This is a genomic window from Bradyrhizobium sp. AZCC 1588, from assembly GCF_036924735.1.
In the GTDB taxonomy this organism is placed as follows: Bacteria; Pseudomonadota; Alphaproteobacteria; order Rhizobiales; family Xanthobacteraceae; genus Bradyrhizobium.
This window is the reverse complement of sequence record NZ_JAZHSC010000001.1, coordinates 2,391,192-2,448,604: the sequence shown is the minus strand read 5'-3', so window position 1 is coordinate 2,448,604 and position 57,413 is coordinate 2,391,192. Positions and strand designations below refer to the sequence as shown.

Annotated in this window: 52 protein-coding genes and 1 pseudogene (3 of these 53 running past the window's edge); 30 read left to right on the top strand and 23 right to left on the bottom strand. The window is 63.3% G+C overall.

Translation table 11 applies throughout. The annotated features are described in order from the left end of the window. On the bottom strand, window positions 1-78 hold the beginning of the coding sequence (locus V1277_RS11480; RefSeq protein WP_334416244.1) for a hypothetical protein. It extends 522 nt beyond the left edge of the window; the window shows 78 of its 600 coding nt (coding positions 1-78); its start codon is at window positions 76-78; its stop codon lies beyond the left edge, outside the window. After that, window positions 1-646: the 5' portion of a tetratricopeptide repeat protein gene (locus tag V1277_RS11475; protein ID WP_334416243.1), read on the bottom strand. The gene continues 11 nt to the left of window position 1, outside the view; only the first 646 of its 657 coding nucleotides appear in the window; its start codon is at window positions 644-646; its stop codon lies off the left edge, out of view. Before V1277_RS11475 ends, V1277_RS11480 begins: the two co-directional genes overlap by 89 nt. Before the next feature lie 167 nt (window positions 647-813). Between V1277_RS11475 and V1277_RS11470 the strand changes: the two genes are divergently transcribed. Further along, window positions 814-3,042 carry a CHASE2 domain-containing protein gene (locus V1277_RS11470; RefSeq protein WP_334416242.1) on the top strand — a complete coding sequence of 743 codons (2,229 nt, stop codon included), beginning with the start codon at window positions 814-816 and terminating at the stop codon, window positions 3,040-3,042. 209 nt (window positions 3,043-3,251) lie between these two features. On the opposite strand, the gene V1277_RS11465 is transcribed toward V1277_RS11470, so the two are convergent. After that, entirely contained in the window at window positions 3,252-4,865 is a 1,614-nt protein-coding gene (locus V1277_RS11465) for an ABC transporter substrate-binding protein (RefSeq protein ID WP_334416241.1), read from the bottom strand. A gap of 204 nt (window positions 4,866-5,069) precedes the next feature. On the opposite strand from V1277_RS11465, the gene V1277_RS11460 reads away from it, so the two are divergent. From V1277_RS11460 to V1277_RS11430, 7 genes are all read left to right on the top strand, one after another. Then, window positions 5,070-6,728: an ABC transporter substrate-binding protein gene (locus tag V1277_RS11460; RefSeq protein WP_334416240.1), complete on the top strand. Its 1,659-nt coding sequence runs from the start codon at window positions 5,070-5,072 to the stop codon at window positions 6,726-6,728. Between the two features lie 187 nt (window positions 6,729-6,915). After that, complete coding sequence (locus V1277_RS11455; protein WP_334416239.1) at window positions 6,916-7,869, top strand: ABC transporter permease; 954 nt, start codon at window positions 6,916-6,918, stop codon at window positions 7,867-7,869. A 74-nt stretch (window positions 7,870-7,943) separates the two neighbouring features. Then, window positions 7,944-8,822 (top strand): ABC transporter permease, encoded by an 879-nt coding sequence (locus V1277_RS11450; RefSeq protein WP_442894573.1) that lies wholly within the window; start codon window positions 7,944-7,946, stop codon window positions 8,820-8,822. A gap of 4 nt (window positions 8,823-8,826) precedes the next feature. Continuing rightward, on the top strand, window positions 8,827-9,918 hold the full coding sequence (locus V1277_RS11445; protein WP_334416237.1) for an ABC transporter ATP-binding protein: 1,092 nt from the start codon (window positions 8,827-8,829) through the stop codon (window positions 9,916-9,918). Then, window positions 9,915-10,112 (top strand): hypothetical protein, encoded by a 198-nt coding sequence (locus V1277_RS11440; protein ID WP_028351776.1) that lies wholly within the window; start codon window positions 9,915-9,917, stop codon window positions 10,110-10,112. Before V1277_RS11445 ends, V1277_RS11440 begins: the two co-directional genes overlap by 4 nt. Continuing rightward, window positions 10,109-11,521: an amidase gene (locus tag V1277_RS11435; RefSeq protein WP_334416236.1), complete on the top strand. Its 1,413-nt coding sequence runs from the start codon at window positions 10,109-10,111 to the stop codon at window positions 11,519-11,521. The genes V1277_RS11440 and V1277_RS11435 overlap by 4 nt, the downstream gene beginning before the upstream one ends. Next, entirely contained in the window at window positions 11,518-12,501 is a 984-nt protein-coding gene (locus V1277_RS11430; RefSeq protein ID WP_334416235.1) for an ABC transporter ATP-binding protein, read from the top strand. Before V1277_RS11435 ends, V1277_RS11430 begins: the two co-directional genes overlap by 4 nt. 158 nt (window positions 12,502-12,659) lie before the next feature. On the opposite strand, the gene V1277_RS11425 is transcribed toward V1277_RS11430, so the two are convergent. Beyond that, window positions 12,660-12,875 (bottom strand): hypothetical protein, encoded by a 216-nt coding sequence (locus V1277_RS11425; RefSeq protein ID WP_171581085.1) that lies wholly within the window; start codon window positions 12,873-12,875, stop codon window positions 12,660-12,662. A gap of 162 nt (window positions 12,876-13,037) precedes the next feature. Here V1277_RS11425 and V1277_RS11420 point away from each other — a divergent pair, with 162 nt between their 5' ends. After that, window positions 13,038-13,307: a GlsB/YeaQ/YmgE family stress response membrane protein gene (locus V1277_RS11420; RefSeq protein WP_334416234.1), complete on the top strand. Its 270-nt coding sequence runs from the start codon at window positions 13,038-13,040 to the stop codon at window positions 13,305-13,307. Window positions 13,308-13,314: 7 nt separating this feature from the next. Here V1277_RS11420 and V1277_RS11415 read toward each other — a convergent pair whose 3' ends face one another. Next, window positions 13,315-14,247: a LysR substrate-binding domain-containing protein gene (locus V1277_RS11415; protein ID WP_334416233.1), complete on the bottom strand. Its 933-nt coding sequence runs from the start codon at window positions 14,245-14,247 to the stop codon at window positions 13,315-13,317. 188 nt (window positions 14,248-14,435) lie between these two features. On the opposite strand from V1277_RS11415, the gene V1277_RS11410 reads away from it, so the two are divergent. The 4 genes from V1277_RS11410 (at window position 14,436) to V1277_RS11395 (ending at window position 18,344) form a co-directional block, all read left to right on the top strand. Further along, entirely contained in the window at window positions 14,436-14,798 is a 363-nt protein-coding gene (locus tag V1277_RS11410) for a hypothetical protein (protein WP_334416232.1), read from the top strand. Between the two features lie 39 nt (window positions 14,799-14,837). Next, complete coding sequence (locus V1277_RS11405; RefSeq protein WP_334416230.1) at window positions 14,838-15,152, top strand: hypothetical protein; 315 nt, start codon at window positions 14,838-14,840, stop codon at window positions 15,150-15,152. A gap of 142 nt (window positions 15,153-15,294) precedes the next feature. Continuing rightward, a complete protein-coding gene (locus V1277_RS11400) occupies window positions 15,295-17,040 on the top strand; it encodes a type I secretion system permease/ATPase (RefSeq protein ID WP_334416229.1) in 1,746 nt (581 codons plus the stop codon). Next, window positions 17,037-18,344, top strand: coding sequence for an HlyD family type I secretion periplasmic adaptor subunit (locus V1277_RS11395; protein ID WP_334416228.1), 1,308 nt, complete (start codon window positions 17,037-17,039; stop codon window positions 18,342-18,344). Before V1277_RS11400 ends, V1277_RS11395 begins: the two co-directional genes overlap by 4 nt. A gap of 169 nt (window positions 18,345-18,513) precedes the next feature. On the opposite strand, the gene V1277_RS11390 is transcribed toward V1277_RS11395, so the two are convergent. Then, complete coding sequence (locus tag V1277_RS11390; RefSeq protein WP_334416227.1) at window positions 18,514-18,996, bottom strand: CinA family protein; 483 nt, start codon at window positions 18,994-18,996, stop codon at window positions 18,514-18,516. 140 nt (window positions 18,997-19,136) lie between these two features. Here V1277_RS11390 and V1277_RS11385 point away from each other — a divergent pair, with 140 nt between their 5' ends. The 4 genes from V1277_RS11385 (at window position 19,137) to V1277_RS11370 (ending at window position 22,544) form a co-directional block, all read left to right on the top strand. Further along, window positions 19,137-20,216 (top strand): amidohydrolase family protein, encoded by a 1,080-nt coding sequence (locus V1277_RS11385; RefSeq protein ID WP_334416226.1) that lies wholly within the window; start codon window positions 19,137-19,139, stop codon window positions 20,214-20,216. Then, on the top strand, window positions 20,213-21,316 hold the full coding sequence (locus V1277_RS11380; protein WP_334416225.1) for an amidohydrolase family protein: 1,104 nt from the start codon (window positions 20,213-20,215) through the stop codon (window positions 21,314-21,316). Before V1277_RS11385 ends, V1277_RS11380 begins: the two co-directional genes overlap by 4 nt. Then, the gene (locus V1277_RS11375; protein WP_334416224.1) at window positions 21,316-21,729 is read left to right on the top strand and encodes a Rieske (2Fe-2S) protein; all 414 of its coding nucleotides are present in this window, start codon (window positions 21,316-21,318) and stop codon (window positions 21,727-21,729) included. The genes V1277_RS11380 and V1277_RS11375 overlap by 1 nt, the downstream gene beginning before the upstream one ends. 224 nt (window positions 21,730-21,953) lie before the next feature. Then, entirely contained in the window at window positions 21,954-22,544 is a 591-nt protein-coding gene (locus V1277_RS11370) for a DedA family protein (RefSeq protein WP_334416223.1), read from the top strand. 49 nt (window positions 22,545-22,593) lie between these two features. On the opposite strand, the gene V1277_RS11365 is transcribed toward V1277_RS11370, so the two are convergent. From V1277_RS11365 to V1277_RS11330, 8 genes are all read right to left on the bottom strand, one after another. Next, window positions 22,594-24,570, bottom strand: coding sequence for a glycosyltransferase family 2 protein (locus V1277_RS11365; RefSeq protein ID WP_334420339.1), 1,977 nt, complete (start codon window positions 24,568-24,570; stop codon window positions 22,594-22,596). Further along, complete coding sequence (locus V1277_RS11360; RefSeq protein WP_334416222.1) at window positions 24,570-25,778, bottom strand: hypothetical protein; 1,209 nt, start codon at window positions 25,776-25,778, stop codon at window positions 24,570-24,572. The genes V1277_RS11365 and V1277_RS11360 overlap by 1 nt, the downstream gene beginning before the upstream one ends. Before the next feature lie 14 nt (window positions 25,779-25,792). After that, window positions 25,793-27,259 carry an HlyD family efflux transporter periplasmic adaptor subunit gene (locus V1277_RS11355; protein ID WP_334416221.1) on the bottom strand — a complete coding sequence of 489 codons (1,467 nt, stop codon included), beginning with the start codon at window positions 27,257-27,259 and terminating at the stop codon, window positions 25,793-25,795. A gap of 388 nt (window positions 27,260-27,647) precedes the next feature. Further along, window positions 27,648-27,920, bottom strand: coding sequence for a hypothetical protein (locus V1277_RS11350; protein ID WP_334416220.1), 273 nt, complete (start codon window positions 27,918-27,920; stop codon window positions 27,648-27,650). A gap of 250 nt (window positions 27,921-28,170) precedes the next feature. After that, window positions 28,171-29,286 (bottom strand): tricarballylate utilization 4Fe-4S protein TcuB, encoded by a 1,116-nt coding sequence (tcuB, locus tag V1277_RS11345; protein ID WP_334416219.1) that lies wholly within the window; start codon window positions 29,284-29,286, stop codon window positions 28,171-28,173. Window positions 29,287-29,320: 34 nt separating this feature from the next. After that, entirely contained in the window at window positions 29,321-30,133 is an 813-nt protein-coding gene (locus V1277_RS11340) for an esterase (RefSeq protein WP_334416218.1), read from the bottom strand. 287 nt (window positions 30,134-30,420) lie between these two features. After that, entirely contained in the window at window positions 30,421-31,812 is a 1,392-nt protein-coding gene (tcuA, locus tag V1277_RS11335; protein ID WP_334420338.1) for an FAD-dependent tricarballylate dehydrogenase TcuA, read from the bottom strand. Between the two features lie 195 nt (window positions 31,813-32,007). Further along, the gene (locus V1277_RS11330) at window positions 32,008-32,907 is read right to left on the bottom strand and encodes a transcriptional regulator GcvA (RefSeq protein WP_334372466.1); all 900 of its coding nucleotides are present in this window, start codon (window positions 32,905-32,907) and stop codon (window positions 32,008-32,010) included. Window positions 32,908-33,022: 115 nt separating this feature from the next. Between V1277_RS11330 and V1277_RS11325 the strand changes: the two genes are divergently transcribed. Beyond that, window positions 33,023-33,226, top strand: coding sequence for a DUF1127 domain-containing protein (locus tag V1277_RS11325; RefSeq protein ID WP_334416217.1), 204 nt, complete (start codon window positions 33,023-33,025; stop codon window positions 33,224-33,226). 72 nt (window positions 33,227-33,298) lie between these two features. Beyond that, on the top strand, window positions 33,299-33,919 hold the full coding sequence (locus V1277_RS11320) for a GNAT family N-acetyltransferase (protein ID WP_334416216.1): 621 nt from the start codon (window positions 33,299-33,301) through the stop codon (window positions 33,917-33,919). Between the two features lie 64 nt (window positions 33,920-33,983). Here the strand turns inward: V1277_RS11320 and V1277_RS11315 are convergent, their stop codons facing one another. Together V1277_RS11315 and V1277_RS11310 are read right to left on the bottom strand one after the other, a co-directional pair. After that, entirely contained in the window at window positions 33,984-34,814 is an 831-nt protein-coding gene (locus V1277_RS11315) for an enoyl-CoA hydratase (RefSeq protein ID WP_334416215.1), read from the bottom strand. Window positions 34,815-34,948: 134 nt separating this feature from the next. Then, window positions 34,949-35,650 carry an SDR family NAD(P)-dependent oxidoreductase gene (locus tag V1277_RS11310; RefSeq protein ID WP_065747561.1) on the bottom strand — a complete coding sequence of 234 codons (702 nt, stop codon included), beginning with the start codon at window positions 35,648-35,650 and terminating at the stop codon, window positions 34,949-34,951. A gap of 160 nt (window positions 35,651-35,810) precedes the next feature. Here V1277_RS11310 and V1277_RS11305 point away from each other — a divergent pair, with 160 nt between their 5' ends. Both V1277_RS11305 and V1277_RS11300 read left to right on the top strand, forming a co-directional pair. Then, complete coding sequence (locus V1277_RS11305; RefSeq protein WP_334416213.1) at window positions 35,811-37,592, top strand: acyl-CoA dehydrogenase family protein; 1,782 nt, start codon at window positions 35,811-35,813, stop codon at window positions 37,590-37,592. A 51-nt stretch (window positions 37,593-37,643) separates the two neighbouring features. Further along, the gene (locus tag V1277_RS11300; RefSeq protein WP_028351752.1) at window positions 37,644-38,732 is read left to right on the top strand and encodes a Zn-dependent alcohol dehydrogenase; all 1,089 of its coding nucleotides are present in this window, start codon (window positions 37,644-37,646) and stop codon (window positions 38,730-38,732) included. Window positions 38,733-38,832: 100 nt separating this feature from the next. Here V1277_RS11300 and V1277_RS11295 read toward each other — a convergent pair whose 3' ends face one another. The 4 genes from V1277_RS11295 to V1277_RS11280 all read right to left on the bottom strand — a co-directional run bounded on the left by V1277_RS11295 (window position 38,833) and on the right by V1277_RS11280 (window position 42,609). Next, on the bottom strand, window positions 38,833-39,186 hold the full coding sequence (locus tag V1277_RS11295) for a nuclear transport factor 2 family protein (protein WP_334416212.1): 354 nt from the start codon (window positions 39,184-39,186) through the stop codon (window positions 38,833-38,835). A gap of 38 nt (window positions 39,187-39,224) precedes the next feature. Further along, window positions 39,225-39,734, bottom strand: a complete 510-nt coding sequence (locus tag V1277_RS11290; RefSeq protein WP_334416211.1) for a hypothetical protein — start codon at window positions 39,732-39,734, stop codon at window positions 39,225-39,227. Window positions 39,735-39,860: 126 nt separating this feature from the next. Next, on the bottom strand, window positions 39,861-41,333 hold the full coding sequence (locus V1277_RS11285) for an amidase (RefSeq protein ID WP_334416210.1): 1,473 nt from the start codon (window positions 41,331-41,333) through the stop codon (window positions 39,861-39,863). A gap of 106 nt (window positions 41,334-41,439) precedes the next feature. Continuing rightward, window positions 41,440-42,609 (bottom strand): alpha/beta hydrolase, encoded by a 1,170-nt coding sequence (locus tag V1277_RS11280; protein ID WP_334416209.1) that lies wholly within the window; start codon window positions 42,607-42,609, stop codon window positions 41,440-41,442. A gap of 228 nt (window positions 42,610-42,837) precedes the next feature. On the opposite strand from V1277_RS11280, the gene V1277_RS11275 reads away from it, so the two are divergent. Further along, window positions 42,838-43,935: an ISAs1 family transposase gene (locus V1277_RS11275; protein WP_334416208.1), complete on the top strand. Its 1,098-nt coding sequence runs from the start codon at window positions 42,838-42,840 to the stop codon at window positions 43,933-43,935. A gap of 167 nt (window positions 43,936-44,102) precedes the next feature. Here the strand turns inward: V1277_RS11275 and V1277_RS11270 are convergent, their stop codons facing one another. Both V1277_RS11270 and V1277_RS11265 read right to left on the bottom strand, forming a co-directional pair. Then, a complete protein-coding gene (locus tag V1277_RS11270; protein WP_334416207.1) occupies window positions 44,103-45,647 on the bottom strand; it encodes an acyl-CoA synthetase in 1,545 nt (514 codons plus the stop codon). A 186-nt stretch (window positions 45,648-45,833) separates the two neighbouring features. Beyond that, a complete protein-coding gene (locus V1277_RS11265) occupies window positions 45,834-47,006 on the bottom strand; it encodes an acetyl-CoA C-acetyltransferase (protein ID WP_334416206.1) in 1,173 nt (390 codons plus the stop codon). 146 nt (window positions 47,007-47,152) lie between these two features. On the opposite strand from V1277_RS11265, the gene V1277_RS11260 reads away from it, so the two are divergent. The 8 genes and pseudogenes from V1277_RS11260 (at window position 47,153) to V1277_RS11225 (ending at window position 55,742) form a co-directional block, all read left to right on the top strand. Further along, on the top strand, window positions 47,153-47,830 hold the full coding sequence (locus tag V1277_RS11260) for a TetR family transcriptional regulator (RefSeq protein WP_334416205.1): 678 nt from the start codon (window positions 47,153-47,155) through the stop codon (window positions 47,828-47,830). Window positions 47,831-47,932: 102 nt separating this feature from the next. After that, a complete protein-coding gene (locus V1277_RS11255; protein WP_334416204.1) occupies window positions 47,933-48,691 on the top strand; it encodes an SDR family NAD(P)-dependent oxidoreductase in 759 nt (252 codons plus the stop codon). A 163-nt stretch (window positions 48,692-48,854) separates the two neighbouring features. Further along, window positions 48,855-48,965: pseudogene (locus V1277_RS11250) on the top strand (enoyl-CoA hydratase/isomerase family protein); the annotation flags it as partial. A gap of 41 nt (window positions 48,966-49,006) precedes the next feature. After that, window positions 49,007-50,878, top strand: coding sequence for an AMP-binding protein (locus tag V1277_RS11245; RefSeq protein ID WP_334416203.1), 1,872 nt, complete (start codon window positions 49,007-49,009; stop codon window positions 50,876-50,878). Window positions 50,879-51,035: 157 nt separating this feature from the next. After that, complete coding sequence (locus V1277_RS11240; protein WP_334416202.1) at window positions 51,036-52,163, top strand: acyl-CoA dehydrogenase family protein; 1,128 nt, start codon at window positions 51,036-51,038, stop codon at window positions 52,161-52,163. Window positions 52,164-52,273: 110 nt separating this feature from the next. After that, complete coding sequence (locus V1277_RS11235; protein WP_334416201.1) at window positions 52,274-53,521, top strand: acyl-CoA dehydrogenase; 1,248 nt, start codon at window positions 52,274-52,276, stop codon at window positions 53,519-53,521. 141 nt (window positions 53,522-53,662) lie between these two features. Beyond that, entirely contained in the window at window positions 53,663-54,907 is a 1,245-nt protein-coding gene (locus V1277_RS11230; protein ID WP_334416200.1) for an acyl-CoA dehydrogenase, read from the top strand. Window positions 54,908-55,040: 133 nt separating this feature from the next. Then, window positions 55,041-55,742 carry a nitroreductase gene (locus V1277_RS11225; RefSeq protein WP_334416199.1) on the top strand — a complete coding sequence of 234 codons (702 nt, stop codon included), beginning with the start codon at window positions 55,041-55,043 and terminating at the stop codon, window positions 55,740-55,742. A 146-nt stretch (window positions 55,743-55,888) separates the two neighbouring features. On the opposite strand, the gene V1277_RS11220 is transcribed toward V1277_RS11225, so the two are convergent. Next, window positions 55,889-57,413, bottom strand: partial view of an ankyrin repeat domain-containing protein gene (locus V1277_RS11220; protein ID WP_334416198.1) — the 3' portion only. It continues 110 nt past the right edge of the window; only the last 1,525 of its 1,635 coding nucleotides appear in the window; its start codon lies off the right edge, out of view — the gene reads right to left on this strand; its stop codon occupies window positions 55,889-55,891.

Below are 57,413 nucleotides of genomic sequence, written 5' to 3'. Positions count from 1 at the left end.
GGCGACGCAGGCCGGCGCGACGGTGGCGTCGACATAGAATCGGCAGGTCCAGCCGGGATATACCGTCTGGCTGAGCACGAGGTTGATCATGGCTCCGTAACTGTAGAAAGGCGCGGTTCCCCAGAGCGAAAATGAAATGACGTTCGTTCCCGATGGCGGGGCCATCGGGCTCCTTCAGGGCGAAGGGAGGGGGACTGTGGCAGGCCTCGGCGTCCCGCAGGTCGAGCGCGCGTTGCCCGTAACGGATCGCCTCATTGGTCCTCCCGGTGTAGTAGGTCGCGACCTTGAGCGTGTCGAGGATGGTGAGATCCTCGCCGTGGCGCTCGAGGTACCGCGACGCCTGCACGATCGTCTCGTCGTAGCGTTTCAGATTGGTCAGCGTCGCGATCCGCGCCTTCTCCAGCCGAGCATTGCCCGGCTGGTGCCGGTTCAACTCTTCGGCGAGGACCAGTGCCGGCTCCCAATCGCGTTTTTGAAAGAACGCATCGAACAGCAATTCCCTGGCAACGAGATCCTGCGGATCGCTGACGGTGATGGCGCACAATTGGACGATCGCTTCATCGTTTTTGCCGGCCCGCAGCAGCGCGCGAATGGTGTCATAACGTCCCGTCGGCTGCGGAAGCGTCCCGCTCAAAGGGTTGGACATCGGCGGCTGTGGTCCGGGTTCGGCGCCATTTTTAAGTGATGCGGCGTCATTTAATAGACGAACCGGCATCCGTGTTGAATAGTCAAATTCTTATGGTTCGGATCATTAATAATGTGCCTTATTGGAAACCGGTGCCGTCATTCGGCTGAGCGTGATATCCAGACGCCATGAAGCGACTACGGGCCTTACCGAAGTGGTTCAAGCGGCGCATCGGCTACGCCCGACTGCTGTGCCTTGTGCTGCTGATCGGGTTCGCCATGCTTCGCGTTGCAGATCCGGCGCCGGTTGAGGAAATCCGCGTCCGGACCTTTGATGCCTTCCAGCGCATCGACCCTCGCAAGAAAACGGCAAGGCCGGTAACCATCGTCGACATCGACGAGAAGAGCCAGGCAAAGCTCGGGCAGTGGCCGTGGCCGCGCACCCGGCTTGCTGACCTCATCACCGAACTGACCCGGCTCGGCGCGGTCGTGATCGCGTTCGACGCGGTGTTCCCGGAGCCCGACCGTCTCAATCCCGCCTTGGCGGCGGACACCTTCCGCAATCTCGACGAGGAAACCCGCGCCAGGCTGCGCGCGCTGCCGAGCAACGATCAGATCTTCGCCGACGCCGTCCGGCAGTCGCGCGTCGTGCTCGGTGAATCCGGCCTGCCGGAGGAAATCGCAGCCCTCGACAAGACGCTGCCGGTCACCGGGCTTGCGATGCTCGGCGAGGAGCCGCAGCGCTTCATGTTTGACTTCCCCGGTCTCCTGCGCAACGTGCCGGTGCTTGAGCACGCCGCTGCCGGGCGCGGCCTGTTCACCATCAAGCCGGAACGCGACGGCATCGTGCGGCGGGTGCCGATGATCATGCTGGCGCAGGGCCAGACCATGCCCTCGCTGACATTCGAGATGCTGCGGGTCGCTAGCGGATCGGGGACCATCCTGATCAAGGCCGAAAAGGCCGGCATCAAGAGCCTCCGCGTCAAGGATTTCCAGATCCCGACCGACCATAACGGCCAGCTCTGGGTTCACTATGCCCGCAACGATGCCTCAATCTACGTCCCCGCGATCAACGTGCTGGAGAAAAACGTCGCCCCCGACATGATCGCGGGCAAGCTGGTGCTGATCGGCACCTCCGCGGTCGGCCTCACCGACATCAAGACCACGCCGGTGTCCCCCGCCATGCCCGGGGTCGAAATCCATGCCCAGGTGCTCGAAAGCGCGCTGACCGGCGCGGTGATCTCGCAGCCGAACTATGGCATCGGCGTTGAATTGGCAGCAGCGATGTTGCTCGGGCTTCTCGTGATTGTGTTTGCGCCTCTGTTCGGTCCGGTCTCGCTTGTGATCGTCGGGGGCGCGTTTGCATCCGTGCTGGTCGGAACGTCGGCGTATTTCTACGCCCAGCACCGCCTGCTGATCGACTTCACCTATCCGTTGTTGTCGACCACGTCGATCTACCTGACGCTGATCTTTTCCGCCTTCGTGCGCGAGCAGGCGCAGCGCCGCCAAATCCGCTCCGCCTTCGGCCAGTATCTGTCGCCGGCTTTGGTCGAACAGCTCGCGCAGTCGCCGGAAAAGCTGGTGCTCGGCGGCGAGGAGCGCGAGATGACCATCATGTTCTCCGACATGCGCGGCTTTACCTCGATCTCCGAGACCTACAAGAACGACCCGCAGGGCCTCACGGCGCTGATGAACCGTTTCCTGACGCCGCTGACCAACGCCATCCTCGACCGCAAGGGCACCATCGACAAGTATATGGGCGACGCCATCATGGCGTTCTGGAACGCGCCGCTGGACGACAAGGACCACGAGCTCAATGCCTGCGAAGCAGCGCTCGACATGCTGGAGCGCGTCGACGAGCTCAATCAGGCGCGCGAGCAGGAGGCCAAGCAAGAGGGGCGTCCGTTCATTCCGCTCAATGCCGGCATCGGGCTGAATACCGGCATCTGCGTGGTCGGCAACATGGGTTCCGACCAGCGCTTCGACTATTCGGTGTTCGGCGACAGCGTCAATCTCGCCTCGCGCCTCGAAGGGCAGTCGAAAGAATATGGTTTTCCGATCATTGTCGGCTCCAAGACCGCGCTCGCGGTCAAGGACAAGTTCGCCATTCTCGAGCTCGACTTCATCATGGTGAAAGGCAAGAAGGAGCCGGAGGTGATCTACGCCATCGCCGGCCGCGAGGACACCGCGCAGTCCGGCCGCTTCCAGCGCCTGCGCAACCTGACGATCGAGATGCTCGCCTGCTATCGCAACCGCGACTGGGACGGCGCGCTCGCAGCCATCGCGCGTGGCCGCAAGACCGACGAGGCAAATTCGCTGGAGCTGCTCTACAATCTCTACGAAGCGCGCATCCGCGGCTATCTCGAAAATCCGCCGCCGGAAGACTGGAACGGCGCCTTCGCGCTGCTGACGAAGTAGCTTTCGTAGGGTGGGCAGCCCGCAGAAGTAGGATGGGTGGAGCGAAGCGATACCCATCTGATCTTGCACGAAAGGTGATGGGTTTCGCTGCGCTCTACCCATTCTACGGACTCGTCATGCGCGGGCTTGACCCGCGCATCCATCACTCTTCAGAAGAATCTTGCGAAGGAGATGGATTGCCGGGTCAAGCCCGGCAATGACGGCGGGGCCTACTCCAGCCCGATCTGTGTCAGATCCTGGAACCAGTGCTGCGCCTGCACGAACTTCTTCATCTTCGGCGACAGCGCATGCGGGTTGGTGTCGTGCACAACCCATACCAGCGTGGCGTCGTCGACGATCTGCGCGTGCGCCTGCGCCAGTAGCTCGTCCTGCTTGGCGACATCAAAAGTCTGCTTGGCCTCATCGATCAGCGCGTCGACCTTCGCACTTCTGTAGCCGCCCCAGTTGACGCCGACAGGCGCAATCTGGCCGGAGTGGAAGAAGCGGACGATGGCGTAGAGCGGGTCTGAGGTGACATAGGCGATGTTGTTGGAGGTGATGCCGGCGTTCATCTCGTCGGCCGCGCCCTTGCGCCAGGCTGTGTATAGCGTCTCGAGTTCGACCACCTTGAAGTCGATCTCGATGCCGATTTCCTTAAAACTCTGCTGCAGGAATTCGTTCATCGGCAGCGACAGCATCTGTCCGGTGCCGCCCTGCGCGATGACGAAGGTGGTCTTCAGCGGCTTCTCCTTCGAATAGCCGGCCTCCTGCACCAGCTTCTTCGCCGATGCGACATCATATTTGAGCTCGAAGGACGGCTTGCCGAACCAGGGGCTCGACGGGTCGACCTGGCCCTTGGCGGGTTTCGCCAGACCGTTCATCAGCCCGACCACCGCCTCGCGGTCGATCGCCAGGTTGAGCGCCTTGCGCAGGCGGATGTCGGTCCAGGGCGAGCCGGGCAACACGCTCAAATGATAGTTCCAGACATGCGGCGTGACGTTGTCGACGATCTTCATGCCGGCGGATTTGAGTTGCGGCACCGCGTCCGGCGCCGGGGTCTCGATCAGGTCGACCTGGCCGGCCAATAGCGCGTTGGTGCGCGTCAGCGCTTCCGGCATCGGGATCAGTACGATCTTGTCGGCCTTCGGAAGCCGCTTCTTGTCCCAATAGTCCGCATTCCTGGTCAGCTCGGCGAGTTCGCGCGGCACCAGTTTTGTCAGTTTGAACGGCCCGGTGCCGGAGGGCTGGCTGGCGAACTTGTCCCAATCCTTGCCGAGCTTTTCATATTGCGCCGGGCTGGAAACCAGAAACCACAGCATCTGGTACGGAAAGAAGGAGTCGACCGCCTTGGTCGTGATCTCGATAGTGGCGTCGTCGATCTTGGCGTAGCTCGCGACCGAGGGCAGGCGGGTCTTCACCTGCGCGCTCTGCCGCTTGTCGAATTGCGGTGCCTTGTCGTTGAGCACCTTGTCGAGATTCCAGATCACCGCGTCGGCATTGAATTCGCTGCCGTCGTGAAACTTGACGCCCTTGCGGAGCGAAAAGCGCCATTTCTTCTTGTCTTGCTCGTCCACCTTCCATTCGGCCGCGAGCCCCGGCACCAGCTTGCCGGGCCGGTCGGCCACGTCCATTTCCCAGGAGACCAGCGGATCGTAGATCGTATAGGCAGAAAACTGGTAGGCGCCGGCGCCGCGGTCGGGCTGACCTGTGGTCAGCGGGATGTCCGCCATCGAAATGCCGTAGCGCACAACGGTCTCGGCCTGCGCTGAAATCGCGGAGATGCCAAGAGCCAAACCTGCGGCTAGAGTTGCGGCAGGAAGAAGCATCGAATTTCGGGTGCGCATGAATTAGGCTCCATCGGGCAGGGTTTGGAGCTAAAAATGCAAGCTTGGTGCCAGCTTAGGCATCCGACATGACTTGCATGCGCGCTTCACAAGGAGTTGTGCAGTCAAACGCATAGCCCGGAGGGAAGCTTGCCGTTTGGCACAGGCGTTGCATACGGTTGCATAAGAATTAGTCACCAGGCGTTGAAAAGGGGATTGCTGCAGATGCGTAACGACAGATCGAAGAAGACGGCCACCGCGTGGCTGCTGGCAACGGCGCTGGTGGTCGGGTTGCCGCAACTCGCAAGCGCCGAGACGGTGCTGCGGATCGGCATGACGGCTGCCGATATTCCGCGCACGCTCGGCCAGCCCGATCAGGGTTTCGAGGGCAACCGCTTCACCGGGTTGACCATGTATGACGGCCTGACGATGTGGGACCTCTCGTCCCGCGACAAGGCAAGCGTCATGATTCCGGGCCTCGCGACCGAGTGGAAGGTAGACGAGGCCGACAAGAAGAAGTGGACCTTCAAGCTGCGCCCCGGCGTCAAATTTCATGACGGCAGCGCCTTCAATGCCGACGCCGTGGTCTGGAACGTCGAGAAGGTGCTGAAGCAGGATGCGCCGCATTTCGACGCCAGCCAGGTCGGCGTCACCGCCTCGCGCATGCCGACGCTGGCCTCGGCGCGCAAGATCGACGACATGACGGTGGAACTGACCACCAAGGAGCCGGACAGCTTTCTGCCGATCAACCTGACCAACCTGTTCATTGCGAGCCCCGCCAAGTGGCAGGCGTTCTATGACAAGGCGGAAGGCGCCGACGCCAAGGCGAAATCGCAGGCCGCCTGGGCCGCGTTCGCCAGGGACGCCTCGGGCACCGGCCCGTGGAAGATGTCGAAGTTCACGCCGCGCGAGCGGCTCGAACTCGTGAAGAACGAAGGCTATTGGGACAAGGGCCGCGTGCCCAAGGTCGACCGGATGGTGCTGCTGCCGATGCCGGAGGCCAATGCCCGCACCGCGGCCTTGCTGTCCGGCCAGGTCGACTGGGTCGAGGCGCCCGCGCCCGACGCGGTCAGGGAGATCAAGCAGCGCGGCTTCCAGCTCCAGGCCAATGAATCGCCGCACGTCTGGCCATGGCAGTTTTCGCGTATTGAAGGCTCGCCCTGGAACGATATCCGCGTCCGCAAGGCCGCCAATCTCTGCGTCGACCGCGAAGGGCTCAAGGAGGGCCTGCTTGCCGGCCTGATGGTGCCGGCGACCGGCACGTTCGAGCCCGGCCATCCCTGGCGCGGAAAGCCGACCTTCGAGATCAAATATGACCTGAAGGCCGCTCAGAAGCTGATGCAAGAGGCGGGCTACGGCCCGAACAAGAAGCTGACGGTGAAGACGCAGACTTCGGCGTCGGGCTCGGGCCAGATGCAGCCGCTGCCGATGAACGAATATCTGCAGCAGGCATTGGCGGAATGCTATTTCGATGTCCAGCTCGACGTCATCGAGTGGAACACGCTGTTCACCAACTGGCGCCGCGGCGCCAAGGATCCGACCGCCAACGGCGCCAACGCCACCAACGTCACCTACGCGGCGATGGATCCGTTCTTCGCACTGGTGCGCTTCCTGCAATCGTCGATGGCGCCTCCCGTCTCGAACAATTGGGGCTACATCAACAATCCCAAGTTCGACGAGCTGGTGACCAAGGCGCGCCAGACCTTCGATCCGGCCGCACGTGACGCGGCCCTGGCCGAACTGCACGCGGCCTCGGTGGACGATGCGGCATTCCTCTACGTCGCCCACGACGTCTCTCCGCGCGCGATGAGCCAGAAGGTGAAAGGCTTCGTGCAGCCGAAGAGCTGGTTCGTCGACTTCTCGCCGGTGTCGATGGCGCCGTGAGGTGAGCACACTGGTAGGGCTCCCCTCCCCCTTGCGGGGAGGGGTTGGGGGAAGGGGTTCACACGGGCAGTCCCGGTGTGGCCACCACTCTCCCTAACCCTCCCCCACAAGGGGGGAGGGAACCCTCGCATCGTGCGTCCCTTACTGTAACCTGCGCATTCTTGTGCTGTATCAAGTCAGGTAACCCGTGTTCGCTTACATTGCCCGGCGTATCGTCTACGTCATTCCGATCGTGATCAGCGTGGCGCTGGTGTGCTTCCTGCTGGTGCACATCACGCCCGGCGATCCCCTGGTCGCGGTGCTGCCGGCGGATGCGTCGCAGGAACTCGCCGCGCAAATGCGCACCGCTTACGGCTTCGACCGGCCGCTGCCGGTGCAATTCGGCCTTTGGCTATGGCGCGCGCTCCATGGCGATCTTGGCAGCTCGATCGCGACCGGCCGCCCGGTGCTGTCGGAAGTCCTGCGCGCTGTCGGCAACACCGTCACGCTTGCGGTTGCCGCCGCGCTGATCGGCTTCACGCTCGGGCTGATGTTCGGCCTGATCGCTGGCTATTTCCGCGACACCTGGATCGACAAGGTCGCGACCTCCATCGCGATCGCCGGCGTCTCGGTGCCGCATTACTGGCTCGGCATGGTGATGGTCATCATTTTCTCGGTGCAGCTCAACTGGCTGCCCGCGGTCGGCGCCGGTCCCGGCGGCTCCGGTTCGTGGGGCTGGGACTGGGAGCACATGAAATACCTGATCCTGCCGGCGATCACGACCGCGGTGATCCCGATGGGCATCATCACCCGCACCGTCCGGGCGCTGACCGGCGACATCCTGAGCCAGGATTTTGTCGAAGCGTTGCGCGCCAAAGGGATGCGCGAATTGGACGTGTTCCGCCACGTCATCAAGAACGCCGCGCCCACCGCGCTTGCGGTGATGGGCCTGCAATTGGGTTACATGCTCGGCGGCTCGATCCTGATCGAGACCGTGTTCTCGTGGCCTGGCTCGGGCTTGCTGCTCAATTCCGCGATCTTCCAGCGCGACCTGCCGCTGCTGCAGGGCACGATTTTGGTGCTGGCGCTGTTCTTCGTCACGCTCAATCTGCTGGTCGATATCGCGCAGGCCGCGATCGACCCGCGCATCAAGCGGGGTTAGAGCATGATCCGGAAAAGTGGACACCAGTTTTCCGAAAAGATCATGCTCCAGCAAAGAGTCTTTGCATGACCGTGATGTCGGATACCGCCCTGCAAGCCGCGCCCGCGACCAAGGCGCGTGGCTATTGGGCCACCGTCGGCCGCCGCATCGCGCGCGACAAGGTCAGCATGGTCTGCGCCTTCGTGCTGGTGCTGATCTTCGCCTCCGCACTTCTTGCGCCGTGGCTCGGCCTTGCCGACCCCTATCAGGGCTCGATGATTCGCCGGCTTCGCCATATCGGCACGCCGAACTATCCGCTCGGCACCGACGAGCTCGGCCGCGACATGCTGGCGCGGCTGATCTATGGCGGAAGGCTGTCGCTGATCATCGGCATCCTGCCGGTAATTTTAGCCTTCGTGATTGGCACCTCGCTCGGTCTCGTCGCCGGCTATGTCGGCGGCCGGCTCAACACCGCGATCATGCGCACCATCGACGTGTTTTATGCCTTCCCCTCGGTGCTGCTGGCAATCGCGATCTCGGGTGCGCTGGGCGCGGGTATCGTCAATTCCATCGTCTCGCTGACCATCGTGTTCGTACCGCAGATCACCCGCGTCGCCGAAAGCGTGACCACCGGCGTGCGCAACATGGATTTTGTGGAAGCCGCGCGCGCGTCCGGCGCCGGACCTTTGACCATCATGCGCGTGCATATGCTCGGAAACGTTCTCGGCCCGATCTTCGTCTACGCAACAGGCTTGATCTCGGTGTCGATGATCCTCGCCGCTGGACTGTCATTCCTCGGCCTCGGCACAAAACCGCCGGAGCCGGAATGGGGCTTGATGCTGAACACGCTGCGCACCGCGATCTATATCAATCCCTGGGTTGCGGCGCTGCCGGGCGTGATGATCTTTGCGGTATCGATCTGCTTCAATCTTTTGAGCGACGGCATGCGCAGCGCCATGGACATCAGGAACTGACGCAATGAGTGAGACGAGCCCGTCAGTTGGACATCTGGAACAGGTCGAAGACGTCGGCGGCGCGGCGCAACCACTGCTGCAGGTCACCGGCCTGACAAAGCATTTCCCGGTGCGCGGCGATCTGTTCAGCCCTCGTAAAACGGTGCGCGCTGTCGATGATGTGTCGTTCTCGATCGCCAAGGGCGAAACGGTCGGCATCGTCGGTGAATCCGGTTGCGGCAAGTCGACCACGGCGCGGCTTCTGATGCACCTGATGAAGCGCGATGCCGGCGACATCGTCTATAACGGCTTGCAAGTCGGTCGCGCGCTGTCCTTGCGGGAATTGCGCCGCGGCATGCAGATGGTGTTCCAGGACAGCTACGCCTCGCTCAATCCGCGCCTCACCATCGAGGAATCGATCGCCTTCGGCCCCAAGGTGCATGGCATGGCGGACGCCGCCGCGCGCACGCTGGCGCGCGAGCTCCTCGGCAAAGTTGGCTTGCGGCCCGAAACCTTCGCCAACCGCTACCCGCACGAGATTTCCGGCGGCCAGCGCCAGCGCGTCAACATTGCGCGTGCGCTGGCGTTGTCGCCGCGGCTGGTGATCCTCGATGAAGCGGTGTCTGCGCTCGACAAATCTGTCGAAGCCCAGGTGCTCAATCTGCTGGCTGATCTGAAGCGCGAATTCGGCCTGACTTATCTCTTCATCAGCCACGATCTCAACGTGGTTCGCTACATCTCGGACCGCGTGCTGGTGATGTATCTCGGCGAGGTGGTCGAACTCGGCCCGGTCGACAAGGTCTGGGATGCGCCGGCACATCCCTACACGCGGGCGCTCTTGGCGGCCATGCCGTCGTCCGACCCTGATAACCGCACCGAGACGCCGCCGATCTCCGGCGATCCGCCCAATCCGATCGACCCGCCGTCGGGGTGCCGGTTTCACACCCGTTGTCCGTTTGCGGAGCCGCTCTGCGCAAATGCGACGCCAAAACTCAGCGATGTCGATACAATGGGCCATCAGGCGGCGTGCTACATGGCCATACCCGGCTCCGGGCACAGCCGCGCACCGGCCAAAGAAAATACCAAGAAAAGTGACATGGGAGTTACTGCTGCATGACAAGACCCGATCCCAAGCAGGTCAAGGTAATGACCGACGTCGCCGGCGTGCCGCAGGATGCGGAGGTTTCCGCGCGCATCGCCAATTCCATCGGGCCGGCTTTTGACGGCTTTGCGCCCGTTGCTGGCACACTGCCGATGGATCTTGAGCCGGCGAGCTTCCTGCTGGTGCAGAACGCAAAGGTGTCGAAATGAGCGGCGAACCGGCCTTGATGTCAGCGGTCGCGGTCGCCAAGGCGATCGCCGGCAAGAAGTTGTCCTCGCGCGAAGTGACGCAATCCTGCCTCGACCGCATCGCGCAATGGCAACCACGCGTCAACGCCTTCATGGCGCTCGAGGCGGAGGAGGCACTTGCCGCGGCTGATGCCGCCGACGCCGCGCTCGCCAAAGGCAAGAATTTTGGCCCGCTGCATGGCGTCCCGATGGCGCACAAGGACATGTATTACGAGGCCGGCAAGGTCGTCACCTGCGGCTCCAAAATCCGGCGCGATTTCGTCGCGACGACGACCTCGACCGCGCTGCAGCGCCTGAAGGACGCCGGCTCCGTCAGGCTCGGCTCGCTGCAGATGGTCGAGTTCGCCTACGGGCCGACCGGCCACAACGTGCATTACGGCGCGGTGCGCAACCCCTGGAATGTCGATCACATCACCGGCGGCTCGTCGTCCGGCTCGGGCTCCGCGGTCGCGGCGCGGCTGACCTTTGCTGCACTGGGCTCCGATACTGGCGGCTCGATCCGGATGCCCGCGCATTTCTGCGGCGTCACCGGTTTCAAGAGCACCGTCGGCCTGATCAGCCGCGCCGGCGCGATGCCGCTGTCGCAATCGCTCGACACCGTCGGCCCGCTGGCGCAAACCGTGGAGGACTGCGCGCTGCTCGTAGGGCTGATGGCGGGCGCCGATCCCGAGGACCCGACCACGTCCACGCGGCCGGTGCCGAACTACATGGCCGCGACCACAGGCTCGCTCAAGGGATTGAAGGTCGGCGTACCGACCGCTTTCTATGTCGACGATCTCGATTCCGAAGTGGCGCGGGTGCTGGACGAGACTATCGCCACCCTCAAAAAAGAGGGCGCCGAAATCGTCAAGGTCGAACTGCCGGACCAGCGCCAGCTCACGGCGGCCTGCCAGATCGTGCTCGCCACCGAGGCGGCCGCCTTCCACAAGCGCTGGATGATCGAGCGTCCCCAGGATTACGGCAGTCAGGTGTTGATGCGGCTGCAGAACGGGCTCGCCATTCCGGCCGTGACCTATCTCGAAGCGATGCGCTGGCGCGGTCCGGCGCTGGCCGCCCACCTCGCGGCGGTGGAAGGCACCGACGCCGTGATCGCGCCGGTGGCCCCGATGCCCGCCGCGACCATTGCCGAGAGCGATGTCGGCAACAGCCTGGAGGCGGAAGCCGTGATCCAGCGCATCACGCGCTTCACCCGCCCGATCAATTATCTCGGCCTACCGTCGCTTTCGATTCCCGCGGGCTTCACCAAGAAGCGGCTGCCGGTCGGCATGCAGTTGATCGGCCGCCCCTTCGACGAGGCCGGGCTGGTGCGGATCGGCGCGGCGTTCCAGCGCGTCACCGACTATCACCAGCAGGTACCCGAACTGGCATGAGCAACCCCGTCGATATCCGCGACCTCAACATCCGCTTCACCGGCGAACGTACGGTTCATGCCGTCAACGACATTTCGCTCTCGCTCGGTGAGGGCGAGGTGCTCGGCCTGCTCGGCGAATCCGGCTCGGGAAAAAGCGTGACGCTGCGCGCGCTGATGCGGTTGTTGCCGAAGAAGCGGACGCAGATTTCGGGCACCGTGAAGGTGTTGGGACGCGATGTGCTCGCAATGAACGACGAGGAGCTGTCGGCATTTCGCGGCCAGACCGTCTCGATGATTTTTCAGGAGCCCGCGCTGGCGCTCGACCCCGTCTACACGATCGGCCGCCAGATCGCGGAAACCGTGATCCGCCACGAAGGCAAGAGCGAAAAGGAGGGACTCGCGCGCGCGCTGGAAATGCTGGAGGTGGTGCGGATTCCCTCCGCCAAGCGCCGCTTAGAGGCCTATCCGCACGAAATGAGCGGTGGCATGCGGCAGCGCGCCATGATCGCGCTGGCGCTGGCCTGCAAGCCGAAAATACTGCTGGCGGACGAGCCGACCACGGCGCTGGACGCCACCGTGCAGATTCAGATCCTGCTGCTGCTCCGCGAATTGCAGCGCGAGTTCGGCATGTCCGTGATTTTCGTGACCCACGATATCGGCGTCGCCATCGAAATCTGCGACCGCGTCGCGGTCATGTATGCCGGCCAGATCGTAGAGCAGGGCCGCCTGCGCGACATCGTCCGCACCCCGGTGCATCCCTATGCCAAGGGGCTATTGGCCGCGACCGTCCACGGCGCTAAGCGCGGCCAGCGGCTGGAGACCATCCCGGGCACGCCGCCCTCGCTCGACAAGGCGCCCGTCAGTTGTTCGTTCGCGCCACGCTGCACGGTTGCGCAGCCGCGCTGCAGCGAGCGTCTGCCGCCGAATGTGCAGGTATCGCCGGATCGAACGGCGCGTTGTGTGCTGGCGGAGGCGGCGGAAGTTTCTGCGGCTAATTGAAGTGAAGCGGCTTCTGGCTGCGTTCCCCGGATGCTGCGCAACGCGCCGCACTTGCGGCGTGGTGCGCTGCTGATCCGGGGCCCAGTTGTTGCGGCACTGGGTCCCGGCTCAGCGTCGCATCACTGCGTGACGCGCCGCGTCCGGGACATGAGAGAATCCTACCCGCCCAATCCGGGATCGGCCCAACGCTCGATCTGCGCCGGTCCCACCACCTGCTTCGGCTGATGCGGATTGAGCGTGCCGGCGCTGGCGGACCAGCCCTTGGCCAAAATTTGCATTGCAAACAGCTTGGCGTCGATTTCAGATTTGAAGGTGCGGGTCGAGCGGGCCATGCTCTCCGCAGTATCGTCCGTCTTGTCCGGACCAAAAGTCACATACCAAATATCGCTCTGTTTCATGCCGACATAACGCGCGTGACATAAAAAAGTTCACTTCGCAGGTGCAGTTGACCGGCGCGCGGATTGCGGCTCGTCACATCGGACGATCGTGGATAGGCTGTCGTGCGGCCTGCGCCGCAAAACCCCGGGGGGCTTCACATGCAGATTTCCAACGAAGGCATTCTCGTCATTCTGTTTGTCGGCCTGGTGGCCGGTTGGCTCGCCGGCAAGATCGTGCGCGGCACCGGCTTTGGCATCATCGGCGATATTCTCGTGGGCATCGCCGGCGCGCTGCTTGCGAGCCTGCTGTTTCCCAAGGTCGGCATCCGTCTCGGCACCGGACTGGTGTCCGAGATCGTCTACTCCACCATCGGCGCCGTCATATTGCTCTTGATTGTCCGGCTGTTGCGGACCGGCGGGCGGTTTTAGCGCGGCGCTATTTCGCCTGCGCCACTGCGTCGACGACCCAGCGCCGCACTGCGGCGATCCGGCGGTCGCGCGCCTGTTCGGTGCGGGAGACGAGATAGATCGTCTCGCTATGCGTGGCCTCGAATGTAAACGGTGCAACCAGCTTCTTGCCGAAGCCGGGCCGCGCCTTGATCAGCGGCGACATCGCGAGCGTCACGCCGAGCCCGTGTTCGGCGGCCTCCAGCATCGCCGGCACGCTGTCGAGCCAAAGATGTCCGCGCGGGCTGAGGTGTTGAAGCCCGGCCTCGCGCAGCCAGACCGACCAGGCGCGCGGCTGCGTCGTCAGGTGTATCAGCACCTGCCGTGACAGATCTTCCGGCTGCTTCAATCCCGCCTTGACCAGCGCTGGCGCGCAGACCGGCAAACCCTTCACGGCGACCAGCGGCTCGAATTTCAGCCCGGCCGAATGCTCGCGGCCGTAGCGGATCGCAACATCGACGCGCGAGGCGTTGAAGTCGGCATATTGATGCGTGGCCTCGATGCGCAGCGCAAGCTGCGGATTGCGCCGCTTGAATTCCGGCAGCGCCGGAATCAGCACGGCGGAAGTAAAGAACGGCAGTGAACTGATCCACAGTTCGGCATTGGCATCGCGGCGATGGCGCAGCATGTCGCGGCTGGCATCCTGCAGCACCGCCAGCGCGGCCGAAATTTTTGCGAAATAGCGTTCGCCATCGGCTGTCAACCGCACCGAACGTGCCCCGCGCACGAACAGTTTTGTGCCGAACTGCTCTTCCAGCCCGCGGATCTGGTGGCTGATCGCGGATGGGCTGAGCGAAAGGTCGCGCGCTGCGCGGCGAAAGCTCAGTTGCGAAGCGGCGCGCTCAAATGCCAGCAATGCGGTTAGGGTTGGGATCGCGCGCAGCGGGGGAGGCGGTGCTTCAAATGATTGAATATCGTTCATCTGAGGTGAGAAAATCCCTTTTGTGGAAGGCCTTAGCTTCCATCAAGCTAGCTCAACGTTCAATATTCCTCATCTCAGGACTCCGCACCGTTGGCAATCTTCGAGCTCGTAGGCGCTAATCGCTGGCAACCCACGCCGCTCGCCGCGGGTCCCTTCGCGGGCCTGCAGGGCGGGCGGTCGCAAGCCTATTGACGGCAGAGATCGAGACGCTCGCGCCTGCGCGAAAATGGGGTACGGCGATCGCGTCGTCGGCCTGGTTTCTGCGGCCGACGCCGATGACGGGATTGCGAACCCAACTTTCGGTCGTAACCGAAGGCGGCCGCGTCAGCGTGATCGACAACACGCTGTGGCCGGTGGATGAGGATCAGCCCTGCGCCACAGTGCGGGTGACGCTATCGCGCGAACGCGCGGTCAATGTCCCCGGGTTCACCGAGCCCGTGGGCGCGGTCGCCGACCCCACTCGGTTTCCGATCCGCACCAGGCAGGCGGCACATGGCCGGCCCTGGTTCATGGAGGCGATGGAGGCGCGCGAAGGTGATGGCGTCGCCTAGTTTCGCATGAATCAGGCGGTCATTGATGGCGTAGGATCCTTGTCAAAGGCGCCATTGTCCGCGGTGCTCGGCCCGGCAGACTGGACCCATGGCATCGCCCGCCCGCTCCAGGATGTGGTGGCGGATCCGAACCCCAATCTGACGGTTCAATTGTTCCGCCAGCCGGCCGGCGAATGGGTCGGCATTCGCGCACAAGCCAGGTGGCGGCCGGCGGCCGGGTTAGGAACCGGTAGCGGCGTCCTGCTCGACATCCATGGCGAGATCGGCCGGGTCTCGATGTCGGTGATTCTGGTGCCGTTTCCGCCGCAAATGAAGCCCGCGCCCGCCGAAGGACTGGCGCCGGCGTCAAATTAGCTGCCCCAAACTCGCCAACTTCTCTCGTCACCCCCTTCATGGGGGTGAACTGGACGTAGGTTAACGTGACTTAAAATAGACGGTGTCCAAAAACACCGGTAAAACCCGCACGTACCCTATCCTTTTGAAGAGATTCGCATAAATGGCAGCCGCTCCCGTCCGGCGTTCCGAGCTCGGTGAAGCGCTGCGCGCGTGCCGCAACGCCTTTATCGGCGTCGGCGTCATGAGCTGCATGATCAATCTGCTGTATCTCACCGGCTCGATTTTCATGCTGGAGGTCTACGACCGCGTGCTGCCCAGCCGCAGCGTGCCCACCCTGGTCGGCCTCGTGATTCTTGCGGCCGGGCTCTACATCGCGCAAGGCGGTCTCGATCTGATCCGCGGGCGAATTCTCGGCCGGATCGGCACCGCGCTCGATGAGGCCATCAATGCGCGCGTGTTCGAGACCGTGGTGCGCCTGCCGCTGATGGTCGGCAGCCGCAACGAGGGCCTGCAGCCGCTGCGCGATCTCGACAATGTCAGGTCGTTCCTCGGCAGCATGGGGCCGGGCGCGTTCTTCGATCTGCCGTGGCTGCCGTTCTATCTCGCGATTTGCTTTCTGTTCCACTGGCTGCTCGGCATCACCGCTTTGGTCGGCGCCGTCATTCTGGTGGCGCTGACGCTGATCACCGAGTTTCTGTCGCGCACGCCGGCAAAGGAGGCGATGACGCTGGCCGCGCGGCGCAGCGATCTCGCCGCCACCAGCCGGCGCAACGCCGAAGTGCTGGTGGCAATGGGCATGTCCGGACGGCTGATGAAGCGCTGGAGCGAGGCCAACGAGACCTATCTGGCCGGCAATCAGCGCGCCAGCGACATCGCCGGCGGTCTCGGCGCGGTCGCCAAGGTCCTGCGCATGATGCTGCAATCGGCGGTGCTCGCGGTCGGCGCTTACCTCGTGATCCATCAGGAAGCCACCGCCGGCATCATCATCGCGGGCTCGATCCTGGCCGCCCGCGCGCTGGCCCCGGTCGACCTCGCCATCGCCCACTGGAAAGGCTTTGTGGCCGCGCGCCAGAGCTGGCACCGCCTCTCCAAACTGCTGGAGCAGATCCCGCCGGCGAACCAGCAGACCCTGCTGCAGGCGCCGACCAAGCGGCTGTCGGTCGAGGCAGTCAGCATCGTGCCGCCGGGCGACCAGCGCGTCATCGTGCAGGACGTCAGCTTCGCCGTCGAGGCCGGGTCCGGCGTCGGCGTCATCGGTCCGAGCGGCTCCGGCAAGTCGTCGCTGGTGCGCGCGCTGGTCGGCGTCTGGACGCCCGCCCGCGGCAAGGTGCGGCTCGATGGCGCGGCGCTCGACCAATGGTCGTCGGACGTGCTCGGCCGCCACATCGGCTATCTGCCGCAGGACGTAGAATTGTTCGCCGGCACAGTGGCGCAGAACATCTGCCGCTTCGACCCCGAGGCCAAATCGGAGGCGATCATTGCCGCCGCCAAGGACGCCGGCGTGCACGAGATGATCATCAAGATGCGCGAGGGCTACGATACCCAGATCGGCGAGCAGGGCACTGCGCTGTCGGCCGGGCAGGCGCAGCGCGTGGCGCTGGCGCGCGCGCTCTATGGCAATCCGTTCCTGATCGTACTCGACGAGCCGAACTCCAATCTCGACAGCGAGGGCGACGAGGCGCTGACCCGCGCTGTGCGCGCCGCCCGCGAGCGCGGCGCCATCGTGGTCGTGGTGGCGCACCGGCCGATCGGCATCGAGGCGGTCGATCAATTGTTGGTCTTGAAGGACGGCCGCATGCAGGCGTTCGGTCCGAAGGAAACCGTGCTTGGCCAGGTACTGCAGCGCGTCCCGTCGCCGCCGCCGATCAAGATCGTGTCCGAAGCAGGAGCTACGAAAAAATCATGACCGCGGAGCTGAAAGGCGCGCGCCGCTCGATACGCTCGCATCTCATCGTCGGTCTTGCGCTGATGCTGGTTCTCGCCGGCGGATTCGGCGGCTGGGCCTCGACGGTGCAGATTTCCGGCGCGCTGATCGCGCCGGGCTCGGTGGTGGTCGATTCCAACGTCAAGAAGGTACAGCACCCGACCGGCGGCGTGGTCGGCGAGGTCCGGGTGCGCGACGGCGACGTGGTCAAGGCGGGCGACGTCGTGGTGCGGCTCGACGAGACCGTAGTCAAGGCGAGCCTTGCCATCGTGGTCAAGACGCTGAACGGCTTGTGGGCGCGGGCGGCGCGGCTGGAGGCCGAGCAGCGCGGCCTCGACAAGATCAAGTTCCCGCCGCAGCTCTTCGATCGCGCCGACGACCCTGACGTCCGCGACATCATCGCGAGCGAAACCAAACTGTTCGAGGTTCGCGTGTTCGGGCGCGCCGGGCAGAAGTCGCAACTGCGCGAGCGCGTGGCCCAGCTCAATGAGGAAATCGCCGGCCTCACCGCGCAGGAACAGGCCAAGGAAAAGGAAATCGCGCTGGTCGAGAAAGAGCTGGTCGGCGTCCGCCAGCTCTACGAGCAGCGTCTGATCCAGATCTCGCGCCTGACGGTTTTGGAGCGCGATCTCGCCCGGCTGTCGGGCGAGCGTGCGCAATACATCGCCGCGCGCGCGCAGGCGAGGGGCAAGATCACTGAAACCGAGCTGCAGATCATCCAGATCGACAAGGACGTCGTCAGCGAAGTCTCCAAGGATTTGCGCGAGACCAACGACAAGATCGGCGAGTTCGTCGAGCGCAAGGTCACCGCGGAAGATCAACTGCGCCGCATCGAGATCCGCGCGCCGCAGGACGGCGTGGTGCTGCAGTCGACCGTGCACACCGTCGGCGGCGTCATCACTGCGGGCGACGCCATCATGATGATCGTGCCGAAGGCCGACGATCTCTCGGTCGAGGCCAAGGTCAATCCGCAGGACATCGACAAGCTGCAGATCGGCCAGAAGACGCTTCTGCGGCTATCCGCCTTCAACCAGCGCACCACGCCGGAACTCAACGGCGTGGTGACCCGCGTCTCCGCCGACGTCACCACCGACCAGCGCACCGGCCAGAGCTACTACACCATCCGCGTCTCGATGCCGCCGGACGAAGTCGCTCGCCTCGGCGAGGTCAAGATCATCCCGGGCATGCCGGTGGAAGCCTTCGTGCAGACCGGCGACCGCACCATGTTCTCCTACCTGATGAAGCCGTTCAGCGACCAACTGATGCGCTCGTTCCGGGAGCGGTAGTTCACAACGCCACATATGGGTCCCGGCTCTGCGTCGCGTCACTGCGTGTCGCGCCGCGTCCGGGACGCGAGAGCTTTTTGCAGTCAGAAGCCGGCCTCCGTTCCCCGGACGCTGCGCAGCGCGTAGCGGTGCGCTGCAGAGCCGGGGTCCATGTTGGCTACGATCACACCTACTTCGACAAATTCTCCAGCAACAAATTCAACGCGGTGCTCGCAAATTGTTGCATGTTCGCCTGCCGGTCGGCGCTGCCGGTTTCCAGTGTGAACACTTCGTTTTGCGGACCCGCTACCGCCACGCAGCTATGGCCCGCGGCATCGCCGTAGCGGTTGCCGGTTGGTCCCGTTGCGCCGGTTTCCGACAATCCCCAGTCGGTCGCAAAGCGCTGGCGGGCTTGGGCGGCGAGCAATTTCGCGTATGGTTCGGATGCCGAGCGAATGCCCGTCATCGCCTCGTCCGGGATATCCATCAGCAGCCGACGCGCGTCGCGGGTATAGACCACGGCGCCGCCGAGGAAATAGGCCGATGCGCCCGGCACCGATAACAGCGCCGCCGAGATCAGCCCGCCGGTGGAGGATTCCGCCACCGCAATCGTCTGTTTCCGCGCGATCAGTTGGGTCGCGATCTTTTCGGCGATCGTAACAAGCTCTTTCATTTCAACTCCTGCGCGCACGCCATTGATCCAGTCATGCCTTCCTAACACAGGAGGGTTACGCTTGCCGAGTTGCCGCGCGCGCGCCGCCCTGATTGAATGCCTCAAACAACCGCATCGACGCGGCCATACGAGGAAACACCATGACGTCGCCGATCGCGGGTGGCGTGGACTGCGACCTGCATCCCGCCGTTCCGCATCTGACCAGCCTGTTGCCTTACATGAACGACTACTGGCGCGACCAGGTGACGACGCGCGGCATGACTGACCTGGTGTCGCAATCCTATCCCACCCATTCGCCGATCTCGTCGCGGCCGGACTGGCGGCCGGCGCAGGGCAAGCCGAGCGCCGATCTGGCCGACATGCAGAAGCAGGCGCTCGACCGGTTCGGCGTTCGTTTCGGCATCTGCAATCCGCTCTATGGCGTGCAGATGGTGTTCTCCGAGGACATGCAGGACGCGTTCTGCCGCGCGCTGAACGACTGGTTGGCCAAAGAATGGCTCGACAAGGACGATCGGCTGCGCGGCTCGATCGTGATCCCGACGCAAAGCGTCGAGAAATCGGTCGCGGAGATCGAACGCTGCGCTGAGGATAAGCGCTTCGTCCAGGTGCTGATGCTGGTTATGGGCGACATGCCATTGGGCAAGCGCGCCTACTGGCCGATCTACGCCGCCGCCGAACGGCTGGGCTTGGCCGTCGGCATCCATGCCGGCAGCGCCTATCACAACCCACCGACCTCGATCGGCTGGGGCTCCTATCACATCGAGGATTACGTAGCCCAAGCGACCGCGTTCCAGACCCAGCTCACCAGCCTGATCGTGGAGGGCGTGTTCGCCCGCCACCCGAATCTGAAAATGGTGATGCTGGAATCAGGCTTCACCTGGTTGCCGGCCTATCTCTGGCGGCTGCACAAATTCTGGCGCGGCATCCGGATGGAAACGCCGTGGGTCGATCGCGCACCGCTGGAGATTGTGCGCAGCAACATCCGCTTCTCGCTGCAGCCGGTCGATGCGCCGCCGGATCCCGCAACCCTGAACCGCCTGTTTGACCATATGCAGTCGGACGAATTGCTCTTATTCTCGACCGACTATCCGCACTGGCAGTTCGACGGCGACGAGGTGCTGCCGCCGGGATTGTCGTCCGATCTGGTGCGCAAGATTATGATCGATAATCCGCTCGCGACCTACGGCCGATTGCAAGTAGCGAAGGAGACGACGCCATGAACGTCCAGTTTCGCCCAGAGCCTTCGGCATCCGTCAGCCTCAAGACCGCGATCGCCGATTGCGACATTCACCCGGCACGTGCCACCAAAGACGAACTCTATCCGTTCATGGCGAAGCGCTGGCACGAACATCTCGAGAGCTACGGCATCCAGGCCTACCACGGCATGATGGAGGGCCCGCCCTATCCGAAGGCGCAGCCCAACGCCTCGCGCCGCGATGCCTGGCCGCCGGAAGGCGGGCCACAGGGCTCCTCGCTGTCCTTCATGCAGAAGCAGCTTCTCGATCCCTACAATGTCGCACTCGGGGTGCTCAATCCGCTCGCCACCGGGCAGGGCCTGCGCAACCAGGATCTGGCAGGCGCGATCTGCTCCGCAATCAACGACTGGCAGATCGAGAAATGGACCAGCAAGGACAAGCGCCTGAAGGCTTCGATCGTCGTTCCCAATGAGGACGGTCCTGCCGCCGCCGCCGAAATCCGCAAGCGCGCGGGCGACAAAAATTTCGTTCAGGTGCTGCTGCTCAGCCGCAATGTCGAGCCGCTCGGCCAGCGCCGCTACTGGCCGGTCTACGAGGCTGCGCAGGAGATCGGGCTGCCGGTCGGCGTGCACGCCTTCGGCTTCGGCGGCAATCCGCTCACCCCTTCCGGCTGGCCAAGCTTCTACATCGAGGAGATGGTTGGCCACTCGCAGTGTCAGCAGACCGCGCTGGCGAGCCTCGTGCTCGAGGGCGTGTTCGAACGCTTCCCGAAGCTGAAGATGGTGATGATCGAGGCCGGCTTCGGCTGGGCGCCGTCGCTGGCGTGGCGGCTCGACAAGAGCTTTGAGAAGCTGCACAGCGAAGTGCCGCATCTGAAACGAAAACCGTCGGAATATATCCGCGACCATGTCTGGTGGACCACGCAGCCGATGGAAGATCCGGAGCGCCGCGATCACCTGTTCCAGACGATCGAATGGATCGGTTGGGACAGACTGTTGTTCGCCACCGATTACCCGCACTGGGACTTTGATGAGCCGTCGCGCGTGTTGCCGGCCGGCGTCAGCGATGCCAACCGCGAAGCGTTCTATCTCGGCAACGCCAAGAAGCTGTACGGAATTTCTTGATGGTTCGTCATGTCATCGCCCCGGTGGATGAGTTGCCGCCGGGGACGCGAAAGTTCCTCGACATCGACGGCAGGCCGATCGCGATCTTCAACATCAAGGGCGAGTTCTTCGGCCTGCTGAATCGCTGCCCGCATCAGGGCGCGGCCCTGTGCGAGGGCCCGTTGATTGGCCTCGCGCAGTCCTCCAATCCCGGCGAGATCGAGTATACAAAACTCGGCGAAATCATCCGCTGTCCCTGGCACGGCTGGGAATTCGACATCCGCACCGGCCAGTCCTATTGCGACCCGAAACGCTTCCGCGCCTGTGCCTATCCCGTCAACGTCGAGCCGGGATCGGCCGTGGTGAAGGGCCCGTATGTCGCCGAGACCATCGCGGTGTCGGTGGAGAGCGATTATGTGGTGGTCGATTTGTAACGGCCTTCTCTCCGGCGTGTCGAAGACAGCAATTTGCAATCATCCCGCTCCATATCTGCGCTTCGAGGTGTGCGACTGCCATGCAAACACGCTCGGCGTGCAAAGCTGGCGGCCATTGGTGCGCCTATTGGCTTCCGTGTCCTTCCGCGGAGTGATAAGCGTTGGGACCGAACCCACTCTTCTGGGGGGAAATATCGCCATGAACGAATTTGGGTGGGCTTACATTGCTCTTTCCGACCGATCTGACCTCATTTCTCGAGCTCATCCGCCAACACGGCGATGCGGCCTACAGCCTGATGTTCGCCTATGCGGCCTCGCATAGCCTGCTGCTTGCGCTGTTCGCGGGCTACGCCGCACATTCGGGCGTGCTGGGTCTTGGTAAGCTCATCGTGGTCTGCTGGTTTGGCAGCTTCTCTGGCGACGTGATTCGCTTCTGGATCGGCCGACGTTATGGCGTCCGCTGGTTCGAACGTTTTCCGCGCATCGAGCGCACGCTGCAGACCGCAGCCCGGCTGACGGACCGTCACTACGGCTGGATGATCCTGCTTCATCGGTTCCCGCACGGTATTCGCGGGGTCGCGGGTTTCGCCTACGGCATATCGCGGCTGCCCTGGTCCACTTTCCTGGTGCTCAACTTCGGCGCGGCGGGCCTTTGGTCCTGCACCGTTGTCTCGGCCGGCTATGCGTTCGGTCAATTCTCGGAGAAGTCCATCAGTAATGCCTCTTCGGGGCTGGGCATCGCGATGTTGGTCGCGTTCCTCGGCCTGTCCTGGTTGCTCAGCAGGAAGCTCGATCAGATCGCAGAGCGGTACTGAAGCAAGCTGCGCTCGCCTGTACTGATGTCGATGGGGCGTGCATACCGCCTCACGCCCCGTTAAATCCCCGTCGCAGCAACCCGGCCAGCGCGCCGCGCAGGCTGGCTTCATTGGTGATGTTGCCGCGTGATGTGCTGAAAAGCCGAACTACCAGCCGCTGATATTGTTCGGCCGTAGGTTCAAGGCGCGCCAGCACTGTCTCGCGGAATCGCGAGACCATTGATATGTCGGTCCATCCCAACCCTTCCAGGTGAATCTGGTAGCGCCAGCCCGCAAGCTCGAGCGCGTTGCCGGCCGGACCCGAAAAGCGCACCGAGGTCGGCGACACCGCGAGCAGGCGACACGACAGGATTTTCCCTTCGCCCAACAGCCAGGCGGGCTCATCCGTTTCGAACATGTCGCCAGGACGGGGCAATTCGAAGCAGACGAGAAACGCGATGAAGGCAATCAGCATCGCGATGCCGGCCCACAGCAGATTGAAGAAGTCGAGCGAGGAAATCTCGCTGGCTGCATAGGGCGAGATGAACGCCCAAATGATGCTGGCGGCAGAACTTGCGGCGATCAGTCCGAAGATCGCTGCAAGCCTCCAATGCACGCGTGGCGTCGAGCGGTCGCCGCCTTTGTCGGTGATCTTGAACGGGCGGCCGAACGGCTTGACGATGGCGCTCAAGAGCGTCGCGGTCACCGCAAAGCAGGTGACAGCGTGGGTGGCCTCCATGAACAACGGCAGCGTCCGCCCGCGCGAGATCCAGCCCATGTAGATGATTTGGCCGAGCAGCGCCGGCACGCCGTAGCGCAGGAAGGTGTGGTAGTCGGCTTCGAAGGCGGGCAGGCCGCCAAACCAGTAGATCGTCGGCGCGATCAGCAGCAGCACCATGAATGGCTTGCTGAGCCAGTTCAGCACCCCGTGAAAATAGTGCCAGCGCTGGGTGAAGCTGAAGCCGCGGCCGAACAGCGGGCCATTGCGCAGCAGGGCGACCTGTATGGTGCCAAGGCACCAGCGCGCGCGCTGGGTGATGTATTCGGGGATGCCTTCGGCCGAAAGCCCGAAGCTGAGCGGTTCGTTCAGCCACCAGGTACGGTAGCCGTGCGCGAGCATCGTGTAAGTGAGATTGATGTCTTCCGAAATCGCTTGCTGCGGGAAGCCGCCGATCTCGTTAAGCCGGTCGCGGCGAACGACAAAGGAAGTGCCGACGCAGAACGCGCAGTCCCACGCGTCCTTGGCAGGCTGAAAGACGTCGAAGAAGAAGCGTTGATCGTCGACCCAGCTCTTCCCGGCTAGCAGATTGTGCTGGATCGGGTCGGCGTTATGGTAAAACTGCGGCGTCTGCACGATCGCAACCTCCGGATCGGACAACAGCAGGCCGACCGTGCGTTTCAAAAAATCCCGCCGTGGCGCAAAATCGGCGTCGAGCACCAGGATGACGGGTGCATTGGTCTCGCGCGCGGTCGCCATCAGCCCGTTATTGAGATTGCCGGCCTTGGCGCCGTTGTTGTCCGGCCGCGTCACATGACGCGCACCGACTTTTTCGCAATACTCCCGCAGCCAGTCGCGCCTGGTGTCGTCGAGCACCCAGACCGTCGCATTGGGATAGTCGAGCGCCAGCGCGCTGAGGATCGATCGTTCGAGGATTTCGAGCGGCTCATCATAGGTGCAGATGAAGATGTCGACGGCGGGGTAGCCACGCGATACAGATAGTTTGCGTTGCGCCGCATCGGCCTGCGCGCTGCGATCGGTGCTGCGGAACAGGATCACGATCGAGATCAGCGTGTAGAGAATGGCAAGAAATTCAAACGAAATGAACAACCGAGGCCACAGGCTTTCGGCCGACAGCGTAAACGGCGGCAACGTATCGTTCCATCGCCAGAGCGCATAAAGGATCAGAAGGGCTGAAGTCGTGATGCCGAACAGGATACGGTCCTTGGCATGAAGCGGATCCAGCAGCCGCGCCATCACCAGAAGCCCAAGGAAGATTCCCATATCGATGGTGAGGATCGATAGGTCATCGCCGGCGCTCGGGAACATCATCGTATCTTTTCCCCGGTGAACGGGTTCCAGCCCGTTTCGGCCAGCGCCGCCCATGCCGTGGCGCCGAGGTGCGGTCGGCGGTAGTAGAAGAAGTCGGGCACGGTGCCGGTGGGGTCGATCGACAACCCCGTCGTCAGTCGCGCGGTGCGTGCGGCGTTGAGCAGACCGGAGCGCGTTTGATCGGCCTTCAAATTGGCCAGCAGCCGATCGCTCTGCGGTGTGTTGCCGCTGATCCGGCAGGCCAATGCCGCCTGCGCCGTTCCTTCGACCCAGACGCCGTCGCGGTCGCCGTTGAAATCGAAGCCGCCATCGACCGCTAGATGAGTTTGCGCGAAATCAAGCGTGCTTCGCCAAGCCGCAGGCGCATCCGGTACGGCCATCCATGGCCAAAGCTGAGCGTCGAGCGCGAGCAGGCCTTCATCCGCAAGACTGCCGTCGGGTTTTGTGCCGAGCAGGAAGTGATTTCCGCGGAAGGTACGGTCGAGCAGCCGCCGGGCCTGCCCGACCGCGTCGGCGTATTTCGGCTCGCCGGTCAGGCGGAACAGCCAGCTCGCGGCGGCGTGGACGTCGGCATTGTGCTCGGTCGACATCCAGGTGAGCGTGACCTGCTGCGGATCGTAGCCATGAACGCCGCCGCAGAACCCGTCGCCGCAGGCGGTCGTGGCGATGATCCAATCGATCAGGCTTCTGGCGTCGGCGAGATACTGCCGATCATGCGTTGCCTGGTGCAGCGTCAGCAGCGCCAAGGCCGCCCATGCAACGTTGCCGGTCGAGGTGCCGTCCTGCGCCGCATCCTCGGCCCAGATCCTGGCAGGCTCATCCCACCATCCCGGTAGATTCGGAGCCCCGTTGCCAACCGAGCCGGCGCGATAGGCGTTGCGAACCCGATGATCGTTAAACGTCCGGTCCTTGCGGGCCGCCCGGCTCAATGCGTTACCGATCGGTTTGGCATCCGGCACGTTGCCGCAGGCGATCAGCGCAATGACAGCGAGCGCGTTGTCATAGACAAACGCCGTTGTGGCAATGCCCGCCGGCAGGTTTGCTTCGTCAGCGCCGGGTTCATAGCTGCGGATGAAGACGGCATCGGCCTCGCCGGTCAGCGGTGCCACCGCCTTGTTCAGCCCGGCACAAAACGGACCGCTGCTCTTTTCCGGCTGCTTGCTCGCAACGGGCGTCGAAGCCAGGACCATTGCACACAACGCCATTCCGATCGCGTGCTTCATCGCGATACGAGCGTGCGAGTGCGGGACCACCAGTTTTCATCGACCTTCGACGCCTCCGGCTGGGCCATGCCGGCACGGTGTGTATCCGCATCGATCGGGTGGTTCTGCGCGGTCTCGCTGCCATCATCATGCGTCCACGAGGCCATGAGATTGCCGAGCCGCCGCCAGGTGACCGACATCGAAGGTACCATGCCGTTGTCGCGCGTGACGGTGACCCACTGGCCGACCGCGCAGGCCGCAGTATCCGAAGCCTGCGTTTCCCGCACCGGCGCGTCAGCCTCGTTCGTGGCTTCGGGCGTAATAATCGCATAGAGCTCGCGCCGCTCGGTTTGCGGAAACGGTACGGCAAAGCGCTCATCGACCTTGTCGCTGGTCTTCGGCAACACCGCGCTGACGATTCCTGTACGGAACGTACTCCCGTCGATGCGGACACGGGTGCCGGGCATCATGTTCTGTCCTTGCCGGTACGAGAAAATGGCAACCACGAAGCGCTTGTCGCAATCAACAACGGAGCTGATGGTATCGCCGGCGTTGACGTGACGCCCCATCGCTGCGCCGATGGTCAGCACCTTGCCGGAGCCGCGAGAAAGGACGTCGGCTCCTTCCAGGCTCGCAAGCCGCTTCTGCTCGGCGTCGATCAGGCGCTCCAGGTCGCCGAGGACGGCAGATTGCTGCCTTTCCTCGATCTCCATGCGCTGGGCATCGAGATCGATGTCCCGGCGCTTTTGCGCCAGATTGTTAAGCACAACCAGCTCCTCTCCGACATAGATGCCCCCGTTCAAGGCATTGAGCTGCGCAATCTTTTGATTGAGCTTGGCGCGCTCCGCGTCCGCATTGTGCATGGCCGCGGCATATTGCTGCGTGGTCGGCCTGAGCATGTCCATACTCGCCGTATTGCGCGTCACCATGTTGCTTTGCCGTTCCACCAAAACCTTCTTTTCGCCGCTCTGGGCATTGGATTGCGACACGCGGGCGCGCAGCTCCTCGATCTGCGACTGGAACTGCATCTTGAGCTGCTCAGTTTGGCTGGCGAGTTCGGCCTCGAGGGAAGCAACATAGGCGCGGTCGGATGCGCTCTTTGCCCGTGTCGCGTCGAGCTTCTGGCGCGCATCGGATGATTTTTCTTCCAACGAGATCAGCGTGCTGCGGTCGACCCTTGGATTGCTGATCTGCGCCAGTCTGTCGCCGTCGCGCACGTCGCTTCCGGGAAGCGCCGTCAGCGTGTCGATTTCGCCGCCGATCGGTGCGGTCAGCAGCGTCACCGGCGCGTTGACAACGGCGCGGTCGGATTGATCGGCGGTAATCGGCGGAGCCACGGCCGTCACCATTAATGCCGACAACAGCCCGGCGACACCGACGGCGGAAACTCTCAGGATGGTCGGGTGGCGCCGGGCTCTCGGTGGGAGGCCATGGTGCAACCCGGAGGAACGTTCAGTCGCACCGGCGTTGAATATCTGGTTCATCAGCTCTCTCTCGGTTGGTGACGCCCGAAAAAGCGCTTCCTCATGGACCGGCTCCGGTTCCTCCGGCGGCCTTGTTAATGCACTGCAAACAATGCAGGGCGCGATTGGTTCAAGTTATTTCGGGAAAAAGCTGCAGAAACCTTCGGCGGGAGATGCGCAGTGAACTCGCGTTTCCAGTGATCACGTCTGCGACATCATGATGAACGAACGCCGCGCTCCCAACATCTGTCGGTGGAAGCCGCAGCCGTAGGGTGGGCAAAGCGCAGCGTGCCCACCACTCCACGATTGCTGCATGGAGAGATGGTGGGCACGCTTCCGCCTTCGCTCATGGAGCCCCGGTGGACGTGGTCGCTTTGCTCACCCTACGGTTCTGCGACTTCAATGTTGGTTATCGGCCGCCGCCACCACCACCGCCACCGCCTCCACCGCCGCCGGCGTCACGCATCGACGCGTTTTCGCGCGGATCGAGATTCTTCATGTAGCTCAGCGAAGTGTCGCCGCGGGTGCGAAGCTGCGCCACATAGTTCATGTGATCTCCGCAAGCCTGCCGTGATACCGCCTGATCGCAGTATGGCGACGCCACGAATGCGGGAGCGGCCATGGCGCTGGTCGCGCCGACCGCGACCAAAGCAGCCGCAGACAATATTAACTTCATCGACATCTGTACTCTCCATTCCTGTTGGCGAAGCCGGAATGGCTCGCACAGGAGTTCGACGGCGCGAGATGAAAGCCGGTTCGGAAGAGTTCGTGATGTGGGTCACTCGGATAACCTGATCGTGAACGATCTCCGGCATTCCGGGCCGTCGTCACCCGCGACCTGTCCGCCGAAGCTCAACGAGCGAAGGCGGAAAGGTCGCGGGGGACGACGATCTGTGAGTGGCGCTCACAATGACGTGGAAAGACGGGCGGCCTTACTCCGCCGTCCCCTGCGCCATCGCTCTTCGCTCCATTGCATAGCGCACCAGGGCGGCGAAGCGATAGATGCCGTGCACGAATTTGCCATAGGGCATGGTGACGAACAGCGAAAACACCACGCCGAGATGCAGCGCCAGCAGCGGTCCCATCGCTGCCGTCTCGCGCAAGATCAGCAGCGCCATGCCCGTGAGACTCGTCAGGAACAGCATCGCGATGAACGCGACATCCATGCCGTAACGCGCTTCATCGACCAGGATGGAATCGCGCTTCCATCGTTCAGCGAGCAAACCTATCGGCCCGATCAACAGCCCGATGCCGCCCAGCGTGCCGAGCACCACGGGTAGATCCCACCATGCATACGGCGCCTCGCGCGCCAGCAGATAGTGATAGAGCGTTGCGACGCAGGTCGAGGCAAAGCACAGCGCAAAGCCGTAGAAGGTGAGGTGATGATAGAGCCGGCGGCGGTCGGTCGGGCGGTCGTCCTCGTTGAAGCAGCCGACGCCGCCGCCGTCGAGATAGCGTAGTTCGCCGGCGTCGCGGATGGCCTGCAACAGCGCGCGTGCATCGGTCTTCATGCCGATGGGTTCGCCGATGTCGCGCCAGAAGGCGCGCACGCCCATCGCCAGCGCCGCGATAGCGTAAAGGAACGCCGCGCCGAACAGGGCTGCCATCGCATTATGCGGCATCAATTTGTAGAACGCGCCCGGCCCGGTATGGATGCCGAACAGAATTTGTCGATCGTTCATCGCAGCAAAGCCAAAAATGAATGCGGCGACGCTGAACGCGGCAACGAGGCTGATGACAAGTCCGTTGCGCGCGAACGTGCCCGCGAAGGCGCGTGGCCATGCATAGGCCGCATAAGATTCCGCGCGCGCCACCGCGAGCGTCCTCGGCACATTGACGTTGAATTCATGCGGCGGCGAGAACTGGCAATCGGTGTAGCAGGCGCCGCAGGCGTGGCAGAGATTGGCGAGATAATTGAGATCGCCGTCGGAAAAGGCGCGGCGCATTTCCATCGCCGGAAACACCGCGCAGAGGCCCTCGCAATAGCGGCAGGAATTGCAGACCGTCATCAGGCGGTCGGCTTCCTGTAGAATCTTCGTCCCGTGCATGATGCGCTGCTTCCTGCCCTCGCGGCCAACCGGGCTATTTCGTTAGCCCCTTGCCCTCCAGCCACTTCTGGATCAGGGCGGCGACCTCGGCGTTGTTCTTGTCCATCATCACCATGTGCGAATTGCCCTTGATGCCGACTTGCGGCAGGTCGACGACATCGACGCTGCCCCCCACCGCCTTGATCGCGTCCGCAAACGCAAGGCCGTTGGCGCGAATCTTCGGCCAGCGCGAATCCTTCTCGATGTAGTCGCCATAGACGATCAGCGTCGGAATGTTCTTCAGCGCGTCGACCTTGGCGGGATCGCCGACGCCGGCCGGCTCGATCGCAATCAGCGCCTTGACCTTGTCGGGTCGCGCCTGCGCCACCTTGAAGCCGAAACTGCCTGCCTGGCTGTGGAACAGGATGATGGAAGGGCCAACGCGGTCGATCTCGGCGATATAGGCGGCGATGATGGCATCATCGGTGGTGGTCCAGCGCGGCACGTTCTGCTTGACGAAATTCTCGTAGCCTTCGTTCGGAAACTGGCTGCCGGGCATCAGCTTCCGTTTGGCCGGATCGGGATTATAGGAGCCGACGCCGTCGCCGATCCGAAACCGCTCGAACGGATTGGCTGTCGTGAGGAATACCGGCTCGCTCTTGAAGATATCTGGATACTGCGCCCAGCCAGCGCGGCCGCGCTCGACCGCGTCGGAATTGTAGACGGCCCAGCCCTTGCGCAGAAAATAGTTCAGCCAGCCCTCGCGTCCGTCGGGCGTCGTCTCGTAAGTGACGCCGGTGAGCCCGCCGCCATGCCACATCAGAAGTGGATAGGCGCCCTTTTCGGTCGCGGGCAGAAAATACTGCACATACATCTGCTCGACCTGATAGGTGCCGCTTGGGATCGACTTTTGCCGGCACACCGCCGGGGGTGAAGGTCACTTCCTTCACCGGCTTGCCGGAAATTTCGACCAGCCGGCCGCCGACATGGAACGAGCCCATGTCGCGTAGCGCGATCGGCTCGGCGGCGTGGGCCAGCGTCGCGTTCATCAGAACGACTGCAGCAGTAGTGATCGCAAGCCGCATCACAAGTCCTCCCTTCGTTGTTCTCTCCCTCTCCCCGCAAAGGGCGGGGCGAGGTGAACCGAGCGCGTATCTAATTCTTCGCATTCTTCGCCGCTTCCCGTCCCGCGACCCGACCGAACACGCTGCCGATGGTCATCCCGATACCGGCCGCATAGCCCTTGCCGAGTACATTGCCGGCCATGATCTCGCCGGCCGCGAACATGTTGGCCGAAGGCTTGCCGTCCTTCATCACCATGCGCGCCTGCCTGTTCACGCGGGTGCCGAGATAGGTGAAGGTGATGCCGGGCCGCACCGGATAGGCGAGGTAAGGCGGCGTCTCGATCCGGCGCGCCCAATGGGTCTTCGGCGGCGTGATGCCTTCAGTGCGGCAATCGTCGAGGATGGTGTGATCGAACGTGCCCGGCTTAACCGCGGCGTTGAATTCGGCGATGGTCTTCTCCAGCGCCGCCGGATCAAGCGCGAGCTTGGCGGCCAACTCGGCAATACTCCCGCCCTCGATCGGCGGAAACAGCGTCGGCATAAAACTGTTGCGAACGGAGGCATCGAAGATGATGTAGGCGATCTGGTCCGGTTGCGCGGCCACCAGCCGCCCCCAGATCGCGTAACGCTTCGGCCAGATATCCTCGCCCTCGTCGTAGAAGCGCTGCGCGTGCTTGTTGACGACGATGCCGAACACGACGGAGTCGTGGCGGGTGATGATGCCGCCGTCGAACTTCGGCGCGCGAGCGTCGATCGCGACCGCATGGCATTGCGTGGGATCGCCGATGTCCTGCACGCCCTTGTCGAGCAGCATTTTCAGGATCGAGCCGCGGTTATAGGGCGTGCCGCGGATCAGGAAATTATTCGCCGCATCGCCCCAATATTCCTTCAGCCATTCGATATTGGCTTCAAAGCCGCCGGCGGCGGCGACCAGTGCGGCAGCGCAGATTTCGCTCGTGCCGTCGATCGGCTGCTTCAGCTTGGCGGACAGGAACATGCCGTGTTCGATATCGAGGTCGATCACCTCGGCATCGTAGACGATTTCGACGCCGAGCTTTTCCGCGGTGAGATAGAGCGCGTTCAGCATCGCCCGCCCGCCGCCGAGGAAAAACGAGTTGGTGCGACCGAGGCTCAGCGTGCCGCCGAGCGAGGGTTGCCAGCGCACGCCCTGTTCGACGATCCAGTTCAGAATGTCCTTGGACTCCCTGATCATGAATTTCGCCAGTTCCTCGTCGGTCTGACCGCCGGTCAGCCGCAATAGATCGTCCCAGAACTCCTCTTCCGTGTACGGCCCGGTGAGAATGTCGGTCGCGGCATCGTGCGCGCAGCGCATGTTGCGGGTGTGGCGGGTGTTGCCGCCGCGATAAAATTTCGGAGCGCCTTCCAGCACCAGCACGGAAGCACCGGCGCGCCGGGCGCTGATGGCGGCGCAGAGTGCGGCGTTGCCGCCGCCGATCACCAGCACATCGAACTTGACTGTCAAATCGGCCATGCGCTCTTGTTGTCGTTGTTGGCCTCAAAAATCAAACCGGCGCTCGGCCAGGCAAATCCATCCGCCCCGCGATTTTCTAGCCTGATGCAACGGCCGCGTCACGCCTCTCGTGCGCCTGCATCAGTAATCAGCATGGCCGCATGCGACGATGTCGCATGCACTTGGCTATACGGAATATCCGCAAGCTCAGGGACGGTTCTGAACGGAGGCGAGCAGCCATTGCCGGAATGCCGCGAGCTTTGGCGGATCGGCTCTACCCGCCGGCGAGACCAGATAGAATCCGGCATCGACTGGGAAAGCCATCTTGAAGGGAACGACCAAACGTCCCTTGGCGATGTCTTCCTGCACATAGGCGGTGCGTCCCATCGCAACGCCGAGGCCGTCGATCGCGGCCTGCACCGTCATGAAGATCATGTCGAAGGTCACGCCGGGCTGTTTGGAAAAATCAGCCGGCAGCCCTGCCGCCGTCAGCCACAGCCGCCAGTCGTCGCTATTCGCGTTGCTGGTATGCAGCAGCACGTGATCCCGGAGGTCTTCGGGGCATTTCAGCGGCTTGTTCCCCTTGAGCAGCGCCGGACTGCACACCGGAAAAAGTTCGTCCGCCATCAGCCAGTCGGCGCGAACGCCAGGCCATTGGCCGCGGCCGTAGCGGATCGCGGCGTCGACCTTGTCGCGCTGGAAGTCGACGAGGTTGATCGAGGTCGTGATGCGAACGTCGATCCCCGGTTGCGCTTCCTGAAAAGCCGTGAGGCGCGGCAGCAGCCATTTGGCGGCCAGCGAGGCCAGCGTCGACACCGTCAGCACATGGTCGTCGTCTTTCCGCAGCAGGCGGTCGGTCGCGAGCCGGAGATCGTTGAAGGCGGCGCGGATGCCGGGAAGGTAGTCCTGCGCTTCCGCCGTCAGCGTCAGCGAGCGGTTCTGGCGGACAAAGAGGCGAACGCCGAGCTCTTCCTCCAGCCGCTTGATCTGGTGACTGATCGCGGTCTGCGTGACGTTCAGCTCGGAGGCGGCTTGCGTGAAGCTCAGATGCCGGGCGGCTGCCTCGAAGGCGCGCAGGCCATTCAGCGACGGCAGTCTGCCGGTCATTCCCGATTCTCCCTAATGCATGAGTTTATATCATCCGAAACGGTACAAAGTGTCGTTTGTGAACGGCCCCGGGAGCGCAGATATTAGCGCCAACAGATTACTACAGGAGCCGAAAATGTCCATTTACACGCATGAATCGATGATAAATCATCATGGACCGGGGATTTTGAGCCAATTGGCCGAGACCCTCCATGTCTGGCGGCAGCGCTACCAGTCCCGCCGCGAGCTGGCCAAGTGGTCCGAGCGGGAGCTGCACGACATCGGCGTCTCCTGGAGCGACGTCGCCTACGAGGCCGAGAAACCGTTCTGGCGGGCTTAAGTAGCAGCCGGCCGGCGCCGCCTCGTCTGGGGGGCGCCGGCCATTTTCATTGAGGACCGACGGGAGCGCGAGATGACCAGGCTGCGTTTCGACGATCTCAGGCAGTATTCGGATGTGCTGCTTTCGCGGCATGGCCAGGCCGTGACCGTGCGCTTCGTCGAGCCGCGCGACGCCGAGGCGCTGCAGAATTATTTCCGCGCGCTCTCGACGCGCTCCCGCTACAACCGCTTCCTCGGCGCGGCCAGCGAACTGCCGCCGTCCGAACTCGAGCGCTTCATCCATGTCGGCGAAGCGGATCGGTTTAGTGTGGTCGCGACCATGCCGGTCGACGGCCGCGAGACCATCGTCGGCGAAGCGCGCTATGCCTTCGACAGCGAGACTGCTGCAATCGAGTTCGGCCTGTCGATCGACGACCGCTGGCAGGGCCATGGCATCGGCAGGGCGCTGTTGAAAAACCTCGAATGCCGCGCGGCCGCGTTCGGCGCCGAGCGCATCTTCGGCGACACGCTGCGTTCCAACGATGCCATGATCGCGCTCGCCCGCAAGTCCGGCTACGGCTTTACCAATACGCCCGGCGACTGGAAGCTGACGCGCTTCCAGAAAGAGATCCACGTCGAACCGCAGGAAATCCCATGCGCCAGTTGGCGGCTCGCCGCCGTCTCTCCCAGCGCAATGTCCTCGCTTGCGGTTTGACCACTGAGCCCGGTTCTGGCCTCGCCAGAACCGGGCCATTTTCCGCTACCCGCGGAAAAGGAACTCAGCTTCCCCTGAACACCGGCTTGCGCTTGTCGATGAAGGCTTGCACCGCTTCCTTGTGGTCGGCGGTCGTGGTCAGGCGGACGAGGCGCTCGGCCTCGTGGTCGCGCGCGGTGGCAAAGTCAAACTGCAGCGCTTCGTCGAGATTGTCCTTGATGTAGCGCAATGCCAGCGTCGGGCCTTCGGCCATGGATTTGGCAAGCGCGAAGGCCTCAGTCTGCAGTCTGTCGTCGGGCACCACGCGGTTGACGAGGCCGATCGCCTCGCATCTTGTGGCATCGACCTTGTCGCCGGTAAACATCAGTTCGCGCGCCCGCGAGGTGCCGACCAGCCGCGTCAGCAGCCAGGCGATACCGTAGTCGCCGGAGAGCGCGACGCGGACATAGCCGGTGGAGATGAAGGCGGATTGCGCCGCTAGTCTGATATCGCAGGCCAGCGCGAGCGCGAGGCCAGCGCCGACCGCGGGACCGGGCAGCGCCGCAATCGTCGGCTTGCGCACCGAGGCCAGCGCGCCGGTAAGCAGGCGCTGCCGCTCCTGCAGGTCGGCGACCTTCTCGTCGTAGGACATCTCTAGCTTCTTCTTATCGCGATGCGCGCCCATGCCCTTGACGTTGCCGCCGGCGCAAAACGCGGTGCCCGCGCCGGTGAGCAGGAGCGCGCCGATCTCGGGGTTCTCGCCGCAGCTCTTGATCATGCTGCGAAGCGCCGGCGTCAGCGTATCCGAGAACGCGTTGCGCGCTTCGGGGCGGTTCAGCGTAATGGTGGCGACGCGGTCGCGGATCACGCAGAGCAGTTCGTCGGTGCCGGTGTCGATTTTGGTTTCGGTGGTCATGGTTTCCCCTCTGTCTATTTGGCGCCGTCATTCCGGGATGGTCCGAAGGACCAGACCCGGAATCTCGAGATTCTCAGGGGCGCAAGGGCGCCCCATGGTTCGCTTCGCGCCCCGGAATGACGGCGGTGGCCGTCTCAAAACTTCTCCACCCAGGGCCGCAGCTCCACTTCCCACGTCCAGGCGCTGCGCGGTTGCTGCAGCACGTTCCAGTAGCTCAGCGCAATCGCGTCGGGATCGAGCATCGAGTCCGGCCGATCGGCAGGCTCCGTACGCGCAGCGCTGCGGATGCCGCCATCGATGACGAAATGCGCGACATGGATGCCTTGCGGAGACAATTCGCGCGCCATGCTTTGGGCCAGCCCACGCAGCGCAAACTTGCCCATCGCGAACGGCGCCGACTGCGGATAGCCCTTCACACTGGCGGAGGCACCGGTGAACAGGATCGCGCCGTGCTTGTTCGGCAGCATGCGTGTCGCCGCCTGCTGGGCCACCAGAAAGCCGCCAAAGGCGGAGACTGCGATCGCATTCGCAACTTCGGCAGGAACCAGGTCGGTGAAGGCGCCGCGTGCGCGGCCGCTGGCGTTATAGACGACGAGATCGGGCGTGCCGATCTCGCGTTCGACCATACCAAAGAGACGTTCGACTTCCTCCGCCTCGGTAGCGTTGCAGGCAAAGGCGCGGGCGCCGGTCTCCGTGCAGAGCGCGCCAAGCTTCTCGATCTTGCGCGCGGCAAGCGCAACCTTGATGCCTTCGCGCGCGAACAGTCGCGCCAGCGATGCGCTCAATCCCTCGCCGACACCAACAATCAGGGCAATCTTGTATTTTGGCAATTCCATGGGCGCAGTCCTCGGATGGTGGGGATTAGGTAAATCTAGGAACCCGATGCCGCCTGGCAATCGGCCGCCATGGGGGCCCTCCAATTATGCTTGTTGACGGGACGTCCGCCCGCGTTATCGATAGTTGACCAATATCGGGCGGAACGAACAAGGGCTAAAAATGCATCCACTCATGCAAGACCGTGCAGCCGCGTCAGCCAATCAGCCGGGATTGCTAGCACCTGATACGACGGGGATGAATTTCTACCGCGCCGATCCGGCGTTGACGGATCTGCTTCGCCTGCATCTGCCCGACGCGCTGTTTCGCCATATCGAGCCGCATCTCGACCGGCTCGGCGAATTGGCCGGCGGCTATCTCGACGAATGCGCACGGCTTGCTGACCGGCACACACCGGTGCTGCACCAGCGCGACAAGTTTGGCCGCGATATCCAGTATATCGAATATCACCCGGCCTATCGCGAGCTGGAAAAAGCCGCGTTCGGCGAGTTCGGCATTCACGCGATGTCGATCCGCAAGGGCATCATGGGCTGGCCGGATAAATACCCCGTCGTCGCCAAGCACGCCTTCACCTTCCTGTTCAACCAGACCGAATTCGGTATGGGCTGTCCGATCAACGTCACGGATGGTTGCGCGAAACTGCTCAACAATTTCGGCAGCGACGCGTTGAAGGCAAAATATCTCGACGGCCTGACCCAGACCGACATGAGCAAGCTTACTCAGGGTGGCCAGTTCATGACCGAGAAGGAAGGCGGCTCCGACGTCGGCACGCTGACGACGCGGGCCGTGCAGGAGGGCGATCACTGGCGGCTCTATGGCGAGAAATGGTTCTGCTCCAATGCCGATGCCAAGGTGGTGATGCTGCTGGCGCGGCCGGAAGGAGCGGGGCCCGGCACGCGCGGCGTCGGCCTGTTCCTGATGCCGCGATATCTCGACGACGGCTCGCAGAATCACTACCGGATCGTCCGCTTGAAAGACAAGCTCGGCACCCGTTCGATGGCGTCGGGTGAAATCAAGTTCGAGGGCGCGATTGCCTACGCCGTCGGCAAGCTCGACCGCGGCTTCGTGCAGATGGCCGAGATGGTGAATTCGTCCAGGCTCTCCAACGGCGTCAAGTCCACCGCGCTGATGCGGCGTGCGCACCATGACGCGATGACGGTCGCGAGAAATCGCGTGGTGTTCGGCCAGAGGATCATCGACCTGCCGCTGGCTCAGCGGCAGTTGATGAAGATCATGTTGCCGACCGAGCAGGCGCTGTCGGTGAGTTTTCTCACGGCCGACGCGCTCGATCGCGCGGAAGCCGGCAGCCAGGATGCTGCTGCGCTGCTGCGCATCCTGACGCCGACGCTGAAATTCCGCGCCACGCGCGATGCACGCAAGGTTTGCGGCGATGCGCTGGAGATGCGCGGCGGCATCGGCTACATCGAGGAGTTTGCCACCGCGCGGCTGCTGCGCGACGCCCATCTCGGCTCGATCTGGGAAGGCACCGGCAACATCGTCGCGATCGATGCGTTGACCCGCGCGGTCGGCCGCCACGGCGCCGACACCGCGCTCGCGGCCGATCTGCACGCCCGCCTCGACGACAGCGCCAACGTGCCGCAGGCCTGGCGCAACCGGCTGCGTGAGCTGACCGACCGCGCGGTCGGCTTTGCCCGCGAGGTAGCCAGCCGCGCCGACAATGAGGGCGATGCACGGCGCGCCACCAGCGTGCTCTACCATGTCGCCAGCGCCGTTGCGCTGGCGTGGGAGGGCGGGCGGATTCACGAGATGCGCGGCGACGCCAGGCGGCTGTTGCTGTCGCGGATGGTGGTCGACCATCGCGTCGCGCCGAGCGACCCGTTCCGGCTTGCGGAAAATGCCACCCAGCGCGCGATATCAGGTCATCTGCTCGGCGAACGCAGCGTCGGTATGGCCGAGGTTGGCGAATTGCTTGTCGCAGCGTAGGCTGCAGCCAGTACTGGTTCAAAAAATAACAGCATTAAAGGGGAAGCACCGATGAAGGCCGCCGTCCTGCATGAAGTCAACCAGCCGCTGGTGATCGAAGAGGTCAGCGTGCCGAATCCCGGCCCGCGCGAAGTCCTGATCCGCACGCGCGTCGCCGGTTTGTGTCATTCCGACCTGCACTTCATGGAAGGGCTCTATCCCCATCCATTGCCTGCTGTGCTTGGTCATGAATCCGCCGGCGTGGTCGAAAAGGTCGGCTCCGACGTCACCTATGTAAAACCCGGCGATCACGTCGTGACCTGTCTTTCGGTGTTCTGCGGCACCTGCGACAACTGTACCACCGGCCGCACCGTGCTCTGCACCGACACGACCGTGAAGATGCTGCCCGGTCAGTCAAACCGGCTGTCCTGGGCGCGTGAGGAGAAGCTTCATCAGTTCCTCAATCTGTCGTCCTTTGCCGAGCAGATGCTGGTGCACGAAAACGCCATCGTCAAAATCCGCAAGGACATGCCGCTGGAGCTCGCGGCCTTGATCGGCTGCGGCGTCATCACCGGCTATGGCGCGGTCGTGAACACCGCAAAAGTGCAGGCCGGCGAAACAGTGGCCGTGATCGGCTGCGGCGGCGTCGGCATGGCCGCGATCAATGGTGCCGCGATCGCCGGTGCCGGCCGCATTATCGCGATCGACACCAATCCGGCCAAGCTGCAGTTGGCTACAAAACTTGGTGCCACCGACATCGTCGATCCCTCCCGCGGCGATGTGGTGCAGCAGGTGCGTGAGCTCACCAATGGTGGCGTTCATCACTCCTTCGAGGTGCTGGGCCGCAAGGAAACCGCCGAGCAGTCATTCGCGATGCTGGCGGCCGGCGGCACCGCGACCATCGTCGGCATGATCCCGTTCGGCCAGAAGATCGAGCTACACGGCTTCGATTTCCTGCGCGAGCGCCGGATTCAGGGATCGTCGATGGGCTCCAACCATTTCCGCGTCGACATGCCCCGCCTGGTCGAGTTCTACATGCGCGGCAAGCTGCATCTGGAGGACTGGATCTCGGCCAAGCTGAAACTCTCCGAAATCAACGAAGGTTTCGCCAACATGAAAGCCGGCAAGACGCTACGCAGCGTGATCGTGTTTGATAGCTGACGACAACGTCGTCATCCCGGGGCGATGCGAAGCATCGAACCCGGGATCTCGAGATTTCGGGTTCAGCCCTGGCGGGCTGCCCCGGAATGACGGCGTTGGTTCACCGCGACACATGCGCCGACACTGCAAGCCACTTGCCATTCTGCTTCGCCCAGCAATCGGTATAACGCCCATGAGCCTGCTGGCCGTCCGGCGTGGTGTAGCTCGTCGCTGCGTGGATGATGGCGAAATCGCCGAGGATTCGGATCTTCACGTCTTCCGCGCGCAGATTCTTGATCGCGACAGGCTTTGCGGTCTGTTGCAGGAACGTGGCGCGATCGACCAGCGACTTGTCGGGATTGGAGCAGCAGAAATCGGCTGCGAGGATTTCGTCAAAGCGCTTGATGTCGGAATTCTGCACGGACGCGACATAGTCGCGGTTGAGCTCTGTCAGCTCGGCGAGGTCGTTGTTCATGATTCCTCCGGTTCTTGTTCGTCACTGCAGAGCGGCTATCACGCTGTTCTCGGCGAGCGTTTGATCACGGCACGGGCGAGCGAGCCAAGCACGTAACCCGCGAGCGAGAAGGCGACGGGCGGCAAGAGCTGCTTGAGATCAAAGATGGCTCGAGACACGAGTTGTTCAAGCGCCGGCGGCACCAGCAGAAGATCCAAGTTCAGGAAAACAAGCGGCGATACCACGAGCAGCGCCAAACGGAGCCGGTGCTTGGCAAAGATGCATAGTACTGCAACGATAACCGCCGTGGCGCTGAACAGGCCATAGGCAATCTCAAAGCCGAGAGCGTGGCGGATGTTGAAAGCAGTGGCCAGCAACAGACCCCAAACAAGGCCGGCGATCAGAAGCGCTGCGTCGTCGATGCGCGAGAAAAGCGGCAGATACCCCAGTGCCAGGAATACCAGGATCGACAGGGTAGGCCAGGCAGCGACAAAGGTGCCATGCATCAGCCCCCACAAGTGGAACGTTGGCCAGCCGAGCGCGGCATAGGCATAGCCAAGCGGCCACATCAGCAGGAAGCCGGCGACGACGGCGATGACGCTTCGAATGAAAGTCCGCATGGCGCTTTCAACGATACCGCTTCACCTCCCGGCGAGGAGATGCGCTTGCGCGCAACTCCCCGGCACGAGGGATCTTCAATCATCAAACATCGGCGGCGGCTTGAAGCCGCCGAATTCGCGCTCGATCAGCTCGGCCAGTCTCAGGGTCGTGCGATCCTCCAGCCACGGCCCGACGATCTGCACGCCGACCGGCAATCCGTCCGGCGAAAAGCCGGTCGGGATCGCGGTGGAGGGCAGACCGGGCAAGGTGGCGATGCCCGGCCACGAAAGCTGATCTGGATAGACGTGCTCCTTGCCGTCGATCTTGATGCGGCGTTTTTCCTGGTCATCGGAATGGTCGTGCGGATAGGCGGGCGTCGGCATGATCGGACAGATCACAGCATCATAGGTCTTGAACAGTTCGCGCCATTGCGCTCGCAGGCGTGCGCGCGCAACGTCGTCCATCAACCAGTTACGATGGCTTTGCGCCATGCCCCGCAGGCGTTCGGCAGCGAGGCTTACATCGCTCTGCGGTAGCGCGGCGGCGGCGGCCTCTGCGCCGGCATAGACTTCCGGCGGGAAGGAGGCGGCGAGGAACGACATCAGCATCCGCATGTAGAGCCGGGATGTCTCCGCAAAGTTCGGCAGCAACGGGCTGTTGCGATCCACCCTGGTGCCGGCCTTTTCGAGGTTGGAGGCGAGCTTGTGGATCGTGCCACGCACCACCTCGTCGGTCGGCATGACCGGGTCGGTATCGACAACCAGCACGCGAAAGTCCTTCAGATCGCCGTGGCGCGGCGGCGGCAGGGCGAGTTTGTAACCCTTGCCGGCCTCGAGCGGATCGGGACCGGCGATGGTGTCGAGCAGCAGCGAGAGATCGGCGGCGCTGCGTGCCATCGGGCCGATCACGGCAAGATCGCGGTCGATCGGCAGCGGCTGGAACGGCGGCGGCGTGTGGCCGCGCCCAGGCACCAGAGCAAACGTCGGTTTGTGCGCGTAGACGCCGCAATGGAACGCCGGCACGCGCAGCGAACCGCCGATGTCTGAGCCCAGCGATAGCGGGCCATAACCCGCCGCGAGCGCGGCCGAGGAGCCGCCGGACGAGCCGCCTGGCGTCCGGCCGAGATCGAACGGGTTGTTGGTGGTGCCGTAGACTTCGTTGTAGCTCTGCCAGTCGCCGAGCCCGAACGGGACATTGGTCTTGCCGAGGATGACGCCGCCGGCGTCCTTGACGCGCGAAATCGACAGCGCGTCTTCCGTCGGCGTGAAATCCTTCTGCGTCGGAAGGCCCCAGGTCGTCGGCAGCCCCGCGATATTGTAGGACTCCTTCACGGTCAGCGGGAGGCCGAGCAGCGGCTTCTTCACGCCGCGCGCCAGTTCGGCGTCGGCGGCGCGGGCGGCCGCAAGGCCACGCTCGAAATCGCGCACGCAAATCGCGTTGATCTTCGCATCGTGCCGCTCGATCCGGCCGATTGCGTCCTCGGCCAGTTCGACGGCCGAGACCTTTTTCGCGGCAAGCGCCGCGGACAATTCAACGGCGGTCTTGAAACTCCATTGCGATTTGGCCAAGGCGTACGCTCCGCTCTGTTTCCGAGTACGGCGCGGATGATGCTCAGTTTGGGCGCGCGCGGCAAGAGCAATAGCTGTACAGCGGTGGTCCTCTCTTGCCGGTACGCTACCGGCTCGCCTTTGTCCTTGCGTCGTCCTTTGCTTCTTGCAGGAATTGCATCAGCAGCCGGCTCACTTCGCCAGGCTGCTCCTGCTGCACCCAGTGGCCGGCGCCGTCGACAAGATGGCAGCCGATCATGTTGGTGCAGGCTTTCGACTGCATCGCCTCATAGACGCCGGGGCGCTGATAGGTGCCCCAGTCCTGCTTGCCCGAGATGAAAGCGGACGGCACGTCGATGGTGCGGCCGGACCATGTCTGCAATTCCGGCACAAAAGCGGCGGAGGTGCCGCAGCGATACCATTGCAGCCCGCCCTGGAATCCGTTGCGCTCGTACTCGGCGCTGTAGAAGGCGAGCTCATTGTCGGGCAGCCATTTGTTGGCGGCGATTTCAGCGGCCGACGGCATTTCCTCGGCAACAGTGGCCGCCATGTCCCTGGCGAGGTCCATCACATAGTAAGTCGGCAGCTTTGCGATCTCTTCCGCGCTCCAGGATTTCAGCGGGTAGGGCTGGTTGGCTTTCCAGTCCGCGCTCTTGTGGTGATAGTAGGCGCGAAGGAAATCATGCACGCCCTGCGGCGCGCGGTGCATGTCGTTGTTCGCTTCGCGCGTCGAGTAATACCATTGGTAATGTTTTCGGGGGCGCGGCAGCGCGGCGAGCTGGCGGTGAATGGGATCATCGACCGGCTTGGCGGGCTCGTGCACCGTGTTGAACGGCAGCGATGGAGGCCCGCCGAACGGAGCGCTCATCATGACGACCGAGCGAAACACGTCGGGCCGTATCAGCGCGCACCAGGCCGCGACCGACGAGCCGAAATCATGCCCGATCACGGCATCGACGCTTGCGTAGCCGAACGCCGACACCAGCCCGAGCGCGTCGCGCACCAGATTGGTGAGGCGGAACGAGGCGAGATCACCGTCGTATTCCGGGTCCCATCCGCTGGTGCGGCCATAGCCGCGCTGGTCCGGCGCGATCACGTGGTAGCCGGCGCCGGCGAGAACCGGCATCACCTTGCGCCAGGAATAGGCGAGTTCGGGAAAGCCGTGCAGGAGCAGGAGGCACGGACGGCCGGGCGTTTCGAAGCCGGCTTCCAGCACGTGCATGCGGAGGCCGTTGATGTTGTCGACGGTGCGGGAGCGGATGGAGGAGGGCAGTGGGATGTCGGGGAGGGTGGGCATTACGTATCCATCGTCATGGCCGGCTCGGCCCGGGTGCACACGTTTCTCTGCTGCGAGATTGTAAAGGCGTGGATGCCTGGGACAAGCCCGGGCATGACGGCTCCGTTCGCGATGTTGTCATATCCTCCCCTGGAGGGGCAGGGGAATCGCATGTTGGATATTGCAACCTGTTGCAAAGTGAGAAGAAAATGATTCTGAAGGTTGCTCCAGATTCGGATGGAGCGGCCCATGAATCGATTTGCCGAGTGCTTTGACGATCTCCCGGACCCGCGGGCCGACAACGCGCTGCATGACCTGACGGAGATCTTGTTCATCGCGCTGATGGCGACATTGTGTGGGGCAACGAGTTGCACCGACATGGCGCTGTTTGCCCGGATGAAGGCCTATCTTTGGCGGGATGTGCTGGTGCTCGAGCACGGCCTGCCGAGCCACGACACCTTCAGTCGGGTGTTCCGGATGCTCGATCCGAAGGCATTTGAAACCGCGTTTCAGAAGTTCATGAAGGCCTTTGCTCAAGGTGCGAAGATCAAGCGGCCGCGCGGGGTGATTGCGCTCGACGGCAAAGCCTTGCGGCGCGGCTATGAGCGCGGCAAGAGCCACATGCCGCCGGTCATGGTAACGGCCTGGGCGGAGCAGACGCGCATGGCGCTCGCCAACGTGCTGGCACCGAACAACAACGAAGCCGATGGCGCCTTGCAGTTGCTTGAACTTCTGCAGCTCAAGGGCTGCGTGGTCACGGCCGACGCCCTGCATTGCCACCGTGCGATGGCCAAGCAGATCGTGGAGCGGGGCGGCGACTATGTGCTGGCGGTGAAGGCAAACCAGCCTGCTCTGTTGGAGGATGCCAAAGCCGCAATCCGCGCCGTCAAACGCGCGGGCAAGACATCGCTCACCACTACCGATGCGCAGCACGGGCGCAACGAGAAGCGCGTCGCGCTGGTTGCGCCGGTTCCCGGCATGGCCAAGAAACACAACTTCCCCGGCCTCAAAGCTGTCGCTCGCATCACCAGCAAGCGTGGCCAGGACGACACGGTCGAGCGCTACTTCCTGATGAGCCGTCTCTACAGCCGAAAAGAAGTTTTGCGCATCGTCCGCGCCCATTGGTCCATCGAAAACGGCCTTCACTGGCCGCTCGACGTTACCCTCGACGAGGACCTTGCCCGCAATCGCAAGGACAACGGACCGGTCAATCTGGCCGTACTCAGGCGCACGGCCCTCAACGTCGCCAGGGCCCATCCAGATACATCGGTCTCCTTGCGCGGTAAGCTCAAGCGCGCCGGATGGAACGATGCCTTCCTCTTCGAACTCCTCGGCCACATGCGATAGCCCTGCCTGGAGGGGGAGGATCGGTTCGCATAAAATGCGAACCGAGGTGGGGTGACAGTCTTTCGTATCGGGCGCTGCCCGTGTTGAGAGATCACCCTACCCCGCCTCACATCTCGCTTCGCTCGCTGTGAGCCGACCCTCCCCCTCCAGGGGAGGGTAAGCGAGCGCTACCCCTTCGTCGCCGCTTTCGGCCAGTACCGGTCGCGCAGGTGGCGCTTCACCAGTTTCCCCGTCGGCGTGCGCGGCAGCTCGGCTTCGAAATCGATGCTCTTCGGGCACTTTATTGGCGACAGATGTTTTCGGCAGAACACGATCAATTCGGCCTCGAGATCCTTGCCGGCTTTTGCCATGTCGTGCGGCTGCACCACGGCCTTGACCTCTTCGCCCATTTCCTCGTTCGGCACGCCGAACACGGCAACGTCGGAGACGGCAGGATGCGTGATCAGCACATCCTCGGTCTCCTGCGGGTAGATGTTCACCCCACCGGAGATGATCATGTAGCTCTTGCGGTCGGTGAGATAGAGATAGCCTTCGGCGTCTAGATAGCCGACGTCGCCGAGCGTCGACCAGCCCTTGGCGTTGTAGGCCTTCTTGGTCTTCTCGGGATCGTTGTGATAGGTGAAGACAGGCGCGTCGGCGAAATAGACCGTGCCGATTTCGCCGGTCGGTCTCTCCTGGTCGTTCTCGTCGAGGATTTTCACCTTGCCGACCACGGCGCGGCCGACGGTGCCGCGATGGGTCAGCCATTGCTGCGAAGTCGAGACGGTGACGCCGTTGCCTTCGGAGCCGGCGTAATATTCGATCAGGATCGGTCCCCACCACTCGATCATCTTCGCTTTCACGTCGACCGGGCAGGGGGCCGCGGCGTGGATCGCGCCTTTCAGCGTCGAGACGTCGTAAGCCGCGCGCACCTCGTCCGGCAGCTTCAGCATGCGCACGAACATGGTCGGCACGAGCTGCGACTGCGTGACCTTGTATTTTTCGACGAGTTTCAGAAATTCCTCGGCGTCGAAATGCTCCATGATGATGGAGGTGCCGCCGAGCGTGATTGCCATCATGTTGAAGCGCAAGGGAGCTGCGTGATAGAGCGGCGCCGGCGATAGATAGATGCTGTCGGACGACATGCCGCACATGTCGGCGCAGAGAATTTTCAACAGCGGGTTTGGCACGTCGATCGCCTTGCCCTCGAACTCCTTCTTGATGCCCTTGGGCCGGCCGGTGGTGCCGGACGAATACAGCATGTCGTAGCCGGCGACCTCATCCGCAATCGGCGTCACCGGCATCGCGATCGCTTCCTTGTCCCAGGAGCGGAATCCCGGCGCGGGCTCGTCGACCATGAAGAACAGCGGTTCGCCCGGCTCGCCCTTGATCAAGCCTTTGGCTTTGTCGGCGCATTGCGGCGTGGTGATAAGAACCTTGGCGCCGCAATCCTTCACGATATAGGCGATCTCCTCCTCGGTGAGGTAGCGGCTGATCGCGGTATAATAGAGCCCGGAACGCTGCGCGGCCCAGCAGATTTCCATGAACGCCAGGCGGTTTTCCATCAGGAACGCGATGTGGTCGCCGGCCCTCAGCCCGAGCTTGCGGAACAGTTGCGCGCCCTGGTTCGATAGCTCGTCAAGCTCGCGATAAGTGATCGCCTTGCCGGTCCCGGCCATCTGGTAGGCGATCTTGTTCGGCGTGTTGCGGGCGTGGATGGAGGGATGGGACACAAACGTTTCCTCGGGTGATGCGTCGTCCTTGCGAACGCAGGGACCCATGACCACAGTTTTGATTTGTTGAAGGGAGCTGGAGCTCCAGCTCAGCATAACCACAAACACCTGTGGTTATGGGTCCCGGCTCAAGGCCGGGACGACACCTATTGTGCGGACGCTTCTAACGGTCCTATCGCCGCTTTCTTAAAGCCTTTCCACAATCGTCACGTTCGCCATGCCGCCGCCTTCGCACATGGTCTGCAGGCCGTAGCGCTTGTTGTTCTGTTTCAGCGCATTGACCAGCGTGGTCATCAGCTTGGTGCCGGAGCCGCCGAGCGGATGGCCGAGCGCGATCGCGCCGCCATTGACGTTGAGCCGTTCGGGATCGGCGCCCGTCGTCTTCAGCCACGCCACCGGCACCGCCGCGAAGGCTTCGTTGACCTCGAACAGGTCGATGTCGTTGATCGACATGCCGGCCTTTTCCAGCGCCCGCTTGGTGGCGTGCAGCGGCGCATCCAGCATGATCACGGGATCGCCGCCCATCATGGTCATGTGATGGATGCGCGCCAACGGCTTTACGCCGAGCGACTTCAGGCCCTTCTCGTTGACCACCAGCACGCCGGAGGCGCCGTCGCAAATCTGGCTGGCGCTGGCGGCGGTGTGCTTACCGTTCTCGGCGATCAGCTTGACGCCCCTGATGCCGTCGAGGCTGGCGTCGAAGCGGATGCCTTCGTCGATATGGTGGGTGTCAGTCGAGTTGTCGGCGCGGGTGATCTGCAGCGGAACGATTTCATCCCTAAACTTGCCGGCTTGCGTCGCGGCAATCGCGCGCTGATGACTGTTGTAGGAGTATTCGTCGAGCTGGTCCTTGGAGAGCCCATACTTCTCCGCCATCATTTCCGCGCCGGTGAACTGGCTGAACACGATGTTCGGATATTTCGCCTCGATGCCCGGGCTCTTGTAATGACCAAAACCGTTCTTGGCCGGCAGCGACGAAGCAAGCCCCATCGGCACCCGCGTCATCGATTCCACGCCGGCGGCGATCACGATGTCCATCGAGCCGGCCATCACCGCCTGCGCCGCAAAGTGCAGCGCCTGCTGCGAGGAGCCGCACTGCCGGTCGACCGAGGTGGCGGGCACGCTCTCGGGCAGCTTCGAGGCCATCACCGCGTTGCGCGCGACGTTGTTGGATTGCTCGCCGGCCTGCATCACGCAGCCCATGATCACGTCCTCGATCTGGGCCGGGTCGACACCGGTGCGGTCGACCAGCGAATTGAGCACGGAAGCGGCGAGATCGGCCGGGTGCCAGCCTGCGAGACGTCCGCCCTTGCGGCCGCCGGCAGTGCGTGCGGCGGCGACGATATAGGCCTCGGCCATGTCTGTTCTCCCTGAATGTTGTTTGTGGCTTGGAAAGATGGGCCGGATTTAAGGGGGGCTGCGGGATTTAGTCAATCAATCAATTAACTCTTGAGTGCAACCGCGGCATGCGCTTATGTGCGGCCAGATTTCCCGCCCTCAGCGTGATGGGATCACCGTTGAATACCAGTGTACCGACCAGGCTCCCGAGCGGCAAAAATACCACCGCCGAGAAGCTGCTTGTGGCGGCGAGCGAGCTGATGATCGAGCGCGCCTCGATCGAGGTGTCGCTGTCCGACATCGCGCAGAAGTCGGGCGTCAATGCCGCGCTGGTAAAATACCATTTTGGCAACAAGGACGGGCTGTTGCTGGCGCTTCTGGCGCGGGACGCCGCGACCGAGATGTCGCAGCTCGAATATCTGATCAGCCAACCGATCTCGCCGACGGCAAAGCTGCGCCTGCATATCGGCGGCATCATCCGCGCCTATCACCAGTTCCCCTACATGAACCGGCTGATCCATTATCTCCTGCACGAGAGCAGCCCGGAAGCGGCCGACGAAGTCTCGCAATTCTTCGTCGCGCCCTTGCTGGATTTTCATCGCCGCCTGCTCGCGGAGGGCGTCAAGGCCGGCGAATTCCGAAATATCGATCCGGTGCTGTTCTACACCAGCCTGATCGGCGCGTGCGATCACCTGTTCTTCGGCCGCCACGCGATGTCGCGCGCGACCGGGGTCGGTCCGGTCACCGACGAAGTCTGCCGCGACTACATCAAGCATATGGAAGCGCTGATCTGCGGCGGCATGCTGGAAGAAGGGAAGGGGCGAATAGCGAGTAGCGAATGTTGACGGGCGAATAGCGAGTAGCGAATGGCGAATGGATTTCTATTCGCCACTCCCTATTCGCCATTCGCCAACTAGAGAAGAAACATCCAAGGACAGGTAGTTACAATGCAGTTGAAAGACGTTGCCGTTCTCATCACCGGCGGTGGCTCCGGCTTAGGGGCCGCGACCGCCCGCGCGATGGCCGCCAAGGGTGCCAAGATCGGCGTGCTCGACCAGAACAAGGAGAATGCCGAGAAGGTCGCGGCCGAAGTGAAGGGCGTAGCCCTTCATGCCGACGTCACCAGCGAGGAGCAGATGAAGGCGGCGATCGCCAAGGCGGAAGCAGCTCATGGTATCGCGCGCGTGCTGATGAACTGCGCCGGCATCGGCGGCTCGCAGCGCGTGGTCGGCAAGGACGGCGTCTATCCCCTGGAAAAGTTCGTCCGCATCGTCAACGTCAATCTGATCGGCACCTTCAACGCGCTGCGCCTGTTCTCCGAACGGCTTGCCACCGAGGCCCCAATCGGCGAGGAGCGCGGCGTCATCATCAACACCGCATCCGTTGCGGCCTATGAAGGCCAGATCGGACAGATCGCATACTCGGCCTCGAAGGGCGGCATCGTCGGCCTCACTTTGCCGGCGGCGCGCGATCTCGCGAGCCTGAAGATCCGCGTCAACACGATTGCCCCCGGCATCTTCTTCACGCCGCTGCTGATGGGCTTGAACGAGGAAGCCCGCAAGAGCCTTGGCGCCCAGGTGCCGCATCCGGCCCGCCTTGGCGAGCCCGACGAATATGGTGCACTTGCCGTACACATTGTCGAGAACGCGATGCTCAATGGCGAGACCATCCGCCTCGACGGCGCCATCCGCATGGCGCCGCGGTAAGGGCGGCTTCCCTTCTCCCCTTGTGGGAGAAGGTGGCTTCGCGAAGCGAAGACGGATGAGGGGTTCTCTCCGGCTGGCAACCCCTCACCGAATCGAATGCACGGCTGATGCCGATGTAGCCCTCTCCCACAAGGGGAGAGGGCGCAGCAATGCGCGCCGCAACGTGATCGCGATGGAAGACCGCAATCAGGTGCTGTGCAGCCGCTCGGAAGATTTCAACGAAGGCATCAGGGCCTTTCTCGAAAAGCGAAAGCCTGTCTATATCAGGCGATGACCACAAGATCCGCAAAGGACAAGAATTCCGGGAGACGCAATATGAGTGGGAGTGCAGCAAAGGTGCTGACCAAGCCGGCCTTCCGCAAGATCGAATGGCTGCCGCGCGACATCGTGGTGGAGCGCCATCCCGATGGCGTCATCATTCTTAAGTCGCGCATTCCGCTGCAACCCTACGAGAAGCATATTCCGGCGTCGCTTTCGAAATGGGCGAAGCAGGCGCCCGAGCGCATCTGGTTGGCGCAGCGCGCGGGGCCGGACCGGCAATGGCGCAAGGTCTGCTATGGCGAAGCCAAGCGCATCGTCGATGGGTTGACGCAGGGGCTTCTCAATCTCGGCCTCGACGAGGGCCGTCCCGTTGCGATCCTCTCGGGCAATTCGATCGAGCACGCACTAATGACGCAGGCCGCGATGCAGGCCCGCTTGCCGGCCGCGCCGGTGTCGCCGGCCTATTCGCTGATGAGCCAGGATCATCTCAAGCTCAAATATCTCTTCAACCTGATCAAGCCTGCGGTCGTGATGGTGCAGGACGGTCCGACCTTTGAGAAGGCGCTCAGGGCGATCGACCTGGCCGACGTCACTGTGGTTCACGTCGCGCGACCCTGCGAAGGCATCAAGAGCGTGTCGTTTGCCGAGCTCGCGGCAACGCCGGCTACCAAAGATGTCGAAGACTCGATTTCAAAGATCACGCCGAAAACCATCGGCAAGCTCTTGTTCACCTCGGGCTCGACCGGCATGCCGAAGGCCGTCATCAACACGCAGGAGATGATGTGCGCCAACGCGGCAATGATGATGCAGGTGCGCCCGCGCAACCCGAACGGGCCGGTTTCCACTTATCTCGACTGGATGCCCTGGAATCACACCATGGGCGGCAATGCGCTGTTCAACCCGGCGCTGATCGACGGCGGCACGCTCTACATCGACGACGGCCGCCCGATGCCCGGTCAGTTCGAGGAGACCATCCGCAATCTGCACGAGATCTCACCGACCTATTACGCCAACGTCCCCGCCGGCTATGCCGCGCTCGCTGCCGCCATGGAAAAGGACGACGCGCTGTGCCGCAGCTTCTTCAAGAATTTGACCGTGATGGCCTATGGCGGTGCGCGGCTGCCGGACGATCTTTACGACCGCATGCAGGTGCTGGCGGTGAAGACCACCGGCGAGCGCATCGTGTTCTACACCGGCTGGGGTTCGACCGAGACCGCGCCGACCTCGACCGGCACCTATTGGGACACCGAGCGCGTCGGCCTGATCGGCCTGCCGTTTCCCGGCGTCGAGCTGAAGATGGTGCCGTGCGGCTCCAAATACGAATTGCGCCTGCGCGGCATCAATGTCACGCCGGGCTATTTCGGCCAGCCTGAATTGACGAAGAAGATGTTCGACGAGGAAGGTTTCTACTGCATCGGCGACGCCGGCGTGTTCGTCGATGACAACGATCCGCTGCAGGGCATCATCTTCGCCGGCCGCGTGGTCGAGGACTTCAAGCTCACGACCGGCACCTTTGTCCATGTCGGTTCATTGCGCACCGATGCCATCGCGGCCGCGACGCCTGTGGTGCACGACGCGCTGGTCACGGGACAGGACCGTCCATTCATCGGACTTTTGGCCTGGCCCAATCTGCACGCTTGCCGGCAGATCGTGGGGAATCCCGATGCGACGTTCGAAGAGGTGGTCAAGCATCCCCAGGTGATCGCCTGCCTGAAGCGTGGCTTGGAAGCGCATAACGCGTCTGCCACCGGCAGCAGCATGCGGATTGCGCGCGCCATGCTGATGGCCGAGCCGCCCTCGATCGACGGCAATGAACTCACCGACAAGGGCTACATCAACCAACGCGCCGGCCTCGAACGCCGCGCCGCGCTGGTGGAGAAGCTGTATGCCGACAAGCCGGGAGACGACGTGATTGTGCTGCAATGAAACGACGCTCTCTCCACTCGTCATTCCGGGGCGCGCGAAGCGCGAACCCGGAATCTCGAGATTCTCAGGTGCGCAATTGCGCACCATAGTTCGAGGCTGTGCATCGCCCCGGAATGACAGCGAACAAATAACACGAAAGCAACTGAGGTAGGCCGCCATGAACTTCGATTTCTCCGACGAACAAAAACAGATGCGCGACGCCGCGCGGAAATTTCTCACTGAGAAGTGCCCGCCGAAGGCCGTGCGCGAGGTGCTCGACGGCAAGGCGCCGTATGACAAGGAATTGTGGAACGGCCTCGCCGAAATGGGCTTCCTCGGCGTCGCAATTCCCGAACAGTTCGGCGGTGCCGGCGCGGGCCATCTCGAGCTTTGCGTGATCGCGGAGGAAATGGGCCGCGCGAATGCGCCGGTGCCGTTCTCCTCCACCGTCTATCTTGCCGCCGAGGCGCTGCTGCTGGCTGGCTCCGATGCGCAGAAGCAGAAATGGCTGCCGAAGATCGCTTCCGGTGAGGCAATCGGCACGCTGGCGCTGTTCGAAGGCAAGGGAAATCCGTCGCCGAAGGCGATCAAGCTGCAGGCTTCCGGCGGCACGCTTAACGGCGTCAAGAAGCCGGTGCCGGATGGCGCGATTGCCGATTTCGCCATCGTCGCCGCGCGCACCGGTTCGACCGGTCGCGATTCCGATATCTCGCTGTTCCTGGTCGACCTCAAGGCCGGCGGCGTCGAGGCGAAGCCGCTGACCAGTATCGATCCGACGCGCGGGCAAGCCGAACTCACCTTCACGAAAGCCAAGGCCGAACCGCTGGGAGAGGCGGGCGACGGCTGGAGCATCCTCACGCAAGTGCTCGACCGCGCCGCGGTGCTGCTCGCGTTCGAGCAGGTCGGCGGCTCCGACCGCGCGCTGGAAATGGGCCGCGACTACGCGCTCGACCGTATCGCGTTCGGCCGGCCGATCGGCTCGTTCCAGGCGGTGAAGCACATGCTTGCCGACATGTATGTCTCGGCGACGCTGGCGCGCTCGAATTGCTACTACGGCGCCTGGGCGCTCTCGACCAATGCGTCGGAATTGCCAGAGGCCGCAGCGGCTGCGCGCATCAGCGCGACGCAGGCGTTCCAGCACTGCTCCAAGAACAACATCCAGGTTCACGGCGGCATGGGTTTCACCTGGGAGTTCGACTGCCACATGTACTACCGCCGCGCCAACGCCACTGCGCTGACGCTCGGCAGCCTGTCGTACTGGGAAGATCAGTTGATCGACCGCATGCGCAAGAAGAACGCGGCGTAACGTAACGAACGTCATTCCGGGGCGATGCGAAGCATCGAACCCGGAATCTCGAGATTCCGGATCGACCCGCTTCGCGGCTCGTCCGGAATGACGGACGAGAGGATTGAAACATGAACTTCGACGACACCCCGCAGGAAGCCGCATTCCGCGCTGAAGCCAAAGCGTGGATACAAGCCAACGCACCGAAGCAGCACGAGGAAGAACTTCGAAAATCCTCGCTCGGCCGCACCGTGCTGAAAGGCGCCAACATTCTCGAGGTCGCAAAGGCCTGGCAGAAGAAGAAGGCCGATGCCGGCTGGGCCTGCCTGCACTGGCCGAAGGAATATGGCGGCCGCGGCGCCTCGCCGATCGAGCGGGTGATCTGGCAGCAGGAAGAGGGGCCGTTTGGGAAGCTCAGCGGCATGTTCATCATCGGCCATGGCATGTGCGGCCCGACCATGATGGCCTATGCTGGCGAGGAGCAGAAACGCAAATATCTGCCGCCGCTTGCCTCCGGCGAAAAAATCTGGTGCCAGCTATTCTCCGAGCCCGCCGGCGGCTCCGATGTCGCCGGGCTTCGCACCCGTGCCGAGAAGAAGGGCGACGACTGGATCATCAACGGCCAGAAGATCTGGACCTCGGGCGCGCACTATTCCGATTACGGCATCCTGCTGACGCGCACCGATCCCAATGTGCCCAAGCACAAGGGCTTGACGATGTTCTTCCTGGACATGAAGAGCCCGGGCGTCGAGGTGCGGCCGATCAAGCAGGCCAGCGGCCAGTCCGACTTCAACGAGGTCTATTTTACCGACGTGAAGATCCCGGACTCGCAGCGACTTGGCGCCGTCAATGACGGCTGGAACGTCTCGCTGACCACGCTGATGAACGAGCGCATGTCGATCGGCGCCGGCGTCTCGACAGGCTTCCCGGAACTGTTCGAGTTCTGCAACAGCCTGATGCTGGAAGACGGCCCCGCAATCGAGGATCGTAGCGTTCGTTCAAGGCTGGCGAACTACGCGGTGAAGGCGAGCGGCCTGAGATACACCAGCATGCGCGCGATCTCGGCGCTCTCGAAGGGCGAGCGTCCCGGTCCGGAAAATTCCATCGGCAAGTTGGTCGCGGGATCGATGGTCCAGGAGGTCGCGATGTACGCGCTCGACCTGCAGGGCTCTGCCGGCGTGCTGAGCGGACCGGAAGACGCCGAAGTTGCCGGCAAATTCCAGGCGATGCTGCTGCGCGCGCCGGGCACCCGCGTCGAAGGCGGTACCGACGAGATCATGCGCAACATTATCGCCGAGCGCGTGCTTGGTTTGCCCGGCGACATCCGGGTCGACAAGGACGTGCCGTTCAACCAGATCCCGACCAAGGGAAGGACGTAGTTTTCGTCATTCCGGGGCGCGCGTCAGCGCGAACTATGGTGCGCAATTGCGCACCTGAGAATCCAGAAGTTATCGATCGAGATTCCGGGTTCATGCGCGTTCCGCGCACGCCCCGGAATGACAAGAAAGAAGGAAGCCGCCATGAACTTCGACGATACGCCGCAGGAAGCCGAATTCCGAGCCACGGCTCGCAAATGGATCGACGCCAACGCGCCGAAGCAATACGAGGCGGAGCTTTCAAAATCCTCGCTCGGCCGCATCCGGCTGGAGAAGGAAGATATCGTCGATGTCGGCAAGGCCTGGCAGAAGAAGAAGGCCGAGGGCGGCTGGGCCTGCCTGCATTGGCCGAAGGAATATGGCGGCCGCGGCGCCACCCCGATCGAGAAGGTGATCTGGCAGCAGGAAGAGGGCGTCTACGGCAAGTTGACGCAGCCGTTCCAGATCGGCGAGGGCATGTGCGGCCCGACGGTGATGGCGTTCGGCAGCGAGGAGCACAAGCGTCACTATTTGCCGAAGCTCGCCTCCGGCGAACATATTTGGTGCCAGCTTTTCTCCGAACCCGCCGGCGGCTCTGACGTCGCGGGGCTGCGCACGCGCGCGGAAAAGCAGGGCGACAACTGGATCGTCAACGGCCAGAAGATCTGGACCTCGGGCGCGCACTACTCCGATTACGGCCTGCTGATCACGCGCACTGATCCCAGCGTGCCCAAGCACAAGGGCCTGACGATGTTCTTCCTCGACATGAAGAGCAAGGGCGTCGAGGTGCGGCCGATCAAGCAGGCCAACGGCATGCAGGAGTTCAACGAGGTCTATTTCACCGATGTGGTGATCCCGGACAGCCAGCGCCTTGGCGCGGTCGGCGATGGCTGGAACGTGTCCCTGACCACGCTGATGAATGAGCGGATGTCGATCGGTTCGCGGCTTGCGACGGGCTTCCCCGAGATGTTCGAGTTCTGCTCCAACCTGATGACCGATGACGGGCTCGCGATCGACGATCCCGCGACGCGCTCAAAACTCGCGAACTGGGCGGTTAAGGCGAGCGGGCTGAAATACACCAGCTACCGTGCCATCTCCTCGCTGTCGAAGGGCGAACGGCCGGGCCCGGAAAACTCGATCGGCAAGCTGGTGTCGGGTTCGATGCTGCAGGATATCGCGACCTATGCGATGGATCTGCAGGGCGCGGCCGGCGCGCTCACCGGCGCGGACGAGGAAATGGCGCGCGGCCAGTTCCAGCAGATGCTGTTGTCCTCGCCGTCGATGCGCATTGCCGGCGGCACCGACGAGATCCTGCGCAACATCATCGCCGAGCGCGTGCTCGGCCTGCCCGGCGACATCAGAGTCGACAAGGACGTGCCGTTCAACAAGATCCCGACCAAGGGGCGCTGATCTCTCGTGTCCCGGACGCGGTGCAGCGTGCAGCGCTGCTCCGCAGAGCCGGGACCTACGCAGGATGGGCCCCGGTTCTGCAACGCATCACTCCGTGCTGCGTTGCGCCCGGGGAATGAAAGCGAGTTAGGCTATGGATGCTTCCGCAACGGAACAGCAAGACCGCATCGACGTGCTCGAAGAACTCTTGAACGAGCGCTACTCCGTGCGCGCGTTCCTGCCGCAGCAAGTGCCGCGCGAGACCATCGAACATATCCTTAAGGTCTCGCAGCGCACGGCGTCATGGTGCAACAGCCAGCCCTGGCAGGTGCTCATCGCCAGCGGCGAGGCCAAGGAGACTTTTCGCAATGCGATCTATGCCGAAGCCGCCTCCGGCGCGAAGGACGATCATGACTTCTCGCCGCCACGCGAATATCTCGGCGTCTATCTCGATCGCCGCCGCGAGAGCGGTTTTCAGCTCTACAACACGCTCGGCATCACCAGAGGCGACAAGATGGCCTATGCCAAACAGGCGCTGGAGAACTACAATTTCTTCGGCGCCCCGCATGTTGCGATCATCCACACCGACGAGCCGCTCGGCATCTACGGCGCGGTCGATTGCGGCGCCTATGTCTCGAATTTCATGCTCGCCGCCCAGGCGCTCGGCCTCGGCACCATTCCGCAGGCCGCATTGGCGCGGCATTCCGGATTGATCCGGCGTCACTTCAAGCTGGCGGATGATCGCCGCGTGGTCTGCGGCATTTCGTTCGGCTATGCCGACCACGCCCACAAGGTCAACAGCTACCGCACCTCGCGGGCGAGCGTGGCCGATACGGTGACGTTCGTGGACGCGTAGGTCCTTCTCCCCTTGTGGGAGAAGGTGCCCTCGCGAAGCGAGGGCGGATGAGGGGCATGTCTCCGCGGAGAGAACCCCTCACCCGTCTCGAATGAGCTTCGCTCATTCGATCCACCCTCTCCCACAAGGGGAGAGGGAATTAACCTTCAAACGTCCTGCCGCAGCAGTACCTCAGTAACCTCATCCGAAAACCGCTTCTTGCTTCCTGCGATCATCACCCATTCAGGATCGCCTGGAATCGCCGCCGCGCCCGGCATGCCGTGATCGAGCAGGGCACGCGCGCAGCCGACCCAGTCGCCGCCCGCGACCGGTTCGTTGCAGGACGCCCAACCCAGCGTGCCGCTCGCATTGTCGCCGTGGCCGTGCTGCTCGGTCCAATCAGCGCCGTGTTCAAGCAGGAAGCGCGTCAGCGCGGCATCGCCGCGGAACACCGCGAGGTTGAGCGCGGATGCATCCCAGTCGCCGCCGCGCACCGCGATCGGCCAGCCGAGCCTGACCATTAGCCTGACGACGTCATCGGCGCCGGCTGCGGCCATGTCGGGCAATAGCCGCAACTGTGCCGGTGACAACGAGGCCGGCAGGTCGGGCCGCCGCGAGCGGATCGCTCGCGCCTTCGTTTCGTCGCCGCACGCACATGCAGCGACGAAGCGTTCGTCGTCGGAGATATCAGGTTCGCCCTCGCGCAGCAGGGCTGCGATCTCGGAGAGTCCGAACTGCAGCGCCAACCTGTAGGGACTGATGCCGTCAGCGGTTGGTCGCAACCGGTCGGCGCCCGCTTCCAGCAATGCCTTCACATGGCGGGGACGCCGGCGGTAGATCGCCCATGCCAAAGGCGAGCCCCAATCGGTCAGCGGCTTGTTCCGCGCCGGCTCGTTCGGATCGCCGCCATGCTGCAGCAACAGTTTTAGCGCGGTGTCGTCTTCGAGATCGATCGCGCGGTAGATCGCGTTGCTCTCTGCGATCCGTGCGCCGTGCTCCAGCAATAGCCGCGTGCACGCCGGATTCTCCAATGAATGATAAAGCGATTCGCCGTCATTCGGATCCGCTCCTGCTTCGAGCAGCAGTTTGGTCAGCGCCGGATCATGGTTGCTGCCGGCCGCGCCATAGAGCGTCGAGAGCGGATAGCGTTGGTCAGGCTCGTTCAGCGATCCAGGCGGCCAGCGGCTGTAGATGTGCTGGTTGACGTCGGTGCCTGCCGCGATGAGCAACTGCGCGCAATGATGCAGGCGCTCGCGAAATTCTTCCACGCGCAGCAGGCTCGAATGCACGACCGCGAACAGTGGCGGCAATCGCAGCGGGCCGCCGGGACGGTTGATCCAGGCCGGATCGGCCTGTGTCGCCCGCCGCAGCGCGCTTTCGTCGCCGATCGCGCAGGCGAGATGGGAATCGCCCGCGACGAGTTCGGGATCATCGGCCAGGATGCGCAGCGCGACGCGCGGGTTGGCGCGGTTGGCCGCGCCGCTGACGTCGCCGGAATAGATGAGCTGAGCCCAGTGCAGGACCCGAGCGGCGCGCTCGTTGCGCGCAGCCATCTGCACTTCGACGTATTGCTTCAGGTCGGGCCAGGAAGCAAAGCTGTGCTCGCGCGCGATGCATGATTGCGCGTCGTGTAGGCGAAGGTCGAGGGACGCAATATCGCTATCGCTGCGGCCGGCCGCCGCCGGCAGCGCA

Coding starts and splice junctions, on each gene's coding strand:
- V1277_RS11415 (WP_334416233.1), bottom strand. CDS start 14,247: ATGAACGATATTCAATCATTTGAAGCACCGCCTCCCCCGCTGCGCGCG.
- V1277_RS11445 (WP_334416237.1), top strand. CDS start 8,827: ATGAGTGAGACGAGCCCGTCAGTTGGACATCTGGAACAGGTCGAAGAC.
- V1277_RS11325 (WP_334416217.1), top strand. CDS start 33,023: ATGTCCATTTACACGCATGAATCGATGATAAATCATCATGGACCGGGG.
- V1277_RS11380 (WP_334416225.1), top strand. CDS start 20,213: ATGAACGTCCAGTTTCGCCCAGAGCCTTCGGCATCCGTCAGCCTCAAG.
- V1277_RS11385 (WP_334416226.1), top strand. CDS start 19,137: ATGACGTCGCCGATCGCGGGTGGCGTGGACTGCGACCTGCATCCCGCC.
- V1277_RS11465 (WP_334416241.1), bottom strand. CDS start 4,865: ATGCGCACCCGAAATTCGATGCTTCTTCCTGCCGCAACTCTAGCCGCA.
- V1277_RS11315 (WP_334416215.1), bottom strand. CDS start 34,814: ATGACCACCGAAACCAAAATCGACACCGGCACCGACGAACTGCTCTGC.
- V1277_RS11230 (WP_334416200.1), top strand. CDS start 53,663: ATGAACTTCGACGATACGCCGCAGGAAGCCGAATTCCGAGCCACGGCT.
- V1277_RS11255 (WP_334416204.1), top strand. CDS start 47,933: ATGCAGTTGAAAGACGTTGCCGTTCTCATCACCGGCGGTGGCTCCGGC.
- V1277_RS11235 (WP_334416201.1), top strand. CDS start 52,274: ATGAACTTCGACGACACCCCGCAGGAAGCCGCATTCCGCGCTGAAGCC.
- V1277_RS11395 (WP_334416228.1), top strand. CDS start 17,037: ATGACCGCGGAGCTGAAAGGCGCGCGCCGCTCGATACGCTCGCATCTC.
- V1277_RS11350 (WP_334416220.1), bottom strand. CDS start 27,920: ATGTCGATGAAGTTAATATTGTCTGCGGCTGCTTTGGTCGCGGTCGGC.
- V1277_RS11360 (WP_334416222.1), bottom strand. CDS start 25,778: ATGGCGTTGTGTGCAATGGTCCTGGCTTCGACGCCCGTTGCGAGCAAG.
- V1277_RS11320 (WP_334416216.1), top strand. CDS start 33,299: ATGACCAGGCTGCGTTTCGACGATCTCAGGCAGTATTCGGATGTGCTG.
- V1277_RS11275 (WP_334416208.1), top strand. CDS start 42,838: ATGAATCGATTTGCCGAGTGCTTTGACGATCTCCCGGACCCGCGGGCC.
- V1277_RS11375 (WP_334416224.1), top strand. CDS start 21,316: ATGGTTCGTCATGTCATCGCCCCGGTGGATGAGTTGCCGCCGGGGACG.
- V1277_RS11260 (WP_334416205.1), top strand. CDS start 47,153: ATGGGATCACCGTTGAATACCAGTGTACCGACCAGGCTCCCGAGCGGC.
- V1277_RS11450 (WP_442894573.1), top strand. CDS start 7,944: ATGTCGGATACCGCCCTGCAAGCCGCGCCCGCGACCAAGGCGCGTGGC.
- V1277_RS11245 (WP_334416203.1), top strand. CDS start 49,007: ATGAGTGGGAGTGCAGCAAAGGTGCTGACCAAGCCGGCCTTCCGCAAG.
- V1277_RS11265 (WP_334416206.1), bottom strand. CDS start 47,006: ATGGCCGAGGCCTATATCGTCGCCGCCGCACGCACTGCCGGCGGCCGC.
- V1277_RS11240 (WP_334416202.1), top strand. CDS start 51,036: ATGAACTTCGATTTCTCCGACGAACAAAAACAGATGCGCGACGCCGCG.
- V1277_RS11280 (WP_334416209.1), bottom strand. CDS start 42,609: ATGCCCACCCTCCCCGACATCCCACTGCCCTCCTCCATCCGCTCCCGC.
- V1277_RS11225 (WP_334416199.1), top strand. CDS start 55,041: ATGGATGCTTCCGCAACGGAACAGCAAGACCGCATCGACGTGCTCGAA.
- V1277_RS11355 (WP_334416221.1), bottom strand. CDS start 27,259: ATGAACCAGATATTCAACGCCGGTGCGACTGAACGTTCCTCCGGGTTG.
- V1277_RS11310 (WP_065747561.1), bottom strand. CDS start 35,650: ATGGAATTGCCAAAATACAAGATTGCCCTGATTGTTGGTGTCGGCGAG.
- V1277_RS11420 (WP_334416234.1), top strand. CDS start 13,038: ATGCAGATTTCCAACGAAGGCATTCTCGTCATTCTGTTTGTCGGCCTG.
- V1277_RS11365 (WP_334420339.1), bottom strand. CDS start 24,570: ATGTTCCCGAGCGCCGGCGATGACCTATCGATCCTCACCATCGATATG.
- V1277_RS11390 (WP_334416227.1), bottom strand. CDS start 18,996: ATGAAAGAGCTTGTTACGATCGCCGAAAAGATCGCGACCCAACTGATC.
- V1277_RS11300 (WP_028351752.1), top strand. CDS start 37,644: ATGAAGGCCGCCGTCCTGCATGAAGTCAACCAGCCGCTGGTGATCGAA.
- V1277_RS11305 (WP_334416213.1), top strand. CDS start 35,811: ATGCATCCACTCATGCAAGACCGTGCAGCCGCGTCAGCCAATCAGCCG.
- tcuB (WP_334416219.1), bottom strand. CDS start 29,286: ATGCACGGGACGAAGATTCTACAGGAAGCCGACCGCCTGATGACGGTC.
- V1277_RS11290 (WP_334416211.1), bottom strand. CDS start 39,734: ATGTGGCCGCTTGGCTATGCCTATGCCGCGCTCGGCTGGCCAACGTTC.
- V1277_RS11430 (WP_334416235.1), top strand. CDS start 11,518: ATGAGCAACCCCGTCGATATCCGCGACCTCAACATCCGCTTCACCGGC.
- V1277_RS11400 (WP_334416229.1), top strand. CDS start 15,295: ATGGCAGCCGCTCCCGTCCGGCGTTCCGAGCTCGGTGAAGCGCTGCGC.
- V1277_RS11470 (WP_334416242.1), top strand. CDS start 814: ATGAAGCGACTACGGGCCTTACCGAAGTGGTTCAAGCGGCGCATCGGC.
- V1277_RS11330 (WP_334372466.1), bottom strand. CDS start 32,907: ATGACCGGCAGACTGCCGTCGCTGAATGGCCTGCGCGCCTTCGAGGCA.
- V1277_RS11295 (WP_334416212.1), bottom strand. CDS start 39,186: ATGAACAACGACCTCGCCGAGCTGACAGAGCTCAACCGCGACTATGTC.
- V1277_RS11460 (WP_334416240.1), top strand. CDS start 5,070: ATGCGTAACGACAGATCGAAGAAGACGGCCACCGCGTGGCTGCTGGCA.
- V1277_RS11435 (WP_334416236.1), top strand. CDS start 10,109: ATGAGCGGCGAACCGGCCTTGATGTCAGCGGTCGCGGTCGCCAAGGCG.
- V1277_RS11440 (WP_028351776.1), top strand. CDS start 9,915: ATGACAAGACCCGATCCCAAGCAGGTCAAGGTAATGACCGACGTCGCC.